At 73.8% G+C, this 57,286-nt stretch carries 46 protein-coding genes and 1 tRNA gene (2 of these 47 only partly in view); 27 read left to right on the forward strand and 20 right to left on the reverse strand.

What is annotated here, in order from left to right; all coding sequences use genetic code 11:
• The 7 genes from ABTY40_RS19310 to ABTY40_RS19340 form a co-directional block, all read left to right on the forward strand.
• On the forward strand, positions 1-870 hold the final stretch of the coding sequence (locus ABTY40_RS19310; protein ID WP_352060615.1) for an outer membrane protein assembly factor BamB family protein. Its footprint begins 987 nt before the window's first position; the window shows 870 of its 1,857 coding nt (coding positions 988-1,857); its start codon lies beyond the left edge, outside the window; the stop codon is at positions 868-870.
• A 16-nt stretch (positions 871-886) separates the two neighbouring features.
• Positions 887-2,719 (forward strand): outer membrane protein assembly factor BamB family protein, encoded by a 1,833-nt coding sequence (locus tag ABTY40_RS19315; protein ID WP_352060616.1) that lies wholly within the window; start codon positions 887-889, stop codon positions 2,717-2,719.
• A 177-nt stretch (positions 2,720-2,896) separates the two neighbouring features.
• Positions 2,897-3,580: a response regulator transcription factor gene (locus tag ABTY40_RS19320; protein WP_352060617.1), complete on the forward strand. Its 684-nt coding sequence runs from the start codon at positions 2,897-2,899 to the stop codon at positions 3,578-3,580.
• Between the two features lie 119 nt (positions 3,581-3,699).
• Positions 3,700-4,743, forward strand: coding sequence for a galactose-1-phosphate uridylyltransferase (gene galT, locus ABTY40_RS19325; RefSeq protein WP_352060618.1), 1,044 nt, complete (start codon positions 3,700-3,702; stop codon positions 4,741-4,743).
• Complete coding sequence (gene galE, locus ABTY40_RS19330; RefSeq protein ID WP_352060619.1) at positions 4,740-5,726, forward strand: UDP-glucose 4-epimerase GalE; 987 nt, start codon at positions 4,740-4,742, stop codon at positions 5,724-5,726. Before galT ends, galE begins: the two co-directional genes overlap by 4 nt.
• Positions 5,723-6,865 carry a galactokinase gene (gene galK, locus ABTY40_RS19335; protein WP_352060620.1) on the forward strand — a complete coding sequence of 381 codons (1,143 nt, stop codon included), beginning with the start codon at positions 5,723-5,725 and terminating at the stop codon, positions 6,863-6,865. The genes galE and galK overlap by 4 nt, the downstream gene beginning before the upstream one ends.
• Before the next feature lie 240 nt (positions 6,866-7,105).
• Positions 7,106-7,927 (forward strand): LuxR C-terminal-related transcriptional regulator, encoded by an 822-nt coding sequence (locus tag ABTY40_RS19340; protein WP_352060621.1) that lies wholly within the window; start codon positions 7,106-7,108, stop codon positions 7,925-7,927.
• On the opposite strand, the gene ABTY40_RS19345 is transcribed toward ABTY40_RS19340, so the two are convergent.
• On the reverse strand, positions 7,886-8,383 hold the full coding sequence (locus ABTY40_RS19345) for a MarR family winged helix-turn-helix transcriptional regulator (protein ID WP_345285296.1): 498 nt from the start codon (positions 8,381-8,383) through the stop codon (positions 7,886-7,888). The two genes, ABTY40_RS19340 and ABTY40_RS19345, sit on opposite strands and share 42 nt — an antisense overlap.
• Before the next feature lie 162 nt (positions 8,384-8,545).
• Between ABTY40_RS19345 and ABTY40_RS19350 the strand changes: the two genes are divergently transcribed.
• Positions 8,546-9,382 carry a trans-aconitate 2-methyltransferase gene (locus ABTY40_RS19350; protein ID WP_352060622.1) on the forward strand — a complete coding sequence of 279 codons (837 nt, stop codon included), beginning with the start codon at positions 8,546-8,548 and terminating at the stop codon, positions 9,380-9,382.
• A 62-nt stretch (positions 9,383-9,444) separates the two neighbouring features.
• Here the strand turns inward: ABTY40_RS19350 and ABTY40_RS19355 are convergent, their stop codons facing one another.
• From ABTY40_RS19355 to ABTY40_RS19365, 3 genes are all read right to left on the reverse strand, one after another.
• Positions 9,445-11,133, reverse strand: a complete 1,689-nt coding sequence (locus tag ABTY40_RS19355) for an FG-GAP-like repeat-containing protein (RefSeq protein WP_352060623.1) — start codon at positions 11,131-11,133, stop codon at positions 9,445-9,447.
• Between the two features lie 201 nt (positions 11,134-11,334).
• Positions 11,335-12,027: a TetR/AcrR family transcriptional regulator gene (locus ABTY40_RS19360; protein WP_375165120.1), complete on the reverse strand. Its 693-nt coding sequence runs from the start codon at positions 12,025-12,027 to the stop codon at positions 11,335-11,337.
• The gene (locus ABTY40_RS19365; RefSeq protein WP_502990623.1) at positions 12,024-13,016 is read right to left on the reverse strand and encodes an acyl-CoA desaturase; all 993 of its coding nucleotides are present in this window, start codon (positions 13,014-13,016) and stop codon (positions 12,024-12,026) included. Before ABTY40_RS19365 ends, ABTY40_RS19360 begins: the two co-directional genes overlap by 4 nt.
• 417 nt (positions 13,017-13,433) lie before the next feature.
• Here ABTY40_RS19365 and ppc point away from each other — a divergent pair, with 417 nt between their 5' ends.
• On the forward strand, positions 13,434-16,169 hold the full coding sequence (gene ppc / locus ABTY40_RS19370; protein WP_352060624.1) for a phosphoenolpyruvate carboxylase: 2,736 nt from the start codon (positions 13,434-13,436) through the stop codon (positions 16,167-16,169).
• 70 nt (positions 16,170-16,239) lie between these two features.
• On the opposite strand, the gene ABTY40_RS19375 is transcribed toward ppc, so the two are convergent.
• The 7 genes from ABTY40_RS19375 to ABTY40_RS19405 all read right to left on the reverse strand — a co-directional run bounded on the left by ABTY40_RS19375 (position 16,240) and on the right by ABTY40_RS19405 (position 22,012).
• Positions 16,240-17,091, reverse strand: a complete 852-nt coding sequence (locus ABTY40_RS19375; RefSeq protein WP_352060625.1) for an LAVTG motif-containing sortase-dependent surface protein — start codon at positions 17,089-17,091, stop codon at positions 16,240-16,242.
• Between the two features lie 180 nt (positions 17,092-17,271).
• Complete coding sequence (locus tag ABTY40_RS19380) at positions 17,272-17,715, reverse strand: hypothetical protein (protein ID WP_352060626.1); 444 nt, start codon at positions 17,713-17,715, stop codon at positions 17,272-17,274.
• Between the two features lie 39 nt (positions 17,716-17,754).
• Positions 17,755-18,351 (reverse strand): aminoacyl-tRNA hydrolase, encoded by a 597-nt coding sequence (gene pth, locus ABTY40_RS19385; protein WP_352060627.1) that lies wholly within the window; start codon positions 18,349-18,351, stop codon positions 17,755-17,757.
• A 99-nt stretch (positions 18,352-18,450) separates the two neighbouring features.
• Positions 18,451-19,044, reverse strand: a complete 594-nt coding sequence (locus ABTY40_RS19390; RefSeq protein ID WP_352060628.1) for a 50S ribosomal protein L25/general stress protein Ctc — start codon at positions 19,042-19,044, stop codon at positions 18,451-18,453.
• A gap of 246 nt (positions 19,045-19,290) precedes the next feature.
• Complete coding sequence (locus tag ABTY40_RS19395; RefSeq protein WP_345285280.1) at positions 19,291-20,265, reverse strand: ribose-phosphate diphosphokinase; 975 nt, start codon at positions 20,263-20,265, stop codon at positions 19,291-19,293.
• 121 nt (positions 20,266-20,386) lie between these two features.
• Entirely contained in the window at positions 20,387-21,832 is a 1,446-nt protein-coding gene (glmU, locus tag ABTY40_RS19400; protein WP_352060629.1) for a bifunctional UDP-N-acetylglucosamine diphosphorylase/glucosamine-1-phosphate N-acetyltransferase GlmU, read from the reverse strand.
• 109 nt (positions 21,833-21,941) lie between these two features.
• Positions 21,942-22,012, reverse strand: a tRNA-Gln gene (locus tag ABTY40_RS19405).
• A 184-nt stretch (positions 22,013-22,196) separates the two neighbouring features.
• On the opposite strand from ABTY40_RS19405, the gene ABTY40_RS19410 reads away from it, so the two are divergent.
• Positions 22,197-23,600 (forward strand): sensor histidine kinase, encoded by a 1,404-nt coding sequence (locus ABTY40_RS19410; protein WP_352060630.1) that lies wholly within the window; start codon positions 22,197-22,199, stop codon positions 23,598-23,600.
• A gap of 27 nt (positions 23,601-23,627) precedes the next feature.
• Here ABTY40_RS19410 and ABTY40_RS19415 read toward each other — a convergent pair whose 3' ends face one another.
• Entirely contained in the window at positions 23,628-24,113 is a 486-nt protein-coding gene (locus ABTY40_RS19415) for an SUKH-3 domain-containing protein (protein WP_352060631.1), read from the reverse strand.
• 8 nt (positions 24,114-24,121) lie between these two features.
• Positions 24,122-24,628 carry a YwqJ-related putative deaminase gene (locus tag ABTY40_RS19420; RefSeq protein WP_345285272.1) on the reverse strand — a complete coding sequence of 169 codons (507 nt, stop codon included), beginning with the start codon at positions 24,626-24,628 and terminating at the stop codon, positions 24,122-24,124.
• A 265-nt stretch (positions 24,629-24,893) separates the two neighbouring features.
• On the opposite strand from ABTY40_RS19420, the gene ABTY40_RS19425 reads away from it, so the two are divergent.
• From ABTY40_RS19425 to ABTY40_RS19445, 5 genes are all read left to right on the forward strand, one after another.
• Complete coding sequence (locus ABTY40_RS19425) at positions 24,894-25,892, forward strand: SMI1/KNR4 family protein (protein ID WP_352060632.1); 999 nt, start codon at positions 24,894-24,896, stop codon at positions 25,890-25,892.
• A 7-nt stretch (positions 25,893-25,899) separates the two neighbouring features.
• Positions 25,900-28,428, forward strand: coding sequence for an SUKH-4 family immunity protein (locus ABTY40_RS19430; protein ID WP_352060633.1), 2,529 nt, complete (start codon positions 25,900-25,902; stop codon positions 28,426-28,428).
• 121 nt (positions 28,429-28,549) lie between these two features.
• Positions 28,550-29,536 (forward strand): coiled-coil domain-containing protein, encoded by a 987-nt coding sequence (locus tag ABTY40_RS19435; RefSeq protein WP_352060634.1) that lies wholly within the window; start codon positions 28,550-28,552, stop codon positions 29,534-29,536.
• 54 nt (positions 29,537-29,590) lie between these two features.
• Positions 29,591-29,965, forward strand: a complete 375-nt coding sequence (locus ABTY40_RS19440) for a VOC family protein (protein WP_352060635.1) — start codon at positions 29,591-29,593, stop codon at positions 29,963-29,965.
• An 82-nt stretch (positions 29,966-30,047) separates the two neighbouring features.
• A complete protein-coding gene (locus ABTY40_RS19445; protein ID WP_352060636.1) occupies positions 30,048-32,321 on the forward strand; it encodes an N-acetylmuramoyl-L-alanine amidase in 2,274 nt (757 codons plus the stop codon).
• Positions 32,322-32,336: 15 nt separating this feature from the next.
• On the opposite strand, the gene ABTY40_RS19450 is transcribed toward ABTY40_RS19445, so the two are convergent.
• The gene (locus ABTY40_RS19450; RefSeq protein WP_352060637.1) at positions 32,337-33,899 is read right to left on the reverse strand and encodes an MFS transporter; all 1,563 of its coding nucleotides are present in this window, start codon (positions 33,897-33,899) and stop codon (positions 32,337-32,339) included.
• Between the two features lie 272 nt (positions 33,900-34,171).
• Here ABTY40_RS19450 and mfd point away from each other — a divergent pair, with 272 nt between their 5' ends.
• Entirely contained in the window at positions 34,172-37,705 is a 3,534-nt protein-coding gene (gene mfd, locus ABTY40_RS19455; protein ID WP_352060638.1) for a transcription-repair coupling factor, read from the forward strand.
• A gap of 117 nt (positions 37,706-37,822) precedes the next feature.
• Here the strand turns inward: mfd and ABTY40_RS19460 are convergent, their stop codons facing one another.
• Complete coding sequence (locus ABTY40_RS19460) at positions 37,823-39,112, reverse strand: SGNH/GDSL hydrolase family protein (protein WP_352060639.1); 1,290 nt, start codon at positions 39,110-39,112, stop codon at positions 37,823-37,825.
• Entirely contained in the window at positions 39,109-39,720 is a 612-nt protein-coding gene (locus ABTY40_RS19465; protein ID WP_352060640.1) for a TetR/AcrR family transcriptional regulator, read from the reverse strand. The genes ABTY40_RS19460 and ABTY40_RS19465 overlap by 4 nt, the downstream gene beginning before the upstream one ends.
• Positions 39,721-39,918: 198 nt before the next feature.
• Here ABTY40_RS19465 and ABTY40_RS19470 point away from each other — a divergent pair, with 198 nt between their 5' ends.
• Both ABTY40_RS19470 and ABTY40_RS19475 read left to right on the forward strand, forming a co-directional pair.
• Positions 39,919-40,758: an SCO6745 family protein gene (locus tag ABTY40_RS19470; protein ID WP_352060703.1), complete on the forward strand. Its 840-nt coding sequence runs from the start codon at positions 39,919-39,921 to the stop codon at positions 40,756-40,758.
• A 68-nt stretch (positions 40,759-40,826) separates the two neighbouring features.
• Positions 40,827-41,609 carry an HNH endonuclease family protein gene (locus ABTY40_RS19475; RefSeq protein WP_352060641.1) on the forward strand — a complete coding sequence of 261 codons (783 nt, stop codon included), beginning with the start codon at positions 40,827-40,829 and terminating at the stop codon, positions 41,607-41,609.
• On the opposite strand, the gene ABTY40_RS19480 is transcribed toward ABTY40_RS19475, so the two are convergent.
• Positions 41,594-42,859, reverse strand: a complete 1,266-nt coding sequence (locus ABTY40_RS19480; RefSeq protein ID WP_502990624.1) for an MFS transporter — start codon at positions 42,857-42,859, stop codon at positions 41,594-41,596. The two genes, ABTY40_RS19475 and ABTY40_RS19480, sit on opposite strands and share 16 nt — an antisense overlap.
• Before the next feature lie 55 nt (positions 42,860-42,914).
• Between ABTY40_RS19480 and ABTY40_RS19485 the strand changes: the two genes are divergently transcribed.
• Entirely contained in the window at positions 42,915-43,898 is a 984-nt protein-coding gene (locus tag ABTY40_RS19485; protein ID WP_352060642.1) for an ArsR/SmtB family transcription factor, read from the forward strand.
• 69 nt (positions 43,899-43,967) lie between these two features.
• A complete protein-coding gene (locus tag ABTY40_RS19490; RefSeq protein ID WP_352060643.1) occupies positions 43,968-44,714 on the forward strand; it encodes an N-acetyltransferase in 747 nt (248 codons plus the stop codon).
• 43 nt (positions 44,715-44,757) lie between these two features.
• On the opposite strand, the gene ABTY40_RS19495 is transcribed toward ABTY40_RS19490, so the two are convergent.
• Both ABTY40_RS19495 and ABTY40_RS19500 read right to left on the reverse strand, forming a co-directional pair.
• The gene (locus tag ABTY40_RS19495) at positions 44,758-45,552 is read right to left on the reverse strand and encodes a hypothetical protein (protein ID WP_352060644.1); all 795 of its coding nucleotides are present in this window, start codon (positions 45,550-45,552) and stop codon (positions 44,758-44,760) included.
• A gap of 103 nt (positions 45,553-45,655) precedes the next feature.
• Complete coding sequence (locus tag ABTY40_RS19500; RefSeq protein WP_352060645.1) at positions 45,656-46,462, reverse strand: DUF4352 domain-containing protein; 807 nt, start codon at positions 46,460-46,462, stop codon at positions 45,656-45,658.
• 438 nt (positions 46,463-46,900) lie between these two features.
• Here ABTY40_RS19500 and ABTY40_RS19505 point away from each other — a divergent pair, with 438 nt between their 5' ends.
• From ABTY40_RS19505 to ABTY40_RS19525, 5 genes are all read left to right on the forward strand, one after another.
• On the forward strand, positions 46,901-48,979 hold the full coding sequence (locus ABTY40_RS19505; protein ID WP_352060705.1) for an N-6 DNA methylase: 2,079 nt from the start codon (positions 46,901-46,903) through the stop codon (positions 48,977-48,979).
• Positions 48,980-49,170: 191 nt separating this feature from the next.
• Complete coding sequence (locus ABTY40_RS19510) at positions 49,171-49,797, forward strand: hypothetical protein (RefSeq protein ID WP_352060646.1); 627 nt, start codon at positions 49,171-49,173, stop codon at positions 49,795-49,797.
• Entirely contained in the window at positions 49,794-51,392 is a 1,599-nt protein-coding gene (locus ABTY40_RS19515) for a serine/threonine-protein kinase (protein WP_352060647.1), read from the forward strand. The genes ABTY40_RS19510 and ABTY40_RS19515 overlap by 4 nt, the downstream gene beginning before the upstream one ends.
• A gap of 839 nt (positions 51,393-52,231) precedes the next feature.
• Positions 52,232-52,603, forward strand: a complete 372-nt coding sequence (locus ABTY40_RS19520) for a hypothetical protein (RefSeq protein ID WP_352060648.1) — start codon at positions 52,232-52,234, stop codon at positions 52,601-52,603.
• A gap of 92 nt (positions 52,604-52,695) precedes the next feature.
• Positions 52,696-53,301 (forward strand): GNAT family N-acetyltransferase, encoded by a 606-nt coding sequence (locus tag ABTY40_RS19525; RefSeq protein ID WP_352060649.1) that lies wholly within the window; start codon positions 52,696-52,698, stop codon positions 53,299-53,301.
• 84 nt (positions 53,302-53,385) lie between these two features.
• Here the strand turns inward: ABTY40_RS19525 and ABTY40_RS19530 are convergent, their stop codons facing one another.
• A complete protein-coding gene (locus tag ABTY40_RS19530) occupies positions 53,386-55,803 on the reverse strand; it encodes a YfhO family protein (protein WP_352060650.1) in 2,418 nt (805 codons plus the stop codon).
• A gap of 125 nt (positions 55,804-55,928) precedes the next feature.
• Between ABTY40_RS19530 and ABTY40_RS19535 the strand changes: the two genes are divergently transcribed.
• On the forward strand, positions 55,929-56,924 hold the full coding sequence (locus ABTY40_RS19535; protein ID WP_352060651.1) for a glycosyltransferase family 2 protein: 996 nt from the start codon (positions 55,929-55,931) through the stop codon (positions 56,922-56,924).
• 81 nt (positions 56,925-57,005) lie between these two features.
• Positions 57,006-57,286 carry the start of a SurA N-terminal domain-containing protein gene (locus ABTY40_RS19540; RefSeq protein WP_352060652.1) on the forward strand. Its footprint extends 364 nt past the window's final position, so only the first 281 of its 645 coding nucleotides appear in the window; its start codon is at positions 57,006-57,008; its stop codon lies off the right edge, out of view.

A 57,286-nucleotide genomic window follows, 5' to 3' on the forward strand; every position in this document is an offset into this window, starting at 1 on the left:
GCCTTCTCCGACAACACCCTCGCCATCGGCGGCAACACGGTGACCGCGTCGGGCAGCAGCAGCGCCTACGGCTTCTCGCTGACCGACGGCCGCCAGCTGTTCGCCTCGCCCACGAGCGGCTGCAAGCCCTTCGCGTACGCGGGCGGCCCGGCCAAGCTCATCGGCGCCTACGACTGCCCCTCGGGCGACGTGAACAAGAAGGTCCAGTCGGTCAGCGAGGTCGACCCGAACACCGGCAAGCCCAAGTGGAGCTTCAAGCTCCAGGCCAACTGGGAGGTCGACAAGGTCTATTCGGTCGACCCGCTGGTGGTCTCCGCCACCCAGCGCGAGGAGAAGAAGTGGTCCGTCTTCGCGCTGAACCCCAACGGTTCGCTGCGCTCCCAGATCCAGGGCGGCAAGGACAAGTTCGCCCCCTCCTGCGGCGGCAGCTTCGTCGTCTTCGGCCGTAACCTCCAGGGCTGCACCGGTGTCGCCGCCGACGCCCAGCGCTTCTACATGGCGACCGAGACCGCCTACGGCGTCCCCAACGAGGTCATCGCCTTCGACCTGAAGAACGGCAAGCCGGTGTGGCGTTCCAAGGCGCCCGGTGAGCAGACCATGACGCCGCTGCGCATGGAGGGCGGCGAGGTCCTGGTCTACGTCGAGCCGCGGTACGACGCGGGCGGCGCCGTCGCCACCATCGCCCCGGCCGGCGGTGCTCCGAAGATCCAGCTCCAGCACCCGGTCGCCACCTCCGAGATCGAGGGCAGCTTCTACAGCGCCGGCTACGCCTACGGCGGCGGCACCTTCGTGGTGGCCAGCGGGCGCGTCTCCGCGTTGAACGACAAGGACGAGAAGCAGGTCAAGACGATGATGGCGTTCAGCAAGTAGTGAAGGACACGCACCGATGACGCAGCCACCCCCGCCGCCGAACCAGCCGCCGGATCCGCAGCACCAGGGCGGCTTCGGCGCGCCGACGCCCCCGCCGCAGCAGCCCCCGCAGCCGCCGCAGGCTCCGGGGTACGGCTACCCGCAGCAGCCGGAGCCCGGTTACGGCTACCCGCAGCAGCCTCCGCAGGCGCCGCAGCAGCCCGGCCCGTACGGCGGTGCCCCGCAGCAGCCCCCGTACGGCTACCCGACCGCGCCCCAGCAGGCGTACGGGCAGCCGGGGTACGGCCAGCAGCCCTACGGGCAGCAGCCGGGCCACGACCCGCAGGCCTACGGGCAGCAGCCGACCGTGGCGGTGGCCCCGGCGGCCGGGCGCGGGAAGCTGTCGGCGCAGATGCAGATCGTCCTCGCGGCGGTGGTGGCCGTCGTCCTCATCATCGGCGCGGGCATCTGGTACGCCTCCTCCGAGGGCGGTGACCCGGCGCCCGACGCCAAGGGCACGACCGGCGCCCCGCAGGGCACCGGCGGCGGGGACGGCACGACGGGCGGGAACGGCGGCCTCGGTGGCGGCGGCACGGAGAAGGCGCCCGCCGACACGCAGGCGAAGCTCGCCTGGTCGGTGCCGGTGCCGAAGGTCCCGGACGTCACGGACGTCACGGGGTCCTGGCTCACGGACAAGGCCTTCGTGAAGCCGGGCGTCAACTCGGTCGTGGCCTACGACCTGGACAAGGGCTCGGTCCTGTGGACCCTGCCCCTCACCGGCCAGGTCTGCGGCACCTCCCGCCACAAGACCGCCGACAACAAGGTCCCGATCCTGTTCGAGGCCACCAAGCGGGTCCCGCCGCGCTACTACCAGCCGTGCACCGAGGTCGGCCTGGTCGACCTGAACACCGGCAAGCTGGTGTGGTCGACCTCCGTCACCGGCGGCACCGCCGGCGACGCGAAGGTCCGGTTCAGCGAGGTCACCCTCAGCGGGCCGACCGTCGCGGCCGGCGGCTCCGACGGCGGCGCCGCCTTCGACCTCGCCAACGGCAACCCGCGCTGGAAGCCGCAGGCCAACAACCAGAACTGCTACGACCTCGGCTACGGCGGCGGCGAGGGCCTCGTCGCGGTCCGTAAGTGCGGCTCGTACGACAACGGGTCGGTGACCATCCAGAACGTCAACCCGACGTCGGGCGCGGTCATCTCGCAGTACAAGATGCCCACGGGCGTCAAGTACGCCTCGGTCGTCTCCACCAAGCCGCTGGTCGTCGCGGCGGACGTCGGCGAGAGCGCCGGTGACGGCAGCGGCATCTCCGACTTCTTCTCCCTCGACGAGAAGACGGGCAAGCTGAAGGCGAAGATCACCGCGGACGCGGATCAGTACGCGGCCCGCTGCCGCTCCACCAAGGTCGAGGCCTGCTCGCAGGTGCTCGTCGGCAACGGCCGGCTGTACGTGCCGACCGAGGAGCACGAGGGCAGCACCGGCGAGTACGGCGACGAGACCAACGAGATCATCGCCTTCGACCTGACCACGGGCCGTACGGTCCCGGAGAAGGCCGACGCCGGCGACCGGTACACGCTGGTGCCGCTGCGCATGGACGGCGGCGACCTCATCGCGTACAAGGAGCCGCCCTACGACAAGGGCGGGCGGATCGTCTCCATCAACGGCGGCACGATGAAGGAGACGCTCCTCCTGGAGAACCCGGCGGACCGCTCGATCCGGGACGCCGAGACCAGCTTCAGCCTGACGGGTGCCGAACTCCGGTACGAAGGCGGCCGGTTCTTCATCTCCGCCAACCTGGTGAGCAAGACCCGCGAGACGGACACCACCAAGAAGTACCTGCTCGTCTCCTTCGCCGTGCCGCGCTGACGGCCCGCGCCCGAACGCACCTTCCGAGGGCTCCCCCGGTCGTTCCGGGGGAGCCCTCGCGCGCTTTCCGTCCCCCGCGCCCCGGCCGGCGGTTGGGGTCTGGCGGACCGGGGGAGCGTGTAGCTTGCCGGGTCAGGGTGGCCGGGGAGCGGCGGACCCGGAGGAGGGGGAGGCCGGATGGGCGTACGCCTCGTGGTGGTGGACGAGCACCGTCTGCTCGCGGAGGCGCTCGCCTCGGCGCTGAAGCTGCGCGGGCACCGGGTGCTCGCGGCGGCCGCGCCGGTGGCGGGGGCGGTGGACCTCGTGATCGGCCGGGCGCCGGAGGTGTGCCTGCTCGGCACGGCGGCGCCGGCCGCGCCGGGCGCCTTCGAACCGGTCGTACGGATCAGGAGGGAACGGCCGCAGGTGGCCGTGGTCGTGCTGGGCCCCGTGCCGTCGCCGCGCGGCATCGCGGCGGCGTTCGCGGCCGGGGCGGCGGGCTACGTGCGGCACGACGAGCGCATCGAAGGGGTGGAGCGGGCGCTGCTGAAGGCACGGGCGGGGGAGGCGGCGGTCGCGCCGCAGCTGCTGCAGGGCGCCTTCGCGGAGCTGCTCCATCCGTCGGCGCGGCCGGACGACGAGGGGCAGCGGCTGCTGCGGCTGCTGACGCGGCGTGAGGTGGAGGTCCTCGTGCGGGTCGCGGAGGGCGAGGACACCCGGCTGATCGCGGCGGGGATGGGCATCGCGCCCAGCACGGCCCGTACGCACGTGCAGCGGGTCCTGATGAAGCTGGGGGTCGGTTCGCGCCTGGAGGCCGCGGCCCTCGCGGCCCGCACGGGGCTGCTCGACCGGGTGGTGCCGGGACCCCGGAACGCTCTCTGACACGACCGCCGGAACCGCCGGGAGACGCCCAGGGGGTGCTCCCGGGCTCCACCATTGACGGCCATGTTGGATTGTGATTACTTGTGCGTGGTTCTGTTCGATCCCGCGGAGGCCCTCCCGTGAAGAAGACCGTCACCACGCTCGCCGACGGGCGTGAGCTGATCTACTACGACGGACGTGACGACGCCGTCCGCACCGCCACCGACCCGCGCCCCCTGACGGCCGTGGTCTCCCGCTCCGAGATCCGCCTCGACGAGCTCACCGGCGACCCCGTCACCATCGCCTCCCACCGGCAGGCCCGCACCTACCACCCGCCGGCCGACGCCTGCCCGCTCTGCCCCGCCGTCGGCGGCCGCGAGAGCGAGATCCCCGAGGAGGCGTACGAGGTCGTCGTCTTCGAGAACCGTTTCCCCTCCCTCTCCGGCGGCGTCGGCCGCTGCGAGGTCGTCTGCTTCACCGACGACCACACCGCCTCCTTCGCCGACCTCACCGAGGAGCGGGCCCGCCTCGTCCTCGACGCCTGGACCGACCGCACCGCCGCCCTCTCCGCCCTCCCCGGCGTCCAGCAGGTCTACTGCTTCGAGAACCGGGGCCAGGAGATCGGCGTCACCCTGCCCCACTCCCACGGCCAGATCTACGCCTTCCCCTTCGTCGCCCCCCGCACCGCGGCGACCCGCCGCCGCGTCGACGAGCACCGCCGCGCCACCGGCCGCAACCTCTTCGACGACCTCGTCGCCCGCGAACGCGCCGACGGCGAGCGGATCGTCCTGGAGACCGACCACTGGACCGCCTTCGTGCCCTACGCCGCCCACTGGCCGTACGAGGTCCACCTCCACCCCCGCCGCCGGGTGCCCGACCTGCTCGCCCTGGACGAGGCCGCCCGCGCCGGCTTCGCCCCCGTCTACCTGGAACTCCTCAGGCGCTTCGACCGCCTCTTCGGCCCGGACCACCCGCCCACCCCCTACATCTCCGCCTGGCACCAGGCCCCCTTCGGCGACCCCCGCCGCGAGGACTTCGGGCTCCACCTGGAGCTGTTCACCGTCCGGCGCGCCCCCGGCAAACTGAAGTTCCTCGCCGGCACCGAGTCCGGCATGGGCGCCTTCATGAACGACGTGCGGCCCGAGGACGCGGCCCGACGACTCCGGGAGGTGGCGAGCGCATGACGACGATCGCGCGGAAGAAGTACCTGGTGACCGGAGGGGCCGGATACGTGGGCAGCGTGGTCGCCGCCCACCTCCTGGAGCGGGGCCACGCGGTCACCGTCCTCGACGACCTCTCCACCGGCTTCGCCGAGGCCGTCCCCGAGGGCGCGGAGTTCGTGGAGGGCCGCGTCCAGGACGCCGCCCGCCTGCTCGACGGCTCGTACGACGCCGTCCTCCACTTCGCCGCCTCCTCGCAGGTCGGCGAGTCCGTCGCCCACCCGGAGAAGTACTGGGAGAACAACGTCGGCGGCACGATCGCGCTGCTCGCCGCGATGCGCGCGGCCGGGGTGCGCCGCCTCGTCTTCTCCTCCACCGCCGCCACCTACGGCGAACCGGTCTCCGTCCCGATCACCGAGACCGCCCCCACCGCCCCCACCAGCCCCTACGGGGCGACCAAGCTCGCCGTGGACCACATGATCGGCGGGGAGTGCGCCGCCCACGGCCTCGCCGCCGTTTCCCTGCGCTACTTCAACGTCGCCGGGGCGTACGGCTCCCACGGGGAGCGCCACGAGCCCGAGTCCCACCTCATCCCGCTCGTCCTCCAGGTCGCCCTCGGCCGGCGCGAGGCGATCTCCGTGTACGGCGAGGACTACCCGACCCCCGACGGCACCTGCGTCCGCGACTACATCCACGTCGCCGACCTCGCCGAGGCCCACCTGCTGGCCCTCGACGCCATGACGGCGGGCGAGCACCTCATCTGCAACCTGGGCAACGGCAACGGCTTCTCCGTCCGCGAGGTCGTCGAGACCGTCCGCGAGGTCACCGGCCGTCCCGTCCCCGAGATCACCGCCCCGCGCCGCCCCGGCGACCCCGCGGTCCTGGTGGCCTCCGCCGACACCGCCCGCGACCGCCTCGGCTGGCGGCCCACCCGCACCGACCTGGCGGCCGTCGTCGCCGACGCCTGGGACTTCGCCCGCGCGCGCCACGAGGAGGACCGGACATGAACGTCGCCACCGGCTTCCAGGCGCTGTACGGCACCGCGCCCGAGGGGATCTGGGCGGCCCCCGGCCGGGTCAACCTCATCGGCGAGTACACCGACTTCAACGACGGCTTCGTCCTGCCGCTCGCCCTGCCGCACACCACCGTGGCGGCCGTCTCCCGCCGCGACGACGGCGTGCTCCGGCTGCACTCCGCCGACACCGACGGCGGAGTCGTCCAGCTGGACACCGCCACCCTGGAACCACTCTCCGGCGGCGGCTGGGCCGCCTACCCGGCGGGCGTCGTCTGGGCGCTGCGCGCGGCGGGGCACCCGGTCACCGGCGCCGACGTCCACCTCGCCTCCACCGTCCCCACCGGTGCCGGACTCTCCTCCTCGGCCGCCCTGGAGGTCGTCACCGCCCTCGCCCTGAACGACCTCTTCGGCCTCGGCCTCACCCGGCCCGAACTCGCCCGGATCGCCCAGCGCGCGGAGAACGCCTTCGTCGGCGTGCCCTGCGGCGTCATGGACCAGATGGCCTCCGCCTGCGCCGAGGAGGGCCACGCCCTCCACCTCGACACCCGCGACCTCTCGTACCGTCAGGTGCCCTTCGACCCGGCCCGCGAGGGGCTCACGCTGCTCGTCGTGGACACCCGGGTCAAGCACGCCCTCGGGGACGGCGCGTACGCCGAGCGGCGCGCCGGTTGCGAAGCGGGCGCGCGGGCGCTCGGTGTGCGGACCCTGCGCGAGGTGAGCGCCGCGCACCTGCCGGACGCGCTCGCCCGGCTGGGCGGGGGGACGACGGCGCGGTACGTCCGGCACGTGGTCTCCGACAACGACCGGGTGGCCCGGACCATCGCGCTCTTGGACGCCGGAAGGACCCGGGAGGTCGGCCCGGTCCTCACCGAGGGCCACGCCTCCCTCCGCGACGACCTGCGGGTCTCCTGCCCGGAACTGGACCTGGTGGTCACGGCGGCGAACACGGCCGGGGCCCTCGGCGCCCGCATGACCGGCGGCGGCTTCGGCGGCTCGGCGGTCGTCCTGGTGGAGAGCGCGCGGGCGGACGCGGTCGCCACCGCGGTCGAGGAGGCCTTCGCCGGCGCCGGGTACACCGCGCCCGGCGTCTTCCCCGCCACCCCCTCGGCGGGCGCGCGGCGCCTCGCCTGAACGCGCCACGCCGCCCACCGTCTTCGGACAGTTCCGCCAATCGGCCCCCACCGTGCCGCCCCGCCCCTACTCTGTTGGGCAGCACCGGTGGGGGCCGGTGCCGTTTCAGGGGTCGAGAACCGCCGGGTACGGCGCGCGGAGAGGGGTAACAGTCTGTGCACGGCGGCGGCCGTGCGACGGACGACCCGCCTCCGGCGCCGTGCCCGCGCCGGTCCGTTCCTCGACGCATGGGGGTTGTCCGTGGCACGTATCCGGGTCCTGGTGGTGGACGACCACCGCGTGTTCGCCGAGTCGCTGGCCGCCGCTCTCGCTGCCGAGCCGGACGTCGACGTGGCGGCGGCGGGCACCGGCCAGGCCGCGCTGCGCTCCCTGGAGCGCGCCGCCGCGGAGGGCCGCAGGTTCGACGTCCTCCTCGTCGACGCCGACCTCGGCGTGACACCCGGACCGGCTCCGGCGCCGCTCACCGGTACGGGCACGGGCGGGGCCTCCCTGCCCGGGCCCCGGGCTCCGGGGGACGGAACGGCCAAGGGGCCGGCGGACGGGATCGCCCTGGTGGCCGGGGTGCGCGGGACCTACCCCGCCGTCCGCACCGTGGTCCTCGCCGAGCGGGACGACCCCCGCAGGGCGGCGCTCGCGCTGCAGGCCGGGGCCGCGGGCTGGGTCGCCAAGGACTGTTCCCTGCAGCGGCTCCTCGCCGTGGTCCGCGGGGTGCTGCGGGACGAGACGCATCTGCCGCCGGCGCTGCTCACGGGCGTGCTGCGGGAGCTGACGGAGGCCCGGCGGCACCGCACGGAGAGCGAGCGGCTCGTGGAGTCGCTGACCCCGCGCGAGCGGGAGGTGCTGCGCTGCATGGTGGCGGGCCTGGGGCGGAAGGCGGTGGCCGAGCGGCTGTTCCTGTCGCCGCACACCGTCCGTACCCACATGCAGAACGTGCTGGGGAAGCTGGGCGTGCACTCGACGCTGGCGGCCGTGGCCCTGGCCCGGCGGGCGGGCGTCGGCCCGGCGCCGCTGGAGGCCCCGCTAGCCGGGAACGTTGTCGAACGGGGCGGTCAGCCGGCGTAGCAGCGCGGCCAGCTCGCCGCGCTGGGTGCGGGAGAGCTGGGAGAGGATGGCCCGCTCCTGCGCGAGCAGTCCGGCCAGCGCCTCGTCGGCCCGGTCGCGGCCCTCGGGAGTGAGCCGGACGAGGACGCCGCGCCGGTCGCTGGGATCGGGGAGCCGTTCGACCAGGCCCTTTTTGGCCAAGCGGTCGATACGATTGGTCATGGTGCCCGAGGTGACCAGGGTCTGTGTGAGCAGCTGACCGGGGGAGAGCTGGTAGGGCGCCCCGGCGCGGCGCAGGGAGGTCAGGACGTCGAACTCCCAGGGCTCCAGCTGGTGCTCGGAGAAGGCGAGACGGCGGGCGCGGTCGAGGTGGCGGGCGAGTCGGGAGACGCGGCTGAGCACCTCGAGCGGTTCCACGTCGAGGTCGGGGCGCTCGCGGCGCCATGCAGCGACCAGACGGTCGACCTCGTCCTCCATGTGATCAGTGTAGAGGGTCTGTTGACATAAAGTCTCTTGGGGTCGAGCCACTTGTAAGCAAGATTCTTGACTTCAAGAAATATTCCGCTGGACCATGGGGAAGGGACCCGGCCGGAACTCCGTTCCGCTTCGGCAACTCGTTCCAGCAAGGGGGCTTCGAACATGTATTCCGTGGAATCCGCGGCAGCACCGACATGGGATCCGCAGCAGTATCTCCGCCACTCGGGCCATCGCACCCGTCCCTTCCTCGACATGCTCGCCCGAATACCGGACCTGCCCGCCCAGGGCCGGCCCGCCCGGATCGCGGACCTCGGCTGCGGCCCCGGCAACGTGACCGTCCTCCTCGCCGACCGGTGGCCCGACGCCCACATCACCGGCTTCGACCTCTCGCCCGACATGCTGGAACGGGCCGAGAAGGACTGGTCCGGCACCACCCGGGACGGCGGCTGGATCGACTTCCGGCCCGCCGACGCCGCCCACTGGGCCCCCGACGAGCCCTACGACCTGATCGTCTCCAACGCGGCCCTCCAATGGGTCCCCAACCACCCCGAGTCCTTCGCCGCCTGGATCGACGGCCTCCGCCCCGGCGGCGTCCTCGCCTTCCAGGTCCCCGCCAACTTCACCTCGCCCAGCCACGCCCTCCTCGGCGAACTGTGCGACACCCCCGAGTGGCGCTCCCGCCTCGGCGACCAGGGCCGCCGCTTCGTCCACATCCTCGACGCCGCCGACTACCTCACCCGGCTCACCGACCTCGGCTGCGAGACGGACGTCTGGGAGACCACGTACTGCCAGCTCCTCCAGGGCGAGGACCCCGTCCTCGAATGGGTCAAGGGCACCGCCCTGCGCCCCGTCCTCACCACCCTCGACGGCGACCAGGAAGCCATCGACGCCTTCCTCGGCCAGTACCGCGACCGGCTCCGCGAGGCCTACCCGCCCGGCCCCCACGGCACGGTCTTCCCCTTCCGGCGGATCTTCGCCGTCGCCCGCAAACCCGCCTGAACACACGGGCGCCCCGCACCGGAGAACCGGTGCGGGGCGCCCTGCCGAAGGCCCGGGGGCCGTCAGGACATCGTGTTGTAGATCCCGTAGCCGTAACCGATCTTCGCGCGGCCCGAGAACTTCGACGGGGCCACGTTCAGGTAGCGGTACAGGTCGCCACCGGAGGTGACGCCCAGCAGGTCGCCCTTGCCGTCCGCGTTCAGGTCACCGGGGGCGACGAGGTGCTTGTACACGTTCCAGCCGCTGCCGATCTTCTGCCGGCCCTTGAACGGCGAGGTCGACGAGCCCGTGCCCGCGTACAGGTACAGGTCACCGCCCGACGTGCGCGCCAGCAGGTCCATGCGGCCGTCACCCGTGTAGTCACCGGCGCCGAGCAGCTTGTTGTAGACGCCCCAGCCGCTGCCGACCTTGATCCGCGCGGCCATCCGGGCACCGTCGCCGTAGCCCCGGTACAGGTACAGGTTGCCGGAACGGTCACGGGCGAGGAGGTCGCCCTTGCCGTCACCGCTGAGGTCGCCGGGGCCGACGAGGGTGTTGTAGATGCCCCAGCCGGCGCCGAAGTACGAGCCCTCGATGTAGAGGCCGCCGTCGTAGATCTCGGCGATGTCGGAGGAACCGTCCGGGTTCATCGACGAGAAGTGGGTCAGGTTCGCGCCGGCCCAGCCGCCGGGGTCGCTCAGCTGCTCCCGAGCCGCGGGCCTGTCGGTGGCGATATTGCCGTACCAGTACAGCGTGCCCTGGGAGTCGCGGGCGATCGTCCCCTCCTTGCCCGTGTACGGGATGTTGCCCGCGCCGGCGAACTGCGCCACATAGCGGTAGTCACCCGTGTCACCGGACTTCACGGGGGCCGCCAGCGTGCCGTTGCCACGGGCGGCGTAGAAGTAGCCGGTGCCGCTGTTGTCACGGGCGAGCACCGCGCCGTTGTCGGTGGGGACGATCTGGTTGTAGACCCCCCACCCGGTGCCGACCAGGACCCGGGCGCCGAACGGCCTGGTGGAGATGCCGGTGCCCCGGTAGATCCACAGCTTGCCGGCGGTGTCGCGGGCGTACACGTCACCGTGCCCGTCACCGTTGGCGTCACCGAGGCCGACGACCTGGTCGTACATGTTCCAGCCGCTGCCCACCTTGGCCCGGCCGTAGAAGGGCCGGTTGACGTCGCCGGTGGACACGTACACGTACAGCGATCCGTCGTGGGCGCGGGCCAGGACGTCGGCCCGCCCGTCGGCGGTCAGGTCACCCGGCGACACGATCTTGTTGTAGGCCTGCCAGCCGCCGCCCACCGTCGTCTCGTACGAGACACCGGTCGCGTGGGCGTCGACGTACATCTTGAGGGTGCCGTCCTCGGACGGTATGAGCACCTCGGGACCCGAGTCGCCCACCTGGTTGCCGATCGGGATGATGTCCTTGGCGACGTCGCCGTAGCGGTACGTCTCGAAAACGCCGCCGCCGCCCGTGGTCGTGGCCGCGTACAGCTTGTTGTTCACGGTGCGGTAGATCGCGTCCTCGTGGCCGTCACCGTCGAGGTCCGACAGCAGCAAGGAGGCGTCCGTGGCCGCCGCCGCGCCGGCCCGGCCCGACTCCGGCTTCGCGGGGAGCTTCGGCGGCGTGAACGTCGGCGTCGGCTTCGTCACCGAAGGACGCGGCGCCGGCTCCTCGGCCGACGCGGGGGTGGCCAGCAGCATGCCGGCGGAGAGGGCGAGAGCGGTGCACGCGGTGAGACGGCGGCCACGCCCGAAGAAAGCGGAACGCAAAGAGAATCCCCCCCTGGGGACGCAAGAAATGGGTACCGGGGCAGGGGTTCGCACCGCCTCCGCGCGTCCTGCGCGCGGAGGGCGAACGCCCTTCCGGATGTGATCGGGAGTGTATCCCTGTTCGAACGCGAAAGGACCAGTGGATTTCCGACCTCGTCAGATCGGAAAACCCACCGGTCCTCCCGTACGGGGACATTCCCGTCAGCTCTTGCGGTGCCCTATCAGCCGGGGCTTCTGCTCCAGCCCGTCGAGCCCGTGCCACGCCAGGTTCACCAGGTGCGCCGCGACCTCCGCCTTCTTCGGCTTGCGGACGTCCAGCCACCACTGGCCGGTCAGCGCCACACTGCCCACCAGGGCCTGCGCGTACAGCGGGGCCAGCTTCGGGTCGAAGCCGCGGGCCTTGAACTCCAGGCCCAGGATGTCCTCCACCTGCGTGGCGATGTCACTGATCAGCGAGGCGAACGTACCCGTCGACTGGGCCACCGGCGAGTCCCGTACGAGGATCCGGAAGCCGTCCGTGTAGTTCTCGATGTAGTCGAGCAGCGCGAACGCCGCCTGCTCCAGGAGCTCACGCGGGTGCCCGGCGGTCAGCGCGCCCGTCACCCCGTCGAGCAGCTGCCGCATCTCGCGGTCGACGACGACCGCGTACAGCCCCTCCTTGCCGCCGAAGTGCTCGTACACCACCGGCTTGGAGACCCCGGCCTTCGCCGCGATCTCCTCCACCGACGTGCCCTCGAAGCCCTTCGCGGCGAAAAGCGTGCGGCCGATGTCCAGCAGCTGCTCGCGGCGCTCGGCGCCCGTCATCCTGACCCGCCGGCCGCGCCGGGGCTTCTGCTCGCCCGCGCTGCCGCCGGTCCCGCTGGTCCTGCCGTCGATCGCCACGTCGTCCATCATGCCGCGTCTGCGGACGCGGACCGGCGCCGGGCGTCGATACGGGAGGCCGCAGGCCAGCGCACGTCGTACGCCCAGCCCGCCTGCTCGAACCAGCGGATCAGCCGCGCGCTGGAGTCGATCTGGCCGCGCAGCACCCCGTGCCGGGCCGAGGTCGGGTCCGCGTGGTGCAGGTTGTGCCAGGACTCGCCGCAGGAGAGGACGGCCAGCCACCAGACGTTGCCCGAACGGTCACGCGACTTGAAGGGGCGCTTGCCCACCGCGTGGCAGATCGAGTTGATCGACCAGGTCACGTGGTGCAGCAGTGCCACCCGGACCAGCGAGCCCCAGAAGAACGCCGTGAACGCGCCCCACCACGACCACGTCACCAGACCGCCGACCAGCGGCGGGATCGCCAGGGAGAGCATCGTCCAGAAGATGAACTGACGCGAGATCGCGCGGATCGCCGGGTCCTTGATCAGGTCCGGCGCGTACTTCGCCTGCGGCGTCCGCTCCTCGTCGAACATCCACCCGATGTGCGCCCACCACAGGCCCTTCATCAGGGCCGGCACCGTCTCGCCGAACCGCCACGGGGAGTGCGGGTCGCCCTCCGCGTCCGAGAACTTGTGGTGCTTGCGGTGATCCGCCACCCAGCGCACCAGCGGGCCCTCCACCGCGAGCGAGCCCATGATCGCCAGTGCGATCCGCAGCGGCCGCTTCGCCTTGAACGAGCCGTGGGTGAAGTAGCGGTGGAAGCCGATCGTGATCCCGTGGCAGCCGATGAAGTACATCGCCGTCATGAGCCCCAGGTCGAGCCAGCTCACCCCCCATCCCCACGCGAGCGGCACCGCCGCGAGCACGGCCAGGAACGGCACCGTGATGAACAGCAGCAGGGCGAGCTGCTCGATCGAACGCTTGCTGTCGCCGCCGAGCGTGGCGGAGGGCAGGGCCTCGGCGTCGCCCGGCGCGGAGCCGGTCCCGGGCGCGGAGGTCATCTGGGGGCTTGTGGTCATGAAGGTCCCTGGGGGTGAGGAAGGGAAAGGAAGGGCCGGGGGAGTCCCCGGCGCTCCCGGAGCCGGGAAGGCCGGGGAGCGGGGCCCGGAGGGCCGGGGGGTACGGGGCCGGCGGAGAGCGCCGGGCGAACGGCGGCCGGAAGGCCGGGCGAACGGGCCGCGAGGGCCGGGGTGACGGGGCCGGGAGGGCCGGGGTGACGGGGAGCGGAGGAACGGGACAGACGTGCACCAGGCTACGCCTCCGTAACCTACGGCATCGTAAGTATGGCAGGGTCACGGCGCGCGGCAAGAGGGCACGAGCGGGGGCGTGGGCCCCACGGAGGACACGGGCACCTATCCTGGGGGCGTCGGACAGCGCGGTCCGCAAGCCTCCAGTACCCCTCCAGACGTGCTCAAACACTGCAAGGAGCCACACCTGTGAGCAGTGCCGACCAGACCCCCACCACCAACGCCGAGCTGCGCGCCGACATCCGCCGCCTGGGTGACCTGCTGGGCGAGACGCTCGTCCGCCAGGAGGGCCACGAGCTCCTCGACCTCGTCGAGAAGGTCCGCCGGCTCACCCGTGAGGACGGCGACGCGGCCGCCGAGCTGCTGCGCGGCGTGGAGCTGGAGACCGCCGCGAAGCTCGTGCGCGCCTTCTCCACCTACTTCCACTTGGCGAATGTCACCGAGCAGGTTCACCGCGGCCGTGAACTGCGCGAGAAGCGCGCCGCCGAGGGCGGCCTCCTCGCCCGCACCGCGGACATGCTGAAGGACGGGGACCCCGCGCACGTACGCGAGACGGTCAAGAACCTCAACGTGCGCCCCGTCTTCACCGCCCACCCCACCGAGGCGGCCCGCCGGTCCGTCCTCAACAAGCTCCGCCGGATCGGCGCCCTCCTGGAGACCCCGGTCATCGAGGCCGACCGGCGCCGCCACGACCTGCGGCTCGCCGAGAACATCGACCTCATCTGGCAGACCGACGAACTCAGGGTCGTCCGCCCCGAGCCCGCCGACGAGGCCCGCAACGCCATCTACTACCTGGACGAGCTCCACGCGAACGCCGTCGGCGACGTCCTGGAGGACCTGGCCGCCGAGCTGGAGCGCGTCGGCTTCGAACTCCCCTCCGGCACCCGCCCCCTGACCTTCGGCACCTGGATCGGCGGCGACCGCGACGGCAACCCGAACGTCACCCCGCAGGTCACCTGGGACATCCTGATCCTCCAGCACGAGCACGGCATCACCGACGCCCTCGAACTGGTCGACTTCCTCCGCGGCCTGCTCTCCAACTCCATCCGCTACACCGGGGCCACCCAGGAACTCCTGGACTCCCTCCAGCGCGACCTGGAGCTCCTGCCGGAGATCAGCCCCCGCTACAAGCGGCTCAACGCCGAGGAGCCCTACCGGCTCAAGGCCACCTGCATCCGCCAGAAGCTCGTCAACACCCGCGAGCGCCTCGCCAAGGGCACCCCCCACCAGGAAGGCCGCGACTACCTCGGCACCGCCGAGCTGCTGCGCGACCTCACCCTCATCCAGACCTCGCTGCGCGAGCACCGCGGCGGCCTCTTCGCCGACGGCCGCATGGACCGGGTCATCCGCACCCTCTCCGCCTTCGGCCTCCAGCTCGCCACCATGGACGTCCGCGAGCACGCCGAAGCCCACCACCACGCCCTCGGCCAGCTGTTCGACCGGCTCGGCGAGGAGTCCTGGCGGTACGCGGACATGCCGCGCGACTACCGGCAGAAGCTGCTCGCCAAGGAGCTCCGCTCCCGCCGCCCGCTCGCCCCCACCCCCGCGCCGCTCGACGCCGCCGGCGAGAAGACCCTCGGCGTCTTCCACACCGTCAAGGAAGCCTTCGAGCGCTTCGGCCCCGAGGTCATCGAGTCGTACATCATCTCGATGTGCCAGGGCGCCGACGACGTCTTCGCCGCCACCGTCCTCGCCCGCGAGGCCGGCCTGATCGACCTGCACGCCGGCTGGGCCAAGATCGGCATCGTGCCGCTCCTGGAGACCACCGACGAGCTCAAGGCCGCCGACGTCATCCTCAACGACATGCTGGCCGACCCCTCCTACCGGCGCCTCGTCTCGCTCCGCGGCGACGTGCAGGAGGTCATGCTCGGCTACTCCGACTCCTCCAAGTTCGGCGGCATCACCACCTCCCAGTGGGAGATCCACCGCGCCCAGCGGAGGCTGCGGGACGTCGCCCACCGCTACGGGGTCCGGCTGCGCCTCTTCCACGGCCGCGGCGGCACCGTCGGCCGCGGCGGCGGCCCCTCGCACGACGCGATCCTCGCCCAGCCCTGGGGCACCCTGGAGGGCGAGATCAAGGTGACCGAGCAGGGCGAGGTCATCTCCGACAAGTACCTCATCCCGTCCCTCGCCCGCGAGAACCTCGAACTGACCGTCGCGGCCACCCTGCAGGCCTCCGCCCTGCACACCGCGCCCCGCCAGTCGGACGAGGCCCTCGCCCGCTGGGACGCGGCCATGGACACCGTCTCGGACGCCGCCCACACCGCGTACCGCAAGCTCGTCGAGGACCCCGACCTGCCGACGTACTTCCTGGCCTCCACCCCCGTCGACCAGCTCGCCGACCTGCACCTGGGCTCCCGCCCCTCCCGCCGCCCCGGCTCGGGCGTCTCGCTCGACGGACTGCGCGCCATCCCGTGGGTCTTCGGCTGGACCCAGTCCCGGCAGATCGTCCCCGGCTGGTACGGCGTCGGCTCCGGCCTGAAGGCGCTGCGCGAAGCGGGCATGGAAGGCGCCGCCGTCCTCGGCGAGATGTACGAGCGGTGGCACTTCTTCCGCAACTTCCTCTCCAACGTGGAGATGACGCTCGCGAAGACCGACCTGCGGATCGCCCGCCACTACGTCGACACCCTCGTCCCCGACGAGCTCAAGCACGTCTTCGCCACCATCGAGGCCGAGCACGCCCTCACGGTCGCCGAGGTCCTCAAGATCACCGGCGGGGAGAAGCTGCTCGACTCCCACCCGGTCCTCCAGCAGACCTTCGCCATCCGCGACGCCTACCTGGACCCGATCTCCTACCTCCAGGTCTCCCTGCTCGCCCGCCAGCGGGCCGCCGCCGAGCGCGGCGAGGACCCGGACCCGCTCCTCGCGCGGGCGCTGCTCCTCACCGTGAACGGTGTCGCCGCGGGCCTCCGCAACACCGGCTGACACCCCGTCCGCCGAACGCGACGGTGCCCCCACGGGATCTCCCGTGGGGGCACCGTCATGACGGGGTACGTCAGTGCTGCTGGGCCTTGCGGCGGCGGCTCACCAGGAACGCGCCGGCACCCGCGAGGGCGACGGCCACGGCGGCGAGGACACCGACCGGGGCGCTGGAACCGGTCTCGGCGAGGTCACCCTCGGCCGAGCCGCCCGGGGCGGACGAACCCGACGCGCTCGGCACCGGCTGGCCCGCGCTCTCCGAGGACGTCGAGGTCGGGGAGACGCTCTCGCCCGGGGTGCCGGTGGTCGGGCCGCCGGTGGTCGGGGTCCCGGAGGGGGCGGTGCTCTCGGACGGGGTGCCCGAGGGGGTGCCGGTGGTGGGCGTGCCCGTGGTCGGCGCGTCCGTGGTCGGCGTGCCGGTCGGGGTCCCGGTGGTCGGGGTGTCCGTCGGCGTCGGCGCGCTGGTGGTGGGCGTGCCGGTGGGGGTGGGCTTGGCGCTCGCGGGGCAGGTGTGCGAGAGGTTGAACTTGTTGTGCGGCACGCTGCCGGTGATCGTCGCCTCGACCTTCTCCAGCGTCGCGCCCGCCTCGGAGCCCACGAACGCGTGCTTGCCCTCGGCGTTGCTGCTGTACGTGAAGTCGGTGATGGTCTTGGTGCCGCCCGGCACGAAGGTCACCTTCAGCTCGACGAACTGGCCCTTGTTGCCGGGGAGCACGAAGTGCCAGCCGTCCTGGTCGGCCGGGATGTCCTCGCACTGGCCGAACGCCTTCTGGGGGGCACCGCCGTCGTTCGTCGTCGCGGTGCGCGGAAGCTTCTGGCGCAGTGTCGGGTGGGTCGTGCTGTCGGAGGCGGAGGCGGCCGGGGCCAGGACCAGGGAGCCCGCCATGGCCGCGACAAGCGCGCCGGCGGAAATCAGGGATCGTCGCATGTGCAGTCGTCCATCTGGGATGAGGGATGCCGTGGGAGGTGGCGGGGGCAGCCTATCCGTCGCCTTACGTCACCCTTAACCCAGAGGTTCATAACGATCGCGCAGGACCCGCCGGTATCACCGGCTCTGCGTCAGGATGCGAAGAATCCGCAGGCCGGCCGGGAGAGGCGACGCGAAGCGTCACAACGCGAAGAACGCCGCCACCAGCGACGCCCCGCCCGCACCCGCCAGCGACCACGCCGCCCGCGTCATCCGCAACCCGCCCGCGACCAGCGGAGCCGCCAGCAACAGCGCACCGCCCAGCGGCAGCCACGCGTGCAGACCACCACCCCAGCCCGCCCGCACCCCCTCGTCCGTCCCCGGCTTCACCACCACCGGGATCGTCACGCCCTTCTCCGCCGCCACCGAACGCTCGATCGTCAGCGTCCGCCGCGTCACCGACGGATCCTCCGGCACGTACCGCCCGCTGCACCGCTCCTCCGTGCAGCCCGTCACCGTCAGCGTCCCGTGCTCCCGCCCCTTCGACAGCAACACGTGCTGGGCCGCCCCCCATGACGTCCACCCACCCGCGACGACGAGCAGCAGGACGACCAAGGCCACGGCGGCGTTACGGAGGTGCGTCATGACCCGCGATCGTACCGTCGTACGAAAAGACCCCAGGCCCTAGGAGTTGTACGCCGACTGCGCCCGCTCCAGACCCTCCGCCACCAGGCACTCCACCGCGTCCGCGCCCCGGTCCACGAACCAATCCAGGTCCTTGCGCTCCGCCGACGAGAAGTCCTTCAGGACGAAGTCCGCCACCTGCATGCGGCCCGGCGGGCGCCCGATGCCGCACCGCACCCGGTGGTAGTCCGGCCCCATCGCCTTCGTCATCGACTTCAGACCGTTGTGCCCGTTGTCCCCGCCACCGAGCTTCAGCCGCAGCACCCCGTAGTCGATGTCCAACTCGTCGTGGATTGCCACCACATGGGCCGTCGGCACCTTGTAGAAGTCCCGCAGCGCCGTCACCGGGCCACCGGACAGATTCATGTACGACATCGGCTTCGCCAGCACCACCCGGCGGTTGGCCGGCCCCGGGGGACCCATCCGGCCCTCCACCACCTGCGCCTGCGCCTTTTGGGCCCGCTTGAACTTCCCGCCGATCCGCTCGGCCAGCAGGTCCACCACCATGAAGCCGATGTTGTGCCGGTTGCCCGCGTACTCCGGGCCCGGATTGCCGAGGCCGACGATCAGCCAGGGCGCGTTCGCGTCGTCCGTCATCCGCTCCACGTCTCCTCGTGCGCGTACAGAGAGAAAAAAGGAAACGGGGTGACGGGCCGTGCGGCCCGTCACCCCGTCACGTCAGGCAGAGCCTACGGCTCAGGCCTCCGCGCCCTCGGCGGACCCGGCACCCTCGGCCGCCGGCTCCTCGGCCTGCGCGGCCAGGATCTGGATGACGACAGCCTCGGGGTCCGTCACCAGGGCGGTGCCCTTCGGCAGCGCGATGTCCTTGGCGTGGATGGCGTCACCGGCGGACAGGCCGGCGATGGAGACCGTGACGGACTCCGGGATGTGGGTGGCCTCGGCCTCGACCGACAGCGTGTTCAGCACGTTCTCGACCAGGAAGGCGCCCGGGGCCAGGTCACCCTCGGTCTCGACGACGATCTCGACGGTGACCTTCTCGCCACGCTCGACCAGGAGCAGGTCGACGTGCTCGAGGAAACCCTTCAGCGGGTCGCGCTGCGCGGCCTTCGGGATCGCCAGCTCGGTGCCGCGGCCCTCGATCTCCAGGGACAGCAGAACGTTCGGCGTACGCAGCGCCAGCGCCAGGTCGTGGCCCGGGAGGGTCAGGTGGACCGGCTCCGTGCCGTGGCCGTACAGGACACCGGGAACCTTGTTGTCGCGGCGGATCTTGCGGGCGGCGCCCTTGCCGAACTCCGAGCGGAGGGAAGCGGCGAGCTTGACCTCGGACATGTGCACTCCTCGTATGGGTGGTGACGGATGCGACTGTCACCCGGCCACGACTGGCGATGGCCTGCTACGAAGAGCGCGTCGATAACGGACCGCCGGACCCTGAACGGGCCGGCCTCCCTCGCCGAGCAACCACGACAGTCTAGCGGCCCCTCGGGAACCGCCCAAATGGATCACCCCGCACCCCGGCATGAGAAAGGGCCGCCCCCCGGGGAAGCGGCCCTCGCGTCAGCCCTGAGCGGGTGAGGCTCAGTGCTCCTCGAACAGGCTCGTCACCGAACCGTCCTCGAAGACCTCACGCACCGCACGCGCGATCGTCGGCGCGATCGACAGCACCGTGATCTTGTCCAGCTCCAGCGCACCCGGGACCGGCAGCGTGTCCGTGAACACGAACTCGCTCACCTTCGAGTTCTTCAGGCGGTCCGCCGCCGGACCCGACAGGATGCCGTGCGTCGCCGTCACGATGACGTCCTCCGCGCCGTGCGCGAACAGCGCCTCCGCCGCCGCGCAGATCGTGCCGCCCGTGTCGACCATGTCGTCCACCAGGACACACACGCGGCCCTCCACGTCACCCACGACCTCGTGCACGGTGACCTGGTTCGCCACGTCCTTGTCACGACGCTTGTGCACGATCGCCAGCGGCGCGTCCAGCCGGTCGCACCACCGGTCCGCGACCCGCACCCGACCCGCGTCCGGAGACACGATCGTCAGCTTCGTACGGTCGACCTTCGCACCCACGTAGTCCGCCAGGACCGGCAGCGCCGACAGGTGGTCCACCGGACCGTCGAAGAAGCCCTGGATCTGGTCCGTGTGCAGGTCCACCGTCAGAATGCGGTCCGCGCCGGCCGTCTTCAACAGGTCGGCCACCAGGCGCGCCGAGATCGGCTCACGACCGCGGTGCTTCTTGTCCTGACGGGCGTACCCGTACGACGGAATGATCACGGTGATGCTGCGGGCCGAGGCCCGCTTCAACGCATCGATCATGATCAGCTGCTCCATGATCCACTTGTTGATCGGAGCCGTGTGGCTCTGGATCAGGAAGCAGTCCGCGCCGCGCGCCGACTCCTGGAAGCGGACGTAGATCTCACCGTTGGCGAAGTCGAACGCCTTGGTGGGAACGAGGCCGACACCCAGCTGGTGCGCGACCTCCTCGGCCAGCTCGGGGTGGGCGCGGCCGGAAAAGAGCATCAGCTTCTTCTCGCCGGTCGTCTTGATCCCGGTCACAGCACTGTCTCCTCAGACGTGTTCCCTGGCCGCGACCCCCGCGCTCCCGTGCGCGTGTGCGAACCAGCCGAATTTGTGTGCACGTATCACGGTACGCCGAGTTCGACGTACCCGTTTCCGGTCAGCTTTCGCCGACGGAACCCTCCGACGCCGCCTGAGCGGCCTGCGCGGCAGCGCTGCCGGGCCGCTTCCGGGCGACCCAACCCTCGATATTCCGCTGCTGGCCCCGGGCGACGGCCAGTGCACCGGCCGGCACGTCCTTCGTGATCACGGACCCGGCCGCGGTGTACGCCCCGTCCCCGATCGTGACAGGAGCCACAAACATGTTGTCCGAGCCGGTCTTGCAGTGGGACCCGACGGTCGTGTGGTGCTTCGCCTCGCCGTCGTAGTTCACGAACACGCTGGCCGCGCCGATGTTCGTGTACTCGCCGATCGTCGCGTCACCCACGTACGACAGGTGGGGGACCTTCGTGCCCTCGCCGATCGTCGCGTTCTTCATCTCGACGTACGTGCCGGCCTTCGCCTTCCGGCCCAGCTCCGTCCCCGGACGCAGGTACGCGTACGGGCCCACCGAGGCGCCCTCGCCGACGACCGCCGAGTCCGCCACCGTGTTGTCCACCCGGGCGCCCCTGCCCACCCGCGTGTCCTTGAGGCGCGTGTTCGGACCCACCTCGGCGTCCTCCGCCACGTGCGTCGCGCCCAGCAGCTGCGTACCGGGGTGGATCACCGCGTCCGGCTCGAACGTCACCGTCACGTCCACCACCACCGACGACGGGTCCACGACCGTCACGCCGGCCAGCATCGCCGCCTCCAGGAGCCGCTGGTTCAGCAGCGCCCGCGCCTCCGCGAGCTGCACCCGGTTGTTGATGCCCAGGATCTCCCGGTGGTCGGCCGCCACCGAGGCGCCGACCCGGTGGCCCGCCTCGCGCAGGATCGACAGCACGTCGGTGAGGTACTCCTCGCCCTGGCTGTTGTCCGTCCGCAGCTGCTTGATCGCCTCGGCCAGCAGCTTCCCGTCGAACGCGAACACGCCGGAGTTGATCTCCTTGATCGCGCGCTGCTCCTCGGAGGCGTCCTTGTGCTCCACGATCTCGGTCACCGCGCCGGAGGCGTCCCGGACGATCCGGCCGTAGCCGGTCGAGTCCGGCACCTCGGCGGTCAGCACCGTCACGGCGTTGCCGTCGGCGGCGTGGGTGGCGGCGAGGGCGCCGAGGGTCGTGCCGGAGAGCAGCGGGGTGTCGCCGCAGACGACCACGACGGTCCCCTCGGGCGCCTCGCCCAGCTCCTCCAGCGCCATCCGCACCGCGTGCCCGGTCCCGTTCTGCTCCTCCTGCACGGCGGTCCGGGTCCCGGCGTAGTGCTCCTCCAGGTGCCCCCGCACCTGCTCACGGGCGTGCCCGACGACCACGACGAGGTGCTCGGGCTCCAGCTCCCGGGCGGCGGACACCACGTGCCCGACGAGCGAACGCCCGGCGATCTCGTGGAGGACCTTGGGAGTCTTCGACTTCATGCGGGTGCCCTCACCCGCTGCGAGGACGACGACGGCTGCCGGGCGGTTGGCGCTCACGGGTATGCCCTTCGGCTTTGGGTGGTGGACGCACGAAGGATACCGGGGGGTCGGGGGCCGGACATGAGCGCGGGTCCTGACCGTGGAGGTCAGGACCCGCGACAGGGGGCTCCCGGAGAAGGATTCGAACCCTCATTCAATGGACCAAAACCATTTGTCCTGCCCTTAGACGATCCGGGATGGTCCGCCCGCTATGCCCGATTTTCGATCGAGGGAACCGGGACGGCCCCTACTATGCCGCACCAGGCGCCTTCGATGCGACGGTACAGATCGGCGCTTCCCGGGATTTTGACCGCGAGGCGTTCGCGGTAGCCGTCGTCCACGGGCGCGCCCTCGGTGGGGGCCCACCCGTAGGGTGGTGGGCATGACCGCAACGGGGGCAGATCAGGACGCGCCGGGCGCCGGCGCGCGGGGCTGGTGGTGGTGGGAGAGACGGCGGGGAGCCGTCCTGGACGGGGGGCTCGCCGGGGTTTCCGCGGTGGAGTGCGCGGCGGAGGGGGCCGCCTTCGCCGAGCGGGCCGGGACGCCCCTGGCCGTCGGGGTGCTGTTCGGTTTCGTCGTGGGGTCCGTGCTCCTCGTGCGGCGCCGGTGGCCGGTCACCGTCGTCCTCGTGTCGATCGCCGTGACGCCCGCCGAGATGGGCTACCTCATGGGGATCGTCGGCCTGTACTCGCTCGCCGCCTCCGAGGTGCCCCGGCGCATCACCGCCGTCCTGGCCGGGATGTCGACCGTGGCCGTGTTCGTCGTGACCGTCGTACGGCTGCGCCAGGACGTGGCCCAGGCCGACGTCGACCAGCAGGACTTCGACCCGAGCGGCTGGTACGTGCCGCTCGTCTCGGCCTTCATGACGCTGGGCCTCAACGCCCCGCCCGTCCTCTTCGGCCTCTACATAGGGGCGCGGCGCCGGCTGATGGAGAGCCTGCGGGAGCGGGCCGACAGCCTGGAGCAGGAGCTGTCGCTGCTGGCCGACCGGGCGGAGCAGCGGGCTCAGTGGGCGCGGCAGGAGGAGCGGCGGCGGATCGCGTGGGAGATGCACGACGTGGTGGCGCACCGGGTGTCGCTGATGGTGGTGCACGCGGCGGCTCTGCAGGCGGTGGCGTTGAAGGACCCGCAGAAGGCGGTGCGGAACGCGGCGCTGGTGGGGGACATGGGCCGGCAGGCGCTGACGGAGTTGCGGGAGATGCTGGGCGTGCTGCGGGAGGAGGCGGTTCCGGTCCCTGTGTCGGGGGTGCCGCTGGCGGCGGTGGGACGTGCGGCGGCGGCCGCGGCGGAGGCGGCGGCCGGCGACGGTGACGGCGGGGCCCGCGGTGAGGGCGAGGACCGGGACGGGCCGTGTCTGGACGCGGTGGAGGCCCTGTGCGAGCAGTCGCGGCAGGCGGGCGCGGCCGTGGAGCTGGTGGTCTCGGGTGAGGCGCGGCGGTACGCGCCGGAGGTGGAGCGGACGGCGTACCGGGTGGTGCAGGAGGCGCTGACCAACGTCCACAAGCACGCGGCGGGGGCGGAGGTCGTGGTGCGGCTGGCGCACCGGGAGGCCGAGGTCGCGATGCAGGTGGAGAACGGTCCTTCGGACGCGGCGGTGGCGGACGCGCATCTGCCGAGCGGGGGGAACGGGCTCGTGGGCATGCGGGAGCGGGTCGGCCGGCTCGGTGGTGTGTTCGTGGCGGGGCCGACGGACGCGGGTGGTTTCCGGGTGTCGGCGGTGCTGCCGACGGCGCCGGCCGGGCGGACGGGGCCCGCCGTCCCGCCGGTCGCGTCCGTGGACGGCTAGCGTCGCGCGTGCCGCCGGCCGCGCCGGTCAGGGCAGGGTGGTGAGGCGGGTGGGCTGGGCGCCGGTGACGAGGGTGGCGAGGGCGGCGTCGATGTCCTTGCCGAGGTACCAGTCGCCGGCGTGGTCGAGGCTGTAGACGCGGCCCTCGGCGTCCATGGCGAGGACGGCCTGGTGGTCGCCCTCCTCGCCGAGCGGCGCGAGTTCGGTGTCCAGGGCGCGGCCGAGGTCGCCGAGGGTGCGGGCGAGGTGCAGCCCGGCGAGGGGGTCGAAGCGTACGGTCGCGGGCGCTATCTGCCGTCCTTGCCCGGGTGCGGTGACGGTCAGGCCGCCGAATTCGGCCCAGGCCTCGACGGCGGCCGGGAAGACGCTGTGGCGGTGTCCGGCGGGGGAGACGTGGGCGCGCAGGGCGTCGGCCCATTCCTCGGCGAGCTTGATGTCCCAGCGGCCGGGCTGCCAGCCGGCCTCGCGGAGGGCGGCGTCGACGTTGACCGGGAAGCGGGTGGTGTCGGGCATGGGCGGGGTCAGCCGTTCTGGGCGGTCGGGTCGACGGTACGGACGCCGAAGTGGGCGAGCATCGCCGTACACGAGCGGCAGGGTGCGGCGTAGCTGCCGTGGAGCGGGTCGCCGTCCTCGCGGATGCGCCGGGCGGTGAGCTTGGCGTGTTTGAGGGAGCGGCGTGCCTCGCCCTGGGTGAGTGGTTTGCGCTGGGCGCGCCTGGAGCGTCCGTTCTCGGTGGCGGTGAGGTGCCGGGAGAGCAGGATCGCCTCGGGGCAGCGTCCGGTGAAGCGTTCCCGCTGGCCGCTGGTGAGGGTGTCCAGGAAGTCCTGGACGAGCGGGTGGAGGACGGGCGGGCGGTCGCCGCGGCCGGCCGTGCAGGTGAGGGTCTCCCCGCGGACGGAGAGGGCGGCCCCTACGGTGGGGAGGATTCCGTCGCGCCGGTGACGCAGTAAGGGCGCGCGGGTGGCCTCGGCGCTGCTGCTCCAGTTGAGGCGCGGGTCACCCTGTGTGGGTGTTGTTGCGGTGTGCATCGTGTCGGTCTTCCCCTCCTGCAATCCCCCGAGTTGCGTGGACAGCCTGCCAAATAGGGAGCCATATGGGGAAGCTGGGGCGGCGAAACGTGCCGTCGGTGTGTCGGAACCATGGGGGGACTGTCATGGCTTCGTGACACGGGGTGACGGTCGGGGTGGGGGCGGACGGGGCCCGTCCGGAGGGTGGTGGCAGCGCATAGGCTGTGCGGGATCAGTCGGTAGGAGCAGTCAGCAGTCAGCGACGCCAGTGCAGGGGGCAACCGCCATGACGACAGGTCGGCTCGGGCAGGACACCGCGCCACCGAACGCGGCCTACGCCGGGCAGGTCGTGCATTTCCCGGATCCGGTGCGGGCCGCCCGTCACCCGCGAGGGGTACGGGTGGACGAGCGGGGTTACCCGGATTTCTCGCCGTACGCGCGCGCGGCGGCGGAGATCGCCGACCCGCCGGAGGGTTTTGGCGTCGACGAGCTGAGGCTCACGGACTACGTGTCGGCGAACGCGGCGATGGCGGCGACCGGCCATGAGCTGTGGGACGCGATTCCGTCGGTGGCGACCCCGCACGGCTGGACCTGGCATCACGTGGCGCACAGCCGCCGGATGGAGCTGGTTCCGGTGGAGGTGAAGGCGCTGCTGCGGCATCACGGCGGGGTGGCGACGGCCGCGGTGGACCAGTCGAAGCGGGGGACGCGTCCGCTGCAGGAGACCCGGCCGGCCCACTTCGGGGTGCCGAGGACGCTGGTGTCGGTGTCGGAGCAGCAGTTGCAGGGCGTCGAGGAGGATCTCGGTTACCGGCTGCCGGGGGCGTACCGGTCGTTCCTGAAGGCGGCGGGCGGGTGCGCGCCGGTGGGCGCCGCGCTCGACGCGGAGCTGGGGCTGCTGGTGGACCAGCCGTTCTTCACGGTGCGGGACGAGGCCGGGGTGAACGACCTGGTGTACGTCAACAAGTGTCTGCGGGATCACCTGACGAAGGACTACCTGGGGGTGGCGTTCGTGCAGGGGGGTCTGATCGCGGTGAAGGTGCGCGGTGAGGCGGTCGGTTCGGTGTGGTTCTGCGCGTACGACGACGCGCGGGACGGCGGCGAGGTGGCGGCCGGCTGGTCGGTGGGTGAGCGGGTGGAGCGTCTGCTGCTGCCCTGTGGTGAGGATTTCGACGCTTTCCTGGCGCGGCTGGCGGGCAATCCGCCGGAGCTGGAGACGGTGGCGAATCTGATGGTGGACGGTGGCTTCGCGCGTGCCGTGCCCGTGGTCCCGGTGGGGGAGTGAGCTGGCTGTGGTGACGTTCGCGCAGGCGCAGGAGCGTGCCGAGGAGTGGATCAACGGTGACCTGCCGGCGTATCAGCACCGTGAGGTGCGGGTGCGGGAGTTCGAGCTGGGTTTCGTCGTGTGGGCGGAGGACCGCGAGGGTGGTCCGACGTCGGACGGGGGCCGGCAGCGGCTGGTGATCGCGCGGGACAGCGGGGAGGCGACGCTGTGGCCGGGGCTGCCGGTGGGTGAGGTGATCCGCCGGTACGAGGAGGAGTACGGCGCCGCGGAGGAGGCGGCTGCGGCGCCGGTGCCGGCGGCGCGGGTGGATCTGAACCAGACGTCGTTCCTGCTGAGTCCGCCGGAGTGGCTGCAGGACGCGGCGGACCGGATCGGTCTGCCGAAGGAGCCGAACGTGTCGCAGGAGGAGGGGGGCGCGGTCCCGGCGCCGTCGTCTTCTTCCGGGCCGTCGTCGCCGGCCTCGTCCTCGTCCTCGTCGCCCTCTTCGGGTCTGCAGGACGCGTCGGAGGTGGCGGACGTTCCGGAGGCGCCGCGGGTCTCGGAGGCGTCGTCGTCCTCGGCGACGCCGCCGGTCTCCTCGGAGGAGGGTCCGGACCGCGAGCCGACGGCGATGGACGGGGTGCCGGCGCGTACGCCGGACGCCCCGGCCGCCGGTTCCGCCGCCGCTGCTGCGGCGGACAGCCCGTGGGCGGACGCCAACGCGAGTTCCGGCGGGGCGGACGGGGCGGTGCCGCTGCCGGCGACCGTCTTCGCGCCGCCGCTGTCGGGTACGGACGACGAGGACGCGCCGCCGCCGGTGGTGGGCGCGGACGCGCCGACCGCGCTGATGCACGGGGGCAGCGCGCTGCCGCCGACGGCCGTGGCGACTCCGGCCCTGGACCCGAACGCGCCTGCGCCGGCCTCGGCGACGCCCGCCCCGGGCCCCGTGCCGCCGGCGGTGACGCCGCCTTCCGCCCCGGCACCGATGCCGATGCCGACGCCGCCTCCGCCGTCCGCGCCGCCCGCCCCGGGTGTGCCGCAGGCGGGGGACCTCGCGGACGCGGCGACGAGCAAGGCCCGGCTGACGCCCCCGGGCGGGCCTACCCCGCCCCCGCCGCCGGGTGCCCCCGGCGTGCCCGGTGCCGGTGGTACGGGTGGTGGCGGCGGTCTCGCCTACGTACCGACGCAGCTCGTGTCGCAGCTCGCGCCCGACGCGGGGCCGCCCGGGGTTCCGGCGCCGCCCGGGCCTCCTGGCGCGCCGGGAGCTCCGGGGGTTCCTGGGGCGTCCGGTGGTGCGACGCCGCCGCAGCCGGTGCACCAGGCGGCGACGATGCTGGCGCACCCCGGTCCGAGCGGGCCGGGCGCGCCTCCGCCGCCTCCGCCGCCGCCCGGGGTGCCGGGCACGCCGCCCGGTGGGGTCGCGCACGCGGCGACGATGCTGGCGCACCCGGGGCCCGGGGGTCCCGGTGTGCCGCCGCCCCCGCCCGCCCCGGCGCCGCCGGTGCACGGCGGGCACACGCCGCCGCCCGCCGCGGGGCCGGTGCCCCCGCCCGCGTACGGCTATCCGCAGCAGCCGCCGGCCGGGGTGCCGACGGTCGGCCCGGGGTACCAGGCCGTGCTGCGCTACCGCGCGCCCGACGGCTCGGAGGCGCAGATCATCCGGCGTTCGGCGCCGGGCACCCCGCATCCGGAGTGGCAGATCCTGCACGAGCTGCGGGCCATGAACGTGCCGCCGCAGCAGGTGCTGGAGCTGCACACGGAGCTGGCGTCCTGCGAGCTGCCGGGCGGTTACTGCGCCCGGATGATCCGGGAGACCTGGCCGCAGGCGCGGATCACCAGCATCGCCCCGTACGGCCGTGACCACGCGGGCCGGCAGCAGGGCATGCGCCAGCTGCTGACCCATCAGGGCGAGCTGCACCAGGTGGCGGACGGTCCGGCGCGTCCGGCGCCGGTGCGGGCACCGCTGCCGCAGGTGCAGCCCGCCCCGCCGCTGCCGCCGGAGGCGGTGGCGCAGGAGCTCGGTGCGGCGTTCGGGCCGGGCGTCCTCCGGTTCGACCAGCGGGCGGTGTCCCGGCAGGGTGTGCCCGAGCTGGTGGCGCGGACGCTGGTGTGGGCGGGTCTGCCGGCGGACTTCGGTCCGTTCTTCTGGGCGCAGCCGGCGGTGCCGGTGGTACCGACGCTGGCGGAGCTGGCCGCGCAGCGGCAGGTGCAGCCGGCCGCGGACGCGGGCTCGTACCTGGTGCTCGGGTCGGACTTCGGGCGGGCGATCTGCGTCCAGTACGGGACCGCGCACATCGTGGCGGTGCCGGTGGAGGCCGGTCCGGGCGGGCAGCCGGTGCCTCCGCAGTTCGTGAACACCGGACTGCCGGAATTCGTGCGGTGCATGGCGCTGCTGGGCCGGATGTGGCGGCTGCGGTTCGGCCTGAACCCGGAGCAGGCGGGCCGGTGGACGGTCGACTTCCAGGCGCAGCTGGCGATGCTGGACCCGGCGGCGCTGTCGTCGCCGGAGAACTGGTGGTCGGTGCTTCTGGAGCAGATGTGGGACGGTCTCCTCTGAGGACGGCCCGGCACGACAGGATGTGATCAAAGGCGCTCGACGTGTGTTCACGTCGGGCGCCTTTTGTCCGTTCTCATGGAGCATCCTTGATGCTCGAGTCCATACGGAAGGGGCGTCAGGGATGAGTTTCGCTGTCGGACGGGGCCGCGGGTACCGGCCGGAGCAGGTCGACCGCTTCCTCGCAGCGCTCTCCGAGGAACGCGACGGCGCCTGGGAACGGGCGGCGCGGCTCACCGTCCTCGAGAAGGAGATGGAGGCCGAGGCCGCCCGGCTGCGCGCCGAGGCGGAGGCGCTGCCGCCGCAGCGGTACGAGTCGCTGGGCGAGGCGGCGCAGAAGATCCTGGAGCTCGCGGAGCAGGAGGACGAACGGCTCGTCCGGGCCGCCGAGGCCGAGGCGCAGGCGCTCGCGGAGGCCGCCGCCGAGGCGGCCGGGCAGGCGGCGGAGTCGGCCCGAACGTACGCCGAAGGGGTACGCGAGGAGGCCGAGGCGACGGCCCGCGCCGCCCTGGAGGAGGCCCGCCGCCGGGCCGAGGAACTGCGGACGGTCGCCCTGCGGGACGCGGAGGGCGCCAGGAAGGCGGCCCGGGAGGCGTACGAGGAGACCGTGGCCCGCGCGGAGGCGCTCCTCGCCGAGCAGCGCGCCGAGCAGGCGACCGTGCGGGAGGAGGCCGAGCGCGCGGCCGAGACGCGGGCGGCCGAACTCGACGCCCGCCACGAGGAGCAGTTCGCCCGGGCCGAGGAACGCCTCGCGGAGGCCCGCCGGACCCTGTCCGCGACCGAGGAGCAGGCCCGGCACGGCCAGGAGGACGCGGAGGCCCGCGCGGCCGAACTCCTTGCGGAGGCCCGCCTCAAGGCGGAGCGGATCGAGCGTGCGACGGAACGGGTGCTGCGGGAGCACGAGGAGGCGCGGGACGAGATCCACTCCCACATGGAGCACATCCGCAACTCCCTCGCCGCCCTGACGGGCCGTCCGGCCGCGCTGGACGACGACCGGAAGCGGGCGAGGGACGGGGAGGACCGGGAGGCCGGGGACGACCGGGACGACCGCGAAGGCGGGGAGGACCGGGCGGACCGACAGGCCCCGAAGGCCCAGGGCACCGCCGACTGAGACCTTCCTGCGGGGCGCGGCACGCACCGGAAGCGGGGATCTAGGCTCCCTGTCATGCGGATGGAACTGACGGCGGTCACCCTCGACTGCGCCGACCCCCTGGGCCTCGCCGACTTCTACCGGAGGGCGACCGGGCTCCCCCTGCACGAGCGTTCCGACGGCGTGTTCGCGGCGCTGCGGGGGGAGCACGGGATGGTGATCGGCTTCCAGCGCGTCGACGGGTACCGCCCGCCGTCCTGGCCGGAGGGGGAGGTGCCGCAGCAGCTGCACCTCGACTTCGCCGTCGACGACCTGGACGCGGCCGAGGCGGAACTGCTCGCCCTCGGCGCCGGGAAACCGGAGCGGCAGCCCCGCCCGGACCTGTGGCGGGTCCTCACCGATCCGGCCGGTCACCCCTTCTGCCTGACTCCGCGCCGGGACGCCCCGTAGGCGGGCCCGCGACGGGTCGTCCCCCGCAGGAGCTTCGCCGCCGGGCGACCGCTACTCTCCTCTCCTCCAGGAGAGGAAGATCATGATGCGTATACGCACGTCAGGACGGCGTCTGTCGGCCGTGGCCGTCACCGCCGTCCTCGCGGCCACCGGAGGCGTCGTGGCCGCGGTCCCGGCGACCGCCGCCCCCGCTCCCGCCGCGGTGGCCGCCGGGGCGGCGGAGGAGTCCGCCGTACGGTTCCCGGTGGGCGCGGAGGTCGTGGGCGCGGGCACCACCGGGTTCCTGTCGCGGACCCGCGCGACCGGCACCGCCACTCCCGAGTACCGCTGGACGCGTTTCGCGGACGGCTCCTCCACCGTCCTTCCGCCCGCCGCCCTGGTGACCGGCGGCGTGTCGGACGTCGTCGTGACGGGCGAGGCCGCGGAGCCGACCGACAACCGGGTCCTGACCCTCCACGACATGGCCGCCCCCTCGGCGGCCCCGGTGCGCGTGGACCTCGACCTGCTGGGAGCGAACCACTACTTCACCGGCGCCGTCGGCTCGACGCTGGTCGTCCTCGTGGACGACGAGGAGGCCGGCCCCTGGCGTCCCCACCTCGTCACCATGGAGGACGGGAAGCCCGTCGCCCGCCCGGTGACCGGCCTGCCCGACACCATCTGCGACCTCAACGTGGCCGCGTACGCCGCCGGCACCGCCGTCCTCGACTGCGGCCTCGGCGTGAACGAGCCCCGCTCCCGGGCGGTCGTGGACCTGGCGACGGCCGCCGTCGTCTCCGCCCATCCGAACGGGCAGCGGATGCCGGAGACCGCCGTCTCCGCCACCCACGTCGCCTGGGAGGAGTCCGACGCGACGACGTCCTGGGTCCAGGCCGCCCGCATCGGCTCGGCCGAGAGCAGGCGGATCGAGACGAACGGCTTCTGGGGCGACGGCTTCCAGCTCCTCGGCAGCTGGCTGGCCTACGGCGAACCGAGCAGCATCGACGACGGCCAGGACACCTACGGCGGTACGGCTCCGCGCGCCCCGCGGCCGTACGTGGCCCGCTCGCTCGACACCGGCGAGAAGGTCCCGCTGCTGACCCACTACTCCTCCGCCGTCCCCGCTCCCGACGGCTCCCTCCTGGTGCGGGGCGGCGACCCGGCCACCGGCGAGGGCCTCTACCGTGTGGCGCCCGGCGCCGACGGCAGGCCGGCCGCCACGCTGGTCGCGCCGACCGGGCAGGCCACCGCGGTCACCCTCCTCGGCACCACGGCCCCGACCGCCCTCACCGGCGCGCAGCTCGCCGGCGGCGTCGACATGACCTGGGACCTGTCCCGGGGCGACGTGTTCGCCTGGGTGACGCTCGTCCACACGCGGACCGGCCAGCGCGGCCAGTGGCCCGTCGTCACCACCCCGGCCGCCGCCGCGCCGCGTACGGTCTCCTGGCACTGGAACGGCAAGGAGCTCACCCACCCGGAGGCCACCCGCCCCGCCCTCAACGGCGAGTACACCTGGGAGCTCCACGCCCTCCCGGACGACGGCATCGGACCGGAGCTGCGGTCCACCGGCCGTTTCACCGTGACCCGGCCGCTCGGGGCGCACGACTACGACGACAACGGCACCGCCGACGTCTTCGTCCGCGACAACGCCGGAGGCCTGGCGCTGGTCGGCACGCAGCCCGCGTCCACGGGCGACAACCTGGCCCCCGCGGGCGCCTGGAACGTCGGCACCGGCTGGCAGATCTACGACCGCGTGGAGTCCGCCGGCAACGTGGCGGGCACCTCCGCCCCGGACACCGTCGCCCGCGACACCAAGGGCGACCTGTGGCTCTACCAGGGCACCGGTGACGGCGCCAGGCCGCTGTCCGGCCGGATCCGGATCGGGACCGGCTGGGGGATCTACCAGCACCTCGCGGGCGGCAGCGACCTCACCGGCGACGGCCGCGCGGACCTCCTCGCCACCGACAAGGCGGGCGGCCTGTGGCTCTACCCCGGCACCGGGAACACCACCGCGCCCCTCGGTCCGCGCCGGCAGATCGGCACCGGGTGGGGCGTCTACAACCAGCTCACCGCCACCGGTGACCTCGGCGGCGCGGCGGCCGGCGACCTCCTCGCCCGCGACGCGGACGGCGTCCTGTGGCTGTACCTCGGCAAGGGCGACGGCACCTTCGCGCCGCGCGCCCGGCTGGGCGCCGGGTGGAACGCGTACACCGACCTCGTCGGCATCGGGGACGGCAACGGCGACGGGCGGGCCGACCTGCTCGCCGGCAACGGGAAGGCGTACTTCTACGCCGGTACCGGCGACTGGTCGGCGCCCTTCAAGCCGGTGAAGGCGAGCGACGTGCTGCCGGCCGACCTCGGGTACAACACCGCCTTCTGAGGCCCGCCCGGCCGGTCAGTCCTCCGGGGGCCCGTGCCGCTTCTCCTCCTCCAGGACGGGGAAGCGGCGCGGGGCCAGCGTGAGGAGGGCGAGGAGCGCCAGCCCGGCCGCCACCGCCGCGCCCAGGTAGACGGAGTCCACCGCCGCGTCGACCGCCCGGCGCAGCCGGTCGGTGGTGTCCGCGGTGAGGGAGCCGGGGGCGTCCAGGGCGCGGGCCAGGGTGTCCAGGTCGGTGCTGCCGCCGAGCCGGGAGGCGAGGACCGCGTTGGCGACGGCGCCGAACAGCGCGGCGCCGACGCTCTGCCCGACCTGCCGGCAGAAGAGGACGGAGGCGGTGGTCGTGCCCCGCTCCTCGTACGGGACGGTCGACTGCACGCCCACGATCAGCGGCAGCTGGAAGAGGCCGAGCGCCCCGCCGAGCAGCAGCATGAGGAGCGCGGGCTGCCAGGGCTCGCCGGGGAACGGCAGGAACGGGAAGGCGAGCAGCAGCACCAGCGCCAGGGACATGCCGAGGACGGCGGTGAGGCGGAAGCCCACGCGGGTGTAGACGCGGCTGGAGAGCGCGGCCGTGACGGGCCAGCTGAGGGTCCAGGCGGAGAGGACGAACCCGGCGGCGATCGGTCCGAGGCCGAGGACGGACTGGGCGTAGGTGGGCAGGAAGACGGCCGGGGCGACCATGAGCAGGCCGAGGGCGCCGAGGGAGAGGTTGACGGCGGCGATGGTGCGCCGGCGCCAGACCCAGCCGGGGATGATCGGTTCGGCCGCGCGGCGCTCGATGACGACGGTGAGCGCGGCGAGGGCGGCGGCCCCGCCGAGCAGGCCGAGGGAGGGCGCCGAGAGCCAGGGCCAGGCGACACCGCCCTGGACGAGCGCGGTGAGCAGCAGGACGCCGGTGGCGAAGACGGCGAGGGCGCCCGGCCAGTCGACCTTCACGCGCGCGCGTGCGCCGGCCCCGGCGGGGGCGGTGCGGGCCGGTTCGGCGAGGTGGCGGACGATCAGCCAGAGGGCGAGGAGCCCCAGCGGCAGGTTGATCAGGAAGATCCAGCGCCAGTCGGCGTACCCGGCGAGCAGACCGCCCACGGCCGGGCCCGCCACCGAGGAGGTGGCCCACACCGAGGAGAGCTTCGCCTGGATCCGGGGCCGCTCCTTCAGCGGGTAGAGGTCGGCGGCGATGGTCTGGACGGTGCCCTGGAGCGCGCCCCCGCCGAGGCCCTGCACGACCCGGAAGGCGATCAGGGAGCCCATGTCCCAGGCCAGGGCGCAGAGCAGGGATCCGGCGAGGAAGAGGACGGTGCCGGCGACCAGGACGGGTTTGCGTCCGAAGGTGTCGCTGAGCTTGCCGTACACCGGCAGGGTGACGGTCACCGCCAGCAGGTAGCCGGAGAACAGCCAGGAGAAGACGGAGAGCCCGCCGAGGTCGCCGACGATCTGCGGGACGGCGGTGGCGACGACGGTGCCGTCGAGGGCGGCGAGCGCCATGGCGAGCATCAGCGCGGCGACGACGGGCCCCCGGCGGCCGGTGGGGGAGCCGGTGGGGCTCGGGGCCGGTCCGGTCCGGGTCCTCGGCTGTTCCGCCACCACAGGGTCCTTTCTTCGTACACCTAAATGGGCGCGGACAGACTCTCACCCCACCCGGGCCCGCAGGAACCCCCTGAGCGCGGGCCGGGCCGGGGCGCCGCCGGTTCCCCGCCCGGGCGTCCCCGCTCTCCCGGCGACGTGATCCGGTCGCCCCCGGGTGACCGCATGCCCGGGCCCGGTGGCCGTCGTACGCTGGGCACCCCGGCCCGTGCGACGTGTCGGGCCGTTCGCGTTGTGTCCGCTCTCCAGTACGTACCGGGATGGAAAGCCCCATGAGCCTGCACGGTCTTCTCGACCTCGTCGTCAAGGACGCGGCCCTCGCCGAGGCGGTGAGGGCCGCCGCCGACGGGCACCGCCCGCACGTGGACCTCGTCGGACCCCCGGCCGCCCGCCCCTTCGCGGTCGCCGCGCTCGCCCGGGACTCGGGGCGCCCCGTCCTCGCCGTCACGGCCACCGGCCGCGAGGCGGAGGACCTGGCCGCGGCGCTGCGGTCGATGCTCGACCCCGACACCGTCGTCGAGTACCCCTCCTGGGAGACCCTGCCGCACGAGCGGCTCTCGCCCCGCTCCGACACCGTGGGCCGCCGCCTCGCCGTGCTGCGCCGGCTCGCCCACCCCCGGGACGACGACCCGGCGGCCGGACCCGTCTCGGTCGTCGTCGCGCCGGTCCGCTCCGTACTCCAGCCGCAGGTCAAGGGCCTGGGTGACCTGGAACCGGTGTCGCTGCGGTCGGGAGGGACGGCCGACCTGAACGAGGTCGTCGAGGGGCTGGCCGCCGCCGCGTACTCCCGGGTGGAGCTGGTCGAGAAGCGCGGCGAGTTCGCCGTCCGCGGCGGCATCCTGGACGTCTTCCCGCCCACCGAGGAGCACCCCCTCCGCATCGAGTTCTGGGGCGACGACGTCGAGGAGATCCGTTACTTCAAGGTGGCCGACCAGCGGTCCCTGGAGGTCGCCGAGCACGGTCTGTGGGCGCCGCCCTGCCGCGAGCTGCTGCTGACCGACTCCGTACGGGCGCGGGCGGCGGCGCTGGCCGAGGAGCACCCGGAGCTGGGCGAGCTGCTCGGCAAGATCGCCGAGGGGATCGCGGTCGAGGGCATGGAGTCCCTCGCGCCGGTGCTCGTGGACGACATGGAACTGCTGCTCGACGTCCTGCCGAAGGGCTCGATGGCGGTGGTCTGCGACCCGGAGCGGGTACGGACGCGGGCCGCCGACCTGGTCGCGACGAGCCAGGAGTTCCTCCAGGCGTCCTGGGCGGCCACGGCCGGCGGCGGCGAGGCCCCGATCGACGTGGGCGCGGCCTCCCTGTGGGGGATCGCGGACGTACGGGAGCGGGCGCGGGAGCTGGGCATGGCCTGGTGGTCGGTCTCGCCGTTCGCCGCCGACGACGCCGAGCGGGAGGCCGACACGCTCACCCTGGGCATGCACGCCCCGGAGTCGTACCGCGGTGACACGGCCCGCGCGCTCGCCGACACCAAGGGGTGGCTGTCCGACGGCTGGCGCACGGTGTACGTGACGGAGGCGCACGGTCCGGCCTCCCGCACGGTGGAGGTCCTCGGCGGCGAGGGCATCGCGGCCCGCCTGGCGGCCGACCTCACCGACATCACCCCGTCCGTGGTGCACGTGGCGTGCGGTTCGATCGACCACGGCTTCGTGGACCCGGCGCTGAAGCTCGCGGTCCTGACGGAGACGGACCTGTCGGGCCAGAAGGCGGCCGGCAAGGACGGGCAGCGGATGCCCGCCAAGCGGCGCAAGACGATCGACCCGCTGACCCTGGAGGCCGGCGACTACATCGTGCACGAGCAGCACGGCGTCGGCCGCTACATCGAGATGGTCCAGCGGACCGTGCAGGGCGCCACCCGCGAGTACCTGCTGGTGGAGTACGCCCCCGCCAAGCGCGGCCAGCCCGGCGACCGCCTCTACATCCCCACCGACCAGCTGGAGCAGGTCACCAAGTACGTGGGCGGTGAGGCGCCGACGCTGCACCGGCTCGGCGGCGCGGACTGGACGAAGACCAAGGCGCGGGCGAAGAAGGCGGTCAAGGAGATCGCCGCCGACCTCATCAAGCTGTACTCGGCGCGCATGGCGGCCCCCGGCCACGCCTTCGCCCCCGACACCCCCTGGCAGCGGGAGCTGGAGGACGCCTTCCCGTACGTGGAGACGCCCGACCAGCTGTCCACCATCGCCGAGGTGAAGGAGGACATGGAGAAGACGGTCCCCATGGACCGGCTGATCTGCGGCGACGTCGGCTACGGCAAGACGGAGATCGCGGTGCGGGCCGCGTTCAAGGCGGTCCAGGACGGCAAGCAGGTCGCGGTCCTGGTGCCGACCACGCTCCTCGTCCAGCAGCACTTCGGCACCTTCTCCGAGCGGTACGCGCAGTTCCCCGTGAAGGTGCGGGCGCTGTCCCGCTTCCAGACGGACGCGGAGGCGAAGGCGACGCTGGAGGGGCTTCGGGAGGGCTCGGTCGACGTCGTCATCGGCACCCACCGCCTCTTCTCCTCCGAGACGAAGTTCAAGGACCTCGGTCTGGTCATCGTCGACGAGGAGCAGCGCTTCGGCGTCGAGCACAAGGAGCAGCTGAAGAAGCTGCGCGCCAACGTCGACGTGCTCACGATGTCCGCCACGCCGATCCCCCGCACCCTGGAGATGGCGGTCACCGGCATCCGCGAGATGTCGACCATCACCACCCCTCCGGAGGAGCGGCATCCCGTCCTCACCTTCGTCGGCCCGTACGAGGAGAAGCAGATCGGCGCGGCGATCCGCCGCGAACTGCTCCGCGAGGGCCAGGTGTTCTACATCCACAACCGGGTGGACTCCATCGACCGGGCGGCCGCCCGGCTCCGTGAGATCGTCCCCGAGGCGCGGATCGCCACCGCCCACGGCCAGATGTCCGAGCAGGCCCTGGAGCAGGTCGTGGTCGACTTCTGGGAGAAGAAGTTCGACGTGCTCGTCTCCACCACGATCGTGGAGTCCGGCATCGACATCTCCAACGCGAACACCCTGATCGTGGAGCGCGGCGACAACTTCGGCCTCTCCCAGCTCCACCAGCTGCGCGGGCGGGTGGGCCGGGGACGGGAGCGCGGTTACGCCTACTTCCTCTACCCGCCGGAGAAGCCGCTCACCGAGACCGCCCACGAGCGGCTCGCCACCATCGCCCAGCACACGGAGATGGGCGCGGGCATGTACGTGGCCATGAAGGACCTGGAGATCCGCGGCGCGGGCAACCTGCTCGGCGGCGAGCAGTCCGGCCACATCGCCGGAGTCGGATTCGACCTGTACGTACGGATGGTGGGCGAGGCGGTCGCCGACTACCGGGCCTCCCTGGAGGGCGGCGTGGAGGAGGAGACGCCGCTGGAGGTGAAGATCGAACTGCCGGTCGACGCGCACGTCCCCCACGACTACGCGCCGGGCGAGCGGCTGCGCCTCCAGGCCTACCGGGCCATCGCCTCCGCCAACTCGGAGGAGGACATCAAGGCGGTACGGGAGGAACTCACCGACCGGTACGGCAAACTCCCCGAGCCGGTCGAGAACCTCCTCCTCGTCGCCGGCCTGCGGATGCTGGCCCGCGCCTGCGGAGTCGGCGAGATCGTCCTCCAGGGCCCGAACATCCGCTTCGCCCCGGTGGAGCTGCGCGAGTCGCAGGAACTCCGCCTCAAGCGCCTCTACCCGCGCACGGTGATCAAGCCGGCCGTCCACCAGATCCTGGTGCCGCGCCCGACGACGGGCAAGATCGGCGGGAAGCCGGTGGTGGGGCGTGAACTGCTGGCGTGGACGGGGGAGTTCCTGACGACGATCCTGGGGTCGTGATCCCGGCGTCCGATGGGGACGCGGCCGACCTGCCGTGACCTCCTGCCCCTGAGCCGTGACCGTGCCCCGGCCGATCCCTCGGAGTCGGCCGGGGCACGGGTGGGCGCGGTGGGGGCGTCAGAGCACGCCGAGGTCGACCGCCTCGGCCATCGCGCGGTAGCCGGCGTCACCGGGGTGGAGGTGGTCGCCGGAGTCGTAGGCGGGGCGCATGCGGTCGGGATCGGCGGGGTCGGCGAGGGCGCGGTCGAAGTCGATGTACGCGTCGTACGCGCCCGACGTGCGGACCCAGTGGTTGAAGGCGTCGCGCTGGGCCTCGTTGTGCGGGGTGTGGTGACGGGAGCCCTTCATGGGGGTGAGCGTCGCACCCACGACGCGCAGCCCGTGGGCGCGGGCCTCGCGGATCAGGGCGAGGTGGCCCTCGATCAGCTCGTCGACCGTGACCTCGGGGCCGCTCGTGGCACCCAGGTCGTTGATGCCTTCGAGTACGACGACGGTGGTGACGTCCCGCTCGGTGAGGACGTCCGGCCCGAAGCGGGTGGTGGCCTTCTCGCCCATGGGGCCGCTGTCGCGGACCACCTTGTTGCCGCTGATGCCGTGGTTGAGGACGGCGCGGGGCCGGCCGGCGGCGGCGAGCCGTTCGGCGAGGACGTCGGGGTAGCGGCGGTCGGTGTCCCGGGTGGAGCCGGAGCCGTCGGTGATGGAGTCGCCGAAGGTGACGACGGCGCCCTCGGCGCCGCTGCCCGGCGACGTGCCCCGGACCTCGACACCGGTGAGGAAGTACCAGGAGGCGTCGGTCTCGGTGAACGCCGAGCCGTCGGTGTCGGCCACGTGGTCGCCCACGGCCCGGTGGCTGGTGGCGGCGGCCACGCGGTGGACGGTGGCCGGGCCGGTCGCTCCCATGAGGCGGAGGGTGACGGTCACCCGGTCGAAGGGCCGGACCCGCAGGGCGGCGGCGTCGCTGAGGAGCGTGCCGCCCGCCGGGATCGTGAGGGCGCCGTCGCCGCCGAAGGTCAGCCGGCGGACGGAGCCGGGCACGACCGAGCCCTTGCCGGCGGCGGCGGTACGGGCCACGGTGGCGCCTCCGATGCGGAGCGGCCGGGTGCCGTAACGGTTGCTCAGCTCGATCCGCAGCCGGTCGCCGCCGGTGGTGACCCGGACGGACTGGCGCAGGGTGTGGTCGGTGAAGCCCTCGGCGGACCAGTTCTCGGTACTGGTCCCCGGGGGCTGGGGTGAGGCCGCCCAGGCACCCCGCCAGGGGGCGGGGGCCGTCGTGGGGGCCGGGGACGCCGTGGCCCCGGAGGCCGTCGTGCCCGTGTGCCGCTCCGTGCCGCAGGCCGTCAGGGCGGCGGCGGTGGCCAGGGCGAGGAGGGTGGCGGTCGCCCGCCGGTACATCTGGTGCGTGGTCATCCGTCCCGCTGTTCCGCCCCTGTCGGAGGGGCATCCGCGCCGAACATCACGCCGGTCAACGACCGGAAGACCTCGCCCGGTTCCCGGCCGGCGACCGGTTCGTCCAGATTGTGGGTGAGGAGCAGGGTAGCGAAGCCGTGGGCGAGCGACCATGCGGCGATACCGGCCGTACGGGTGTCGATTCCGTCCGGAAGGGTTTCCCCGCCGCCCGTCAGTTCCGCGACGCCGGCGCGCAGTTCGGCGGAGGCCCGGTCCTTGGCGGCGAGGAGCGCCGGGTCGTCGGCGCGCAGCAGCTCGGGCCGGAACATGACCTGGAAGTGGGCGGGATGGTCGGCGGCGAACCGCACGTACCGCACCCCGCGTTCGCGTAGCCCCGCCGCGTCCGCGAGGGCCCGGGCGAGGAGGTCGTACCCCTGTGCGGCGATGGCGGTGAGGAGTCCGGTGCGGTCCTTGAAGTGGTGGGCGGGCGCCGCGTGGGACACCCCCGCGCGGCGTGCGAGGTCGCGCAGGCTCAGGGCGCCGGGCCCGTCAGCGGCGATGACGTCGAGGGCGGCGTCGAGGACGGCCTGCCGCAGGCCGCCGTGGTGGTACGTGCTCCGGCTCGTCATGAGGGCAGCCTAGCCCTGATCTAGCCATTGACAAGTTAGGGCCGGGAGCTCACTCTGGGAAATCTAGTCAATGACAAGTTCCCTCGTGGGGGAGGAGCCGTGAGTGCCATGAGCCGCAGCAGCGACGACACCGTGAGCCGGGAGGGCGCCGGGGACGGTACGGGCCCGGCCGGGGTGGGGCCCGGGCGCGTACGGCAGATGTGGCATCTGCTCGAACCCCTCCACGCCCTCCTCTACTACGCCCCCGAGGCCTTCGACGAGGCCGCCCGCCTCGGGTACGACACCACCGAGCGCCGGCCCTCCTACTTCGCCTGGCGCGCCGCCCCGCTCGGCCCGGCCGGACCCGCCCGGGTGGCCTCCGCCTTCTACAGCTTCAGCCCGGCGGCGGTGGCCCGGCACGTCCCGGCGGTCTGGGGGACCGCCGACCCCGCCGACGTCCTCGCCGCCCGCCTGCGGGCCGTCGACCGCACCTACGGTGCGGTCCTCGGCGAGGAGGGCCTGCGGGACCCCGGCCTCGCCGAAGCCGCCGCGCTCGCCCGCCGCGCCGCCGGGGCGGCCGGCCCCGCGGGCCGCCCGCTCGCCGCGGCCAACGCGGAACTGGACTGGCCCGACGCCCCGCACCTGATCCTCTGGCAGGCGGCGACGATCCTGCGCGAGCACCGCGGTGACGGCCATGTGGCCGCGCTGCTCGCCGCCGGGCTCGACCCGGTGGAATCCCTCGTCTCCTTCGCCGCCGTCGACGCCGCGCCCGTACCCTTCTTCGCGAGCCGGGGCTGGAGCGACGCCGAGTGGTCCGCCGCGCGGGACCGCCTGGCCGCACGCGGACTGGTCGACGCCGACGGCGCCGCCACCGCCGAGGGCCGCGCCCTGCGGGCCGAGGTCGAGCGACGTACGGACGAACTGGCCGCCGCCCCGTGGGTCGCGCTCGGTCCCGGGGCCGTGGACAGGCTCGCCGACCTGCTCGGCGACCCCTGGCTCGCGGCGCTCGGTTCCGGCCTGCTGCCCGCCGAGAACACCCTGGGCATCGGCAGGACCTGAGAGCCTCGGGGCTCTCGCACCGGGACACGTTCTAGGGGGACGTACCGGTCCCCGCCTAGGATCGCCGGATGCGCACCTCTCGGAAGACACGCAGGCATCCGGGCATACGTCGGCGGACATCCGCGGCGGTCGGGCTGGTGGCCGCCGCGCTCCTGGTTTCGGGGTGTCAGGGGGGTGAAGGCGGGGGTGCGCCCACGCGTCCCGGGGCGCCGGGCGGGCGGGCCGTCAGTCCGCTGGTGAACCCCGACGGTACGCGGCCGGGCCTCGCGCCCCTGACGGCGGAGGCCGACCGGGCGGCGGCGCTCGGGGTCATCGGGCGGCTGGGCACGAAGGGCCGGGGGCCGAAGACGGGGTACGAACGGGAGAAGTTCGGCCGGGCGTGGGCGGACACCGCCGACGGGGTGCCCTTCGCCCGGAACGGCTGCGACACCCGCAACGACCTCCTGCGCCGCGACGGCCGCGACCTCCGCTTCCGCGACGGATCCGACTGCGTGGTCGTCGCCATGACCCTGGACGACCCGTACACCGGACGCACCCTCGCCTGGCGCAAGCAGAAGGCCGCCGAGGTGCAGATAGACCACGTCGTCCCGCTCTCGTACAGCTGGCAGATGGGCGCCTCGCGCTGGCCGGAGAGCAAGCGCCGGCGGTTCGCGAACGACACGCTCAACCTGCTGCCGGTCGAGGGCCGGGCCAACGCGGCCAAGGGCGACTCCGGCCCGGCGTCCTGGCTCCCGCCCGACAAAAGCGTCCGGTGCGCCTACGCGGTCCGCTTCGCGCAGGTCGCCCTCGCGTACGAACTGCCGGTCACCGAGCCCGACAAGCGGGCGATGGCCCGTCAGTGCGGCGGCTGACGGACCGGCACCGCGCGGCCCCGGGTGAGGGCGAGCGGGAGCAGGGCGAGGAGGGAGACGAGGGCGCAGACGCCCCACCAGCCGGTCAGGGCGTAGGCGCGGGTGCCGAGCCAGGAGCCCAGGGTGCCGCCCAGGTAGGCGCAGGACATGTAGGCGGTGTTGAGGCGGCTGCGGGCGTCGTCGCGCAGGGCGTAGACGCGGGCCTGGTTGGCGACGCTGCCCGCCTGGAGGGCGATGTCGAGCAGCAGGGTGCCGGCGAACAGGGCGATCAGGCCCGGCGCGCCCCCCAGGACACCGGCGGCCAGGACCGCGGCGGCGAGGAGGACGCCCAGCGCGCAGACGCGGTTCACCGGGTCCGCGCCGTGGCGGTCCACCAGGCGGCCGGCGAACGGGGTGCACAGCATGGTGGCGCCGCCGACGAGGGCGAGCAGCCCCACGGCCGGGGCGCCCAGGCCGTAGGCGGGGCCGGTGAGCAGGAGCGCCAGGCACGTCCAGACCGCCGAGAAGCCGCCGAAGACCGCCGCCTGCTGGAGTGCGGAGCGCCGCAGGTCCGGTTCGGCGCGCAGCAGCCGCAGCGCCTCGGCCAGGAGTGACGGGTAGGACCGGTCCGCCGCGCCCGGGGGCGCCGGGGCGGTGGTGCGCAGCGCGCGGGCCAGGACGAGGGCCAGGGCCAGGACGAGGGCGGCGGCCACCAGATAGGGGGCCCGCCAGCCGGCGGCTTCGCCGAGGGTGCCGCCGAAGGCGCGGGCCAGCAGCATGCCGCCGATGGAACCGCTCAGCAGCGTGCCGAGCACCGCGCCCCGGCGGTCGGCGGGGACGAGACCGGCCGCCATGGGACCGATCACCTGCGCCGCGACCGTGGTGAACCCGACGAGGGCGCTCGCGGCGACGAGGAGCGGCAGCGTGGGGGCGCAGCCCGCGGCGAGCAGGCCCCCGCCGGTCAGGACGAGCAGGACGACGAGGAAGGGGCGGTACGCGAGCCGGTCGCCGAGCGGCACCAGCAGGAACATGCCCGCCGTGTAACCCGCCTGGGTGGCGGTCACGGTGGCCGAGGCGGTGTCGGCGGAGACGCCGAGGTCGGCGGCGACGAGGGGCGTGAGCGCCTGCGGAAAGTAGAGGTTGCCCACGGCGAACGCGCAGGTCAGAGCCAAGAGCAGGGTCAGTCGGCGGCCCAGCGGGGTCCCGGCCGCCGGTGTGGCCCCCGCCCCGCCCGCCGGTGCCGTACGCCCCCCGCGCGTTCGTGGTGTCATGGGCGAAGTCCACGGCATCGGAGCCCCGGCGCCAATCGATGTAGCGTATGGCTTAATGATCAGCTTCGTGCTCGGCGTCGAGGACCTCGCGGACACCCGCTTCGCGCTCTCCCCGCTGCACGAGACCCTGCTCAGCCTCCGGGTGCTCCAGGATCCGGGGCTCTCCGCGCTGCACCTGCCCTGGCGCCGGTCGGTGATCGGTGAGCTGGGCGGCCTCGACACGGGCCTCCTCATGGCGCTCGTCGCCCGGCGGCGTACCCTGCCCGACTTCCTCACCCCCAACCCCACCGGCTTCGCCCCCTCCTTCGAGGAGGAACTCGCCGTCGTCCGCCGCACCCACCCCGCCCAGGTCCGCCGCGATCTGCTGCTCGCCCACGCGCCGGACCCGCTCCCGGCGCCGCTGCGCGCGGCTGCGGGCGGCGACGAGGGTGTCGTGGAGTTGCGGGAGGCCGTCTGCGAGGTCCTGCGGCGGTACTGGAAGACCGCCGTCGCACCGATGTGGCCACGGATGCGCCTGGTGCTGGAGGCCGACATGACCTACCGCGCCCGGCAGCTCGCCCTCGGCGGCGCCCGGCTGCTGTTCGCGGACATGCACCCGCACCTGCGCTGGCACGACGGCGAGCTGTTCATCGGCAACATGATCAGCAGTCACCGCGTGGTGGCCGCCGGCCGGGGACTGCTGCTCCTGCCGTCGGTCTTCGTCCACCAGCCCGCGCCGCCCGTCAGCCGCGACGAACCGCCGAGCCTCGTCTATCCCAGCCGGGGCGTGGCGACCCTGTGGGACCAGGCCCCCTCCCCGGACGCCACCGCGCTCGCCTCCCTGCTCGGCGCGCCCCGGGCGGGACTCCTGCGTCTGCTGGAGGAACCGCTGCCCACGGTGGAACTGGCGCGCCGGCTGCGGGTGACGCCGAGCGCCGTCTCCCAGCATCTGCGCGTCCTGTACGCGACGGGGCTGGTCACCCGGGCGCGGGACGGGCGCCATGTCCTGTACCGGCGCAGCCGCCTCGGGGACCACCTGGTGGCGGGCGCGGCGCGGTGAGGGGCGGGGCCCGGGGCCCGGCAGGAAAAACGTTTGGGCGGGGGTGGGCATGATCACTAGCCTGCCCGCATGGACCTCCGCATCACGACCCTCGCCGAACGCCCGGAACTCGAAGGGCCGATGTGGTCCATGAAGGATCTGTGGCCCGAGTTCATGCTCTACGACCCGGTCGGCTGGGCGAACATGGGGCGCATCGCGCGCGAACTGCCGCAGTACGTGCTCGTCGCGACCGACGCGGAGGGCAAGGTCGTCGCCCGGGGCTTCAGCGTTCCCTTCCGGCTCGACGCCGACGGCCGCCGCGAACTGCCGGACCGGGGCTGGGACGAGGTCCTGACGTGGGCGTTCTCCGATCTGCGGCACGGGCGGGAGGCCGACACCGTGAGCGCGATCGAGATCACCGTCGACACCTCGGCGCTCGGCCGGGGCATCTCGCACCGGATGCTGGCCGCTCTGCGCGAGAACGCCGCCGGGCTCGGCTTCAAGGAACTCGTCGCCCCCGTCCGCCCGAACGGCAAGCACCGGGAGGCCGGGGCCTCCATCCACGAGTACGCCTTCCGGACCCGCGCGTCCGACGGTCTTCCGCACGACCCGTGGCTGCGCGTCCACGTCCGCGCGGGCGGCACGATCGAGGCGGTCGCCCCGGCCTCGATGACGGTCTCCGGCTCGCTCGGCCAGTGGCGCGCCTGGACGGGCCTGCCGTTCGACGCGGACGGCCCGGTCGAGGTGCCGGGTGCGCTGGTCCCGGTCCACTGCGACGCCTCACGCGGCTACGCGGTCTACGTCGAGCCCAACGTGTGGGTGCGCCACCGGCTGTGACCACCCGGCGGCCGGCCGCCCGCCCGCCGGGCCCGCGCGGCCGTCACCCGGCGGGGTCGACCACGTCCTTCGCGGCGGGCACCCGCGCGGTGACGGGCTTGCCGTGACCGGAGAAGGTGACGGTCATGGGCTCCTCGCCCCCGGTGGTGGCGATCCGCAGCAGGTGCGGGGTGCCCTCGGTGGCGACGTGGAGGGTGTACGTCTCGGCGCCGTCCTTCTCCGTGAGGGTCAGCGCCTTCCGCCCGCCGACCGTCGTCTCCCGGCCCTTCACGGCGCCGCTGCCGCCCTCGAAGGTGGACAGCAGCCGCTTCAGGTCGCAGAGTTCCACCATGTCCCGGGCGTCCGGGTCGCTCACGGCCATCTTCGTCCAGCGGCCCTTGAGTTCCTTCAGCACGGCCGCCTGCACCTCGGGGGACTCGCCCTTCGACTCCTCCCGCAGGAAGGCCTCGTCGAAGCGGATGTACGCCGTGGTGGCGTCCGGCTTGATCAGCTCCGCGGTGCCGGCCGTACCCACCGTCATCGTGCCGGAGCACTTCCCGGCGGTGTCGGCGGAGACGTAGGCCTTGATCGGGCCGTCGGCGGTCGTCAGGGAGATGTCCATGGTCAGCGACCTGGCGTCCCGGGTGGCCGCCATGGCCTTGTCGGCGATCAGGGCGCCGGTCAGGTCCCCGAAGGGGCCCGCCGGGGTGGCCGGGGAGGTCGTGCCCGCACCGGTCCCCGTGGTGGCGGTCCCTGTGGTGGAGGACGGCCCGCAGGCGGCGGCGCCCGCCGCGAGGGCGGCGCACAGAGCGCCGGCGAAGGCCGTACGGACGGGGCGGGGGCGGCGGGGGGCGCGCATGGGGGTCTCCGGGGTGGTGCGGTGTGCGGTGCTGCCGGGTGGTGCGGGGGAGGGGGACGGGAAGAGGGGCCCGTGAGGGCCCCGGTCCTTCCGGTGGCTGGGGTCAGCCGACCTTCAGTTCCCACTGCGCCGCGTTGTAGTCGAAGCCGGGGCTGACCTCGACGGTGAGGTTCTTGGCCGTCGCCGGGGCGTCGAAGGCGTAGGTGACGGTCGCCTTCTTGCCGGGCAGGATCGTGCCGCTGAAGCCCTCGCCGACCTTGCCGTCGTAGATCTGCTCGGCGGTCACGCCGTCCTTGCCGGCCCGGGCGTCCAGGGTGACGGCCACGGCGTCGAACTTCTCCTTGCCGCCGTTCTCGATCACGACGGTGAACTGGTAGGCCTTGTTGCCCTTGGTGTGGCCGACCGCGAACTCGCCCGGCGTGTACGGCTTCGGGTCCGAGACGGTGACCTTCAGGTCGTCGTCGTAGACGGAGGTGTCACCGGCCGCGAGGCCGCCGCCCTTGCCGGCGTCGGGAGCGGCGCTCGCCCCGCCCTTGCCGCCGGAGGCGGAGCTCTGCGGGGACGGGTCCTGCGGCGCGGCGTCCTTCACGGCCTTGTCGATCTCCTTCACCGCGTCGCTGACGGCCGTGAAGGTGATGACCGCGCCGACCACCGACAGGATCAGGGCCGCGAGGCCCAGGAGCGCGCCGGTGAGCGCCACCCCCTTGTTGTTGGCCTCCCGGCGCTTGACCCGGCCCTTTCCGACGAGGCCCAGGATCAGGGCGATCAGGCCGAGGATGCCGGCCAGCCAGAAGAGGAGCGGGATCAGTCCGGCGAGGGTGCCGATGATGCCGAGGATCAGCGCCGCGGTGCCGAGGCCGTTGCGCATGACGGCCTGCGGGGACGGCGGGACCTGCGTGTCGTACGACATGGGTGGTGTCCTCCCGGACCTTGGAGATGCCTGACGCGATGGATCAATCACAGCAGAGCTTGTGAACCGAGTCAACACGGTTCACGAAAAACAACCTTGCTCACGCTGTGAAGGGGTGCGAGCGGCCTTCCGCAGTAAGATCGGCGACACACGAGGACGAGTCAGAGGTCAGGGACGAGCCAGGGGAGCGCCAGCATGCGTCAGGAGCCGGACAGCGCGGCCGAACCGGGTACGGCGGAAGCGAGCCCGGCAACACCCGGCGTGGCGGAGGCGAGCGCGGCCGGGACGCACCCGGCGACACCCGGCGCGACGGAAACGAGCCCGGCCACGACCGGTGCGGCGGAGCCGAGCCCGGCCGGGACGCACCCGCCCACGACCGGCTCGTCGGTGCCGGACCCGGCACCGGCCACCGCCCCGTCCGGCGCCGGTACGACCGAGGTGACGGCCGCCGGGATCGCCCGGCTCGCCGGGGTCGGCCGCGCGGCCGTGAGCAACTGGCGGCGGCGCCACGCCGACTTCCCCAAGCCCGTCGGCGGCACCGAGACCAGCCCCTCCTTCGCCCTCGCCGAGGTCGAACAGTGGCTTCGTGACCAGGGAAAACTGGCCGAGGTCCCGCTCCGGGAGCGTGTCTGGCAGCAGATCGCGGGCCACCCCGCCGGAGCCGTCGCCGCCCTCGTCCACGCCGGCTGCGGGCTCCTGCTCGTACGGGACAGGTCGGCCGCCTGGTCCACGCTGGCCGCCCTCCCCGACGGCCGGTTCGCCGACGCCCTGCCCTTCGCCCTGGAGGAGACGCTCACGGCGCGGCTCGGCCCCGTGCGGGCCGTCCGCACCCCCGCGCCCGTGGAACTCGCCCCGTCCGTCCCCCTCCTCAGGGGCGCCGCCGAACTGGCCGCCGAGACCGGCGCCCGGCAGGCCTTCGAGTTCCTGCTCGGCCGCCACCTGGACGCCAACCCCCGCCAGTACACCCTGACCCCGCCCGGCCCGGCCGCCCTCATGGCCGAGCTCGCCGTGCCCACCGGCCCCCAGGCCCACGGGACCGCCCGCCCCACCGTCCTGGACCCGGCCTCCGGCACGGGCGGTCTGCTGCGGGCGGTCGAGCGCCCCGCGGCCCTCCACGGCCAGGACGCCGACCGCGACCTCGCCGCCCTCACCGCGCTCCGGCTGGCCCTCTCCACCGACGCCGACATCCGCGTGCGCGGCGGCGACAGCCTGCGCGCCGACGCCTTCCCCGCCCTCACCGCCGACGCCGTCCTCTGCCACCCGCCGTTCAACGAGCGCAACTGGGGCCACGACGAACTCGCCTACGATCCGCGCTGGGAGTACGGCTTCCCGGCCCGTACGGAGTCCGAACTCGCCTGGGTCCAGCACGCCCTGGCCCGGCTGCGGCCCGGTGGCACCGCCGTCCTCCTCATGCCTCCCGCCGCCGCCTCCCGCCGCTCCGGCCGCCGCATCCGCGCCGACCTGCTGCGGCGCGGCGCCCTGCGGGCCGTCGTCGCCCTCCCGGCCGGTGCCGCGCCCCCGTACGGCGTACCGCTCCACCTCTGGGTGCTCCGCAAACCCGTCCCCGGCGGGCGGCCCCCGGCCGAACTCCTCCTGGTGGACGCGGCGTCCGAGCACGCCACGGCGGGCGGCAGGGACGGCAGGGACGGCCGGGACCGGCTCGACTGGCAGACCGTCCACACCGCCGTCCTCGACGCCTGGACGCCCTTCGACCGGGACGGGACGGTCACCTGCACCCCCGGCGCCGCCCGCTCCGTGCCCGTCATCGAGCTGCTGGACGACGACGTGGACCTCGCCCCGGCCCGGCACCTCCCGCCACCGGCCGCCGCCGAGGACGCGGACCAGCTCGCCGGGGTGCGCGAGCGGCTGACCGAGACCCTGCGCCGCACCCGGGAACTGACCCCGCCGCCCGTGGACGGACCGGCGCCGGCCGGTTCCGGCGGGCCGGTCCGCTGGCCCACGACGACCGTGGGCGAACTCGCCCGGGCCGGCGCGCTCACCCTGCGCCCGGGCGGGGCGGGCACCGCCCGCGCCGGCACCCCCGTCGCCGTCCTCACCGACCACGACGTCCTCGCCGCCCAGCTTCCGTCCGGCACCCTGCCGGACGGCCCGCCGGAGGAACCGGTTCTGCTCGCCGCCGGTGACGTCGTCGTCCCGGTCCTCGGCGGCGGCTCGGCCGTACGGGTCGTCGACGCGGCCACGGCCGGCGCCGCCCTCGGCCGCAACCTCCAGCTCCTGCGCCCCGATCCGGCGACGCTCGACCCCTGGTTCCTCGCCGGTTTCCTCCGGGCCACCGCCAACACCCGCCAGGCCAGCAGTTACGCCTCCACCGCCACCCGCCTCGACGTCCGCCGCCTCCAGCTCCCGAGGCTCCCCCTGCGCGAACAGCGCACCTACGGCGCCCGCTTCCGCGCCCTCGCCGACTTCGAGGAGTCCCTCCGCCTCACCGCCCGCCTCGGCGAACAGCTCGTCCAGGGCCTCCACGACGGCCTGGCGAACGGCACGGTGAGGCCGTAGGGCGGGGGCGGGCGGGCCGGGACCCGCACCCTTCCGGCGGGCCCCCTCGGCCGGAACCGGGTGGCGGGCGACCTCGCCGGAGCCACACCGGGTGATCTGTTCGACAACGGTTCCGCACAAGGCGGAACCGTTGTCGGCCGTCGTGTATACGCTCGTCTCCGCATCCGTCCGTCCGAGCAGGAGCGCGCCCCATGTACGGCCCCCCGCAGCCGCCCCCGTCGCCGAAGGGCCCCGCCTCCGGCGGCCTCGTCGCGCTGCGGGTCCTCTTCATCGCGCTTCCGCTGCTGAGCTGCGGTTTCCTGGCGTGGGCGCCGCTGCTGCGGCTCGCGGTCCTCACCCGCAGGAAGCTGGACTGGGTGCTGTTCGGGCTGACGCTGGCCGTGGCGGCGGGACTCTTCGTCTTCATGGGCGTCACCGGCGAGGAGTCCACCGACCTGGAGGCGGTCCTCGGCGTCGGTCTCATCGTCACGCTGGCCGCCGGGTCGGTCGCGTACTACGTGGTGGGGGAGATCCGGCACTTCGACCGGGCCGCCTCCGGCACCCCGCCGTACGGAGCCGGAGCCCGCGACTGGACCGGGGGCGCGGCCCCGCACGCGGTCACGGTGCCGAGCCCGGTCACCGCCCCCAACCCGTACACCTCCACCCCGTCCGTCACCCCCGCACCGCCGGTCACTTCCCTCCCGTCCGATGGGTCCGTCGGCCCGCCGCCGGTGGTCGGCGGGGCGCGGATCGAGCAGGTGCGGGCCGAGCTGGACGAGCTGAGCGACCTCCTGCGCAAGGACCCCCGAGACCCCGGTGACGGTGAGGGCCGCCGATGAACGGCCGTGTCATCGGCGGGCGCTACGAGCTCGCCACCGTCATCGGCCAGGGCGGCATGGGCCAGGTGTGGACCGCGTACGACGGCCGGCTCGACCGCCGGGTCGCGGTCAAGCTGCTCCGCCCCGCCGCCATCACCGGCCCCGCCACCGCCGCCGACGAGATGCGGCGCCGTTTCGTGCGCGAGTGCCGGGTCACCGCCCGCGTCGCCCATCCGGGCCTGGTGACGGTCCACGACGCCGGCAGCGACGGCGAGGACCTGTACCTCGTCATGCAGTACGTGGAAGGCGCGGACCTCGCCGACCACCTCGCCGAGCACGACCCGTACCCGTGGCAGTGGGCGGTCAGTGTCGCCGCCCAGCTGTGCGCGGTGCTGGCCGCCGTGCACGCGGTGCCGATCGTGCACCGCGACCTCAAGCCGCGGAACGTGATGGTCCGTCCCGACGGCTCGGTCGTCGTCCTGGACCTCGGCGTCGCCTCCGTTCTCGACACCGACACCACCCGCCTCACGCACACCGGTTCCCCCATCGGCAGCCCCGCCTACATGGCCCCCGAGCAGGCCATGGGCGGCGCCGTGGGACCCTCCACCGACCTGTACGCGCTGGGTGTCCTCCTCCACGAACTGCTGAGCGGCAACGTGCCGTTCGCGGGTTCGACGGCCCTCGGTGTGCTCCACCGGCACCTGTACGAGCCCCCGGTCCCGGTCCGGCGGACGCGCCCCGAGGTCCCGGAGGCCCTGGAGGCGCTCGTGCTGCGGCTCCTTGCGAAGGATCCGCGGCACCGGCCGTCCGGCGCGCACGAGGTGTACGAGCACCTGCTGCCGCTGCTGCCCGCGCGCGGGGCCCCGGCGGGCCCGATGGACCCGACGCGGCCGTTCCTGCGCCCGCACGCCCCCTGGCCGGACCGCCCGGCCGCGCCCCCGGCACCGGCCGTGCCCGCCCCGCCCCCCGTGCCCCCGGCCGTCTCCGCGGGCCCCCGTACGGATCCGCGCGCCGACCCGCGGACGTACGGCTCCACGCCGGTGCCCGGCCCGGCGCGGCCCGATGTGGCGGCGGCCGTGGAGGAGGTCAAGCGGCTCCTGGGGGAGGGGGCGCTGACGCAGGCCGTGGACGTCCTCGGCGGCATCCTGCCCGCCGCGTCGGCCGAGCACGGCGAGCGGTCCCCCGTCGTCCGCATCCTGCGCAAGCAGTACGCCTCCACGCTGATGGACGACGGCCAGTACCGCCGGGCGCTCCCGGAGCTGCGCCGGCTCGCGGAGGACCGGGACGCGGAGGCGGGTCCGGCGGACGCGCAGACGCTGCAGTTCCGGTACGACGCCGCGCTGTGCCTGGAGCAGATCGGGGAGACGGCGGCGGCGCTGGCCGAGTACCGCGCGGTCCTGCCCTACTACGAGCAGGATCCGGACCCCGGCCGGGCCTTCGACATCCGCCGCCGCGTCGGCCTGCTGCTCGTGGCGACGGGCGACCACTCCTCGGGCCAGGCGCAGCTGCACCGGCTGCTCCTCGACGCGGAGCGCGCCTACGGCCCGTACCACCCGCTCGTGTCCGAAATCCGGCGGGTCCTGGAGCATCAGGGCCGCGTCGGGCAGCGGTTCTGACCCCGTACCGGAACGAACCGTTCCACCCCCTCGGCCGCATCCGCCGCGCCCGTCCCGCACCGGATCCCGAGGGGGAGCCGACCGGGTCCCGCGATCCCGTGACCCGGGGTCGCGGGACATCTCCCAAGTACCGGGGAAAGTACCCACCCACCCCTCCAGCCTCCCCGCGCGGCGACACCTGAGCCGCTGTCACCCGGACGAGGGAACTCTTCCAACGGAGCTGGATTTCACGGTGGTTGCCTGGCATATGCTCGCGGCGACCCAACTGAAAAAGTTCGGCCCCCGGCCGGGACTGGCATCCCGATCGAGGGCCTGACCAACGAGGAAGTGAACGCCTTCCCGATGGATACCCAGCACCTTAGCGCGCCCGCTTTCTGCGGGGGCGTCATCCACGTCATCGTCCCCCACACGCGGGAGTACGTGGTCGTCGGCAACCACCTCGCCCAGCACGAGGAGCTCTCGCTGACCGCGATCGGCCTCGCCGTCCACATCCAGTCGCTCCCGGCGGGCACCCGCATCGGCGTCAAGATCCTCAGCGAGCGCTTCGAGGAGGGCGCGATCCGCATCGCCGCCGCCCTGCGCGCGCTGGAGCGGTGCGGCTACCTGACCCGGGTCCGGGAACGGCGTCCCGACGGCCGCCTGGTGACCCGTACGACCTTCTACAACCAGCCCGCCGCCGTACGCCCCCCTCAGCCGGAGCCGGACCCCGAGCCGGACCCCGAGCCGGATCCGGCCCCGGGATGCGGGTGTGACCGCGCCGGGGAGCCGGCGGCCCCCGCGCCCGTCACCCTGCGCACCCCTCCGGGCGGCCCGCGCGGGTCAGGACGCTCACGGAGCCGGTGCCGCTCCCCGAGGGACCGGCCGCGGACCTCCTCCTCGGCCTGCGGCACGAGGACCCCCGGCTGCTGCTCTCCGCCCGGGACGTGCACCGCCTCGCCCCGGCCGTGGACACCTGGCTCGCCCGGGGCGCCACCCCGGACGCGGTCACCCGCACCCTCACGGCCACCCTGCCGGACCGGCTGAAGCACCCGGCGGGCCTCCTCGCCCACCGCCTGGAAACCCTGCTGCCGCCCCCGCTCCCGGCCGCGCGCCGGGAGGTCCCGCGCCCCGAACCCTTTCAGGACTGCGACTCCTGCGAACGCGTCTTCCGCGCCAGGGAACCGGGCACATGCCCCCGCTGCGTCGCCGACGCGAGGCAGCGGGCGGCCTGAGGAGGGGCGGCGCGCAAAGGGTCAGCCTAGGGCGCGCAGGAGGCGCGGAGGCGGGCGCCCCCCGTCCTTTCAAGATCGTCAAGGGGTGAAGAATGAGCCGTATGACCCCGACGAACACGCCGAAACCGGCAACGATCGACGACGCGGACCTGATCAGCCGCATCCTCGCGGACGCCTTCGACGACGACCCGATGATGCGCTGGTTCTTCCCCGGGGAGACCACCCGCGAGGCGGGCCTGCGCCGCTACTTCACCACCCTGTTCACCCGGCAGTACCTCCGGCACGGCGTGTGCGAGCGCACGGAGTCCGCCGCCGCCTTCTGGGTGGCCCCGGAGGGTCAGGACAAGGCCGTGCCGGACGCGGAGACCGTGGCCGAACTGACCGACATCCTGGGCGACCGGGCCCCGCTGTTCCGCGCGGCCGTCGAGGCGGCGGTCGAGCACGGGCCGAAGGAGCCGCACTGGTACCTGGCCGTCGTCGGCGCCGACCCGGCCGCCCGTGGTCAGGGGCACGGGGCCGCGCTGCTGCGCTCCGGCCTCGCCCGGGCCGACGCGGCGGGCATGCCCGTGTACCTGGAGTCCTCCAAGCCCGACAACCTGCCCTTCTACCAGCACTTCGGCTTCGAGGTCCTCGGCGAGGACGCCCTGCCGGGCGGCGGCCCGACCCTGTGGGCGATGCGCCGCGCGCCCCGCGTCTGAGCCGGTCCCACCGACCGGGTGCCGCCTCCCGTGAGGCGGACCCCTCCACCGGGGCGTCGCCGGCCGCCCCGGCGGGGAACGACCTCAGGCACCCGCGCCGCCGCCCGTCGCTGCCGGGCCCCTTCCCCCTGCGGACCCTGACCGGGCCCGGGCACGCGCGCGCGTACGGGCGCCCGCCCGCAGGGCCAGGAGCGTCACCAGCGCCGCCGCTCCGGCCGCCAGGCCCGCCCGCAGGCCCGGAGGCCGGAAGGAACAGCTCACCGACGTCCGCCCGGGAGTCACCGGGACGGCGAGCAGACCGCCGTACGAGCGCGCCGGGGCGCCCGCACAACTCCAGCCCGCGATGCGCGGGGCCGCCACGACCGCCGTGCCGCCGCCCACGCCCGGCGGGAGGACGGCCCGCAGGCCGTGCGCGGTGAGCGACACCGAGACCGCCGCCCGGGTGCGCAGCGCCGCCACCGCCGCCCGCAGCCTTCCGTGGTCCAGGCAGCCCAGCTCGCCGCGCGGACCGGACGGCCGCTCGCCCGCCACCCGCTGCACGCCCAGCGAGACCAGGGCCGCCCGCCGCTTCGGCTGCCCGCCGAGGAGCCGGACCGGGGCGTTGGCGCCGAGCCGGGCCGTGCCCGTGGCGTCCGGCGCCCACAGGAACACCTCGCTGCCGACCGGGCAGGCCCCGGCGCGCGGAGCCCCGTACACCCGGGCCCCCAGCAGGAGTTCCTGGTTCCGGAACGGCAACGGGCCGTAGGCCGGACCAGGACCCGGCGGCCGTACCGTCACCAGCGGCAGGAAGGTGCCGTGACGCACCACCCGGCCGTCCCGCCAGCGCGCCCCCACCCCGAACAGGGCGTCCGTCACCGGGTTGTCCAGCGACAGCAGGTTCCGGCCGCGCGAGGTCCAGCCGCCGCCGAGCGCCGCCAGCGTCCTCGTCAGGACCGCCGGGGTGTGACTGCTGTAGTACGCGGCACCCTGGCCGCCCAGGAGCAGCGGATCGTTGCCCGCCACCCGGGGCAGCCCCGGGTCCGTGCGGTACGCGGGCCAGCCGTCGGCCGCCGCCAGGGCCGCCGCCCGCCGCGCGTGCTCCGGCCCCCACGGCGGATAGTCGTCCAGGTGGGCCAGGCGCTCCCGGTCGGCGTGCGCCGTGGTCGCGGCGGCCTGCCCCACCAGGGTGCCCGCCACCAGCAGCGCGGCGAGCAGCCCGTACCGCCCGCGCCGGGGCAGCATCAGCGCCCCCGCCACCGCCGCCAGGCCCGCGAGCCCGAGGAGCAGCGCCCAGCGGGTCAGCAGCGCACTCGGCAGCGCGCCCGCCGCCAGGACGAGCACGACGGCCGTCCCGCCGAACAGCGCCCGCCGGTCCGGCAGTCCCCGGGCGAGCGCCGCCCCGGCGGCGAGCACCAGGACACCGGACAGGACGAACGTCTGCCGGTACGGGCTGCCGTTCGGGGTGGCGAACGCGTGCCAGACCAGATGCGCCGGCCCCCACTGCGTCGAGGCGACGACCGCCGCGCACAGCCCCGGCCACAGCCACCGCTCCCGGCCCGGCACGTCCCGGCGGAAGAGGAGCGCGGCCACCAGCAGCGGCACCACCGTGCACACGAAGGCCGCAGGGGTCGCGAAGCTGTACGTCACCGGGAACAGCCGGGCCAGCACGTCCGCACCCCCCACCGGGACGAACTCCCGCTCCACGCCCGGGTGGGCGTGGAGCGAGCCAAGGAAGACGGGGACGAGGACCGGCGCGGCCAGACCGGCACCGACCACGGTGGTCACCACCGCCCGCACCAGGACGCGGGGCACCCGCACGTCCCGCCCGGCCGGACCCGTCGCGATGCGGACCAGCAGCACCAGGGCCGCGCCGAGCGTCGCCATGTGGGCGGTGTAGAAGTTCGCGCACCAGCACACGGCGACCGTCAGCGGCCCCAGCAGCGGCCGTCGCCCCTCCCGTACCCACTCGCCCACCAGGCACAGCAGCGGGAAGGCGATCAGACCGTCCAGCCACATCGGGTTGTACGTGCCCTCCGCGAGCGACCAGCCGCACAGCGCGTACGCGGCGCCCAGGACGCCCGGCCACCACCGCGCGGGGAGGCCCGGCCCGTACATCCGGTGCAGCAGGAACGCCATGGCCGCCGCCGCGACCGCCGTCTTCAGCACGGTCACCGCGTACACCGCGTACTCGACGTCCCCGCGCGGGAACAGCGCCACCAGCGGCGCGAACGGGCTCGACAGGTAAGTGCCGTAGTCCGGCAGGAAGCTCGTGCCCCAGCCCGCCCGACAGTCCAGCGGGAAGCCGCCGCCGGGCGTCCGGCCGTGCAGCACGTCCCAGAGGTAGGCGTGGAACGGCACGAACTGGTTCGCCAGGTCGTTGACCGCCCGGCGGCGCGGCCCGAACGGGAAGACCCGGGCGACCGCGTCCCCGCCGCACACGGCCACCACCGCCAGGACGGCGGCGAGCGCGGACGGGGGGAGGGGCCGGGCGCCGGCGGACTCGGGGATGTTCGACTTCGGCATGACGAGTCGAATATGTCAGCGAACGGGCGGGAAACAGGCGGTCCGCGAGCCCGTTCACGCAATGGTCGCCTGCCCGCCACCCGCCCGGACCGGCCGGGTCACCGGGCTCCGTTGTCGTGGTCCGCGTGCTGCTCTCGATCGTCGTCCCGTGCTTCAACGAGGAGGACGTCCTCGACCGCTTCCACGACCACGTGACCAAGGAACTCGACCGCCTGGACGGCGAGTTCGAACTGGTCTACGTGGACGACGGAAGCCGCGACCGGACCCTCGCGCTGCTCCAGCGACTCGCCGCCGCCGACCCCGGCCGCGTCCGTTACGTCTCCTTCAGCCGGAACTTCGGCAAGGAGGCCGCCATGCTCGCCGGACTCCGGCACGCCACCGGCGACGCCGTCGTCATCATGGACGCCGACCTCCAGCACCCGCCGGAACTCGTCCACCGCATGGTCGCCCTGCACGCCGAGGGATACGACCAGGTCGTCGCCCGCCGCACCCGCGAGGGCGACCGGGTGACCCGCACCCTCACCGCCCGGCTCTACTACTGGGCGATCAACCGGCTCGTCGACGTCGAACTCGTCGACGGAGTCGGCGACTTCCGGCTCCTCTCCCGCCGCACCGTCGACGCCCTCCTCGGCCTCGGCGAGTACAACCGCTTCTCCAAGGGCCTCTTCTCCTGGGTCGGCTTCCGCACCACGACCTTCGCCTACGAGAACGCCGTCCGCGAGCAGGGCCGCTCCAAGTGGACCTTCGGCAAGCTCCTCAACTACGGGCTCGACGGCCTGCTCTCCTTCAACAACAAACCCCTCCGGGCCGCCGTCTACCTCGGACTCCTCCTCGTCTCCCTCGCCGTCGCCTACGCGGCCTGGATCGTCGGCGACGCCCTCCTCAACGGCGTCGACACACCCGGCTACGTCACCCTCCTCGTCGCCGTCACCGCCCTCGCCGGCGTCCAGATGGTCATGGTCGGCCTCATCGGCGAATACGTCGGACGCATCTACTACGAGGTGAAACGGCGGCCGCACTACCTCGTCGCCGAAACGGAGACGGGGCTCCAGGAACAGGAGGGACGGGCCGACACCCGGCGGACCGGTGGGTCGTTGTGGGAAACAGTCGCTCCGAAGTAGTGGCTACGGCCCCGGCGACTCCCTACCATCGATCACCGCAAGGTCGTTCAACATGACGCACGACCAGCCCGGGAGGCTCCTTTGCACCGCCGCACTGCGCTCTCTGTCTCCGCCGCGATCCTCGCCGCGGCCCCGCTGCTCACCGCCTGCGGCAGCGACGCCCACCCAGGGGCGGCGGCGATCGTCGGAGGCCAGCGGATCGACGTCGCCGGCCTCCAGGCCCAGGTGAAGGACGTCCGCACCGCGCAGGAGGCCTCCCCGAACGGCCCCGAACTGCTCAGGGCCACCGGAGACCTCGGCCGCCAGAAGCTCAACGGCATGATCTTCGACCGCGTTGTGGACAAGGTCGCCCGCGACCAGGG

Origin of the sequence: Streptomyces sp. NPDC126503 (genome assembly GCF_040302405.1) — a bacterium.
Lineage (GTDB): Bacteria > Actinomycetota > Actinomycetes > Streptomycetales > Streptomycetaceae > Streptomyces > Streptomyces gulbargensis.

Bases quoted from the DNA above. Each gene is read 5' to 3' on its own strand.
- pth (WP_352060627.1), bottom strand. From the start codon at position 18,351: ATGACGGACGACGCGAACGCGCCCTGGCTGATCGTCGGCCTCGGCAAT.
- ABTY40_RS19515 (WP_352060647.1), top strand. From the start codon at position 49,794: ATGAACGGCCGTGTCATCGGCGGGCGCTACGAGCTCGCCACCGTCATC.
- ABTY40_RS19500 (WP_352060645.1), bottom strand. From the start codon at position 46,462: ATGTCGTACGACACGCAGGTCCCGCCGTCCCCGCAGGCCGTCATGCGC.
- ABTY40_RS19475 (WP_352060641.1), top strand. From the start codon at position 40,827: ATGCGCACCTCTCGGAAGACACGCAGGCATCCGGGCATACGTCGGCGG.
- ABTY40_RS19345 (WP_345285296.1), bottom strand. From the start codon at position 8,383: ATGGAGGACGAGGTCGACCGTCTGGTCGCTGCATGGCGCCGCGAGCGC.
- ABTY40_RS19365 (WP_502990623.1), bottom strand. From the start codon at position 13,016: ATGACCACAAGCCCCCAGATGACCTCCGCGCCCGGGACCGGCTCCGCG.
- ABTY40_RS19480 (WP_502990624.1), bottom strand. From the start codon at position 42,859: ATGACACCACGAACGCGCGGGGGGCGTACGGCACCGGCGGGCGGGGCG.
- ABTY40_RS19465 (WP_352060640.1), bottom strand. From the start codon at position 39,720: ATGACGAGCCGGAGCACGTACCACCACGGCGGCCTGCGGCAGGCCGTC.
- ABTY40_RS19315 (WP_352060616.1), top strand. From the start codon at position 887: ATGACGCAGCCACCCCCGCCGCCGAACCAGCCGCCGGATCCGCAGCAC.
- ABTY40_RS19440 (WP_352060635.1), top strand. From the start codon at position 29,591: ATGCGGATGGAACTGACGGCGGTCACCCTCGACTGCGCCGACCCCCTG.
- ABTY40_RS19435 (WP_352060634.1), top strand. From the start codon at position 28,550: ATGAGTTTCGCTGTCGGACGGGGCCGCGGGTACCGGCCGGAGCAGGTC.
- galE (WP_352060619.1), top strand. From the start codon at position 4,740: ATGACGACGATCGCGCGGAAGAAGTACCTGGTGACCGGAGGGGCCGGA.
- ABTY40_RS19510 (WP_352060646.1), top strand. From the start codon at position 49,171: ATGTACGGCCCCCCGCAGCCGCCCCCGTCGCCGAAGGGCCCCGCCTCC.
- ABTY40_RS19375 (WP_352060625.1), bottom strand. From the start codon at position 17,091: ATGCGACGATCCCTGATTTCCGCCGGCGCGCTTGTCGCGGCCATGGCG.
- ABTY40_RS19525 (WP_352060649.1), top strand. From the start codon at position 52,696: ATGAGCCGTATGACCCCGACGAACACGCCGAAACCGGCAACGATCGAC.
- ABTY40_RS19460 (WP_352060639.1), bottom strand. From the start codon at position 39,112: ATGACCACGCACCAGATGTACCGGCGGGCGACCGCCACCCTCCTCGCC.
- ABTY40_RS19380 (WP_352060626.1), bottom strand. From the start codon at position 17,715: ATGACGCACCTCCGTAACGCCGCCGTGGCCTTGGTCGTCCTGCTGCTC.
- ABTY40_RS19415 (WP_352060631.1), bottom strand. From the start codon at position 24,113: ATGCCCGACACCACCCGCTTCCCGGTCAACGTCGACGCCGCCCTCCGC.
- ABTY40_RS19350 (WP_352060622.1), top strand. From the start codon at position 8,546: ATGTATTCCGTGGAATCCGCGGCAGCACCGACATGGGATCCGCAGCAG.
- galK (WP_352060620.1), top strand. From the start codon at position 5,723: ATGAACGTCGCCACCGGCTTCCAGGCGCTGTACGGCACCGCGCCCGAG.
- ABTY40_RS19530 (WP_352060650.1), bottom strand. From the start codon at position 55,803: ATGCCGAAGTCGAACATCCCCGAGTCCGCCGGCGCCCGGCCCCTCCCC.
- ABTY40_RS19490 (WP_352060643.1), top strand. From the start codon at position 43,968: ATGGACCTCCGCATCACGACCCTCGCCGAACGCCCGGAACTCGAAGGG.
- ABTY40_RS19420 (WP_345285272.1), bottom strand. From the start codon at position 24,628: ATGCACACCGCAACAACACCCACACAGGGTGACCCGCGCCTCAACTGG.
- ABTY40_RS19320 (WP_352060617.1), top strand. From the start codon at position 2,897: ATGGGCGTACGCCTCGTGGTGGTGGACGAGCACCGTCTGCTCGCGGAG.
- ABTY40_RS19495 (WP_352060644.1), bottom strand. From the start codon at position 45,552: ATGCGCGCCCCCCGCCGCCCCCGCCCCGTCCGTACGGCCTTCGCCGGC.
- ABTY40_RS19360 (WP_375165120.1), bottom strand. From the start codon at position 12,027: ATGATGGACGACGTGGCGATCGACGGCAGGACCAGCGGGACCGGCGGC.
- ABTY40_RS19410 (WP_352060630.1), top strand. From the start codon at position 22,197: ATGACCGCAACGGGGGCAGATCAGGACGCGCCGGGCGCCGGCGCGCGG.
- mfd (WP_352060638.1), top strand. From the start codon at position 34,172: ATGAGCCTGCACGGTCTTCTCGACCTCGTCGTCAAGGACGCGGCCCTC.
- ABTY40_RS19425 (WP_352060632.1), top strand. From the start codon at position 24,894: ATGACGACAGGTCGGCTCGGGCAGGACACCGCGCCACCGAACGCGGCC.
- ABTY40_RS19470 (WP_352060703.1), top strand. From the start codon at position 39,919: ATGTGGCATCTGCTCGAACCCCTCCACGCCCTCCTCTACTACGCCCCC.
- ABTY40_RS19445 (WP_352060636.1), top strand. From the start codon at position 30,048: ATGATGCGTATACGCACGTCAGGACGGCGTCTGTCGGCCGTGGCCGTC.
- ABTY40_RS19390 (WP_352060628.1), bottom strand. From the start codon at position 19,044: ATGTCCGAGGTCAAGCTCGCCGCTTCCCTCCGCTCGGAGTTCGGCAAG.
- ABTY40_RS19485 (WP_352060642.1), top strand. From the start codon at position 42,915: ATGATCAGCTTCGTGCTCGGCGTCGAGGACCTCGCGGACACCCGCTTC.